This is a genomic window from Coleofasciculaceae cyanobacterium, assembly GCA_036703275.1.
In the GTDB taxonomy this organism is placed as follows: domain Bacteria; phylum Cyanobacteriota; class Cyanobacteriia; order Cyanobacteriales; family Xenococcaceae; genus Waterburya.
In genome coordinates this window covers 57,672-106,396 of the sequence record DATNPK010000060.1, presented here as the reverse complement: position 1 = coordinate 106,396, position 48,725 = coordinate 57,672, and the positions used below count along the sequence as shown (strand labels likewise).

53 protein-coding genes, 2 tRNA genes and 2 pseudogenes (1 of these 57 only partly in view) are annotated in these 48,725 nt (G+C 39.4%); 34 read left to right on the top strand and 23 right to left on the bottom strand.

The features are described from left to right. Window positions 1-245: 245 nt before the first annotated feature. The 5 genes from cofG (at window position 246) to guaA (ending at window position 5,261) form a co-directional block, all read left to right on the top strand. Complete coding sequence (gene cofG / locus V6C71_10965) at window positions 246-1,235, top strand: 7,8-didemethyl-8-hydroxy-5-deazariboflavin synthase subunit CofG (protein HEY9768997.1); 990 nt, start codon at window positions 246-248, stop codon at window positions 1,233-1,235. Window positions 1,236-1,277: 42 nt separating this feature from the next. Then, window positions 1,278-1,349 (top strand) — tRNA-Lys (locus V6C71_10960). Window positions 1,350-2,077: 728 nt separating this feature from the next. Beyond that, entirely contained in the window at window positions 2,078-2,371 is a 294-nt protein-coding gene (locus V6C71_10955; GenBank protein HEY9768996.1) for a diguanylate cyclase, read from the top strand. A 7-nt stretch (window positions 2,372-2,378) separates the two neighbouring features. Further along, window positions 2,379-3,488, top strand: a complete 1,110-nt coding sequence (cbiD, locus tag V6C71_10950) for a cobalt-precorrin-5B (C(1))-methyltransferase CbiD (GenBank protein HEY9768995.1) — start codon at window positions 2,379-2,381, stop codon at window positions 3,486-3,488. Between the two features lie 144 nt (window positions 3,489-3,632). Continuing rightward, on the top strand, window positions 3,633-5,261 hold the full coding sequence (gene guaA / locus V6C71_10945; GenBank protein ID HEY9768994.1) for a glutamine-hydrolyzing GMP synthase: 1,629 nt from the start codon (window positions 3,633-3,635) through the stop codon (window positions 5,259-5,261). Window positions 5,262-5,604: 343 nt separating this feature from the next. Here guaA and V6C71_10940 read toward each other — a convergent pair whose 3' ends face one another. The 5 genes from V6C71_10940 to V6C71_10920 all read right to left on the bottom strand — a co-directional run bounded on the left by V6C71_10940 (window position 5,605) and on the right by V6C71_10920 (window position 8,820). Continuing rightward, entirely contained in the window at window positions 5,605-5,850 is a 246-nt protein-coding gene (locus V6C71_10940; GenBank protein ID HEY9768993.1) for a hypothetical protein, read from the bottom strand. A 27-nt stretch (window positions 5,851-5,877) separates the two neighbouring features. Beyond that, window positions 5,878-6,102, bottom strand: coding sequence for a hypothetical protein (locus V6C71_10935; GenBank protein HEY9768992.1), 225 nt, complete (start codon window positions 6,100-6,102; stop codon window positions 5,878-5,880). Between the two features lie 82 nt (window positions 6,103-6,184). Beyond that, entirely contained in the window at window positions 6,185-6,394 is a 210-nt protein-coding gene (locus V6C71_10930) for a hypothetical protein (protein ID HEY9768991.1), read from the bottom strand. Window positions 6,395-6,421: 27 nt separating this feature from the next. Next, window positions 6,422-6,508, bottom strand: a tRNA-Ser gene (locus V6C71_10925). Window positions 6,509-6,588: 80 nt separating this feature from the next. Further along, the gene (locus V6C71_10920; protein ID HEY9768990.1) at window positions 6,589-8,820 is read right to left on the bottom strand and encodes a ComEC/Rec2 family competence protein; all 2,232 of its coding nucleotides are present in this window, start codon (window positions 8,818-8,820) and stop codon (window positions 6,589-6,591) included. A 206-nt stretch (window positions 8,821-9,026) separates the two neighbouring features. Between V6C71_10920 and V6C71_10915 the strand changes: the two genes are divergently transcribed. The 3 genes from V6C71_10915 to V6C71_10905 all read left to right on the top strand — a co-directional run bounded on the left by V6C71_10915 (window position 9,027) and on the right by V6C71_10905 (window position 11,773). After that, a complete protein-coding gene (locus tag V6C71_10915; GenBank protein HEY9768989.1) occupies window positions 9,027-9,221 on the top strand; it encodes a hypothetical protein in 195 nt (64 codons plus the stop codon). A gap of 121 nt (window positions 9,222-9,342) precedes the next feature. Continuing rightward, a complete protein-coding gene (locus tag V6C71_10910; GenBank protein HEY9768988.1) occupies window positions 9,343-9,891 on the top strand; it encodes a Crp/Fnr family transcriptional regulator in 549 nt (182 codons plus the stop codon). 145 nt (window positions 9,892-10,036) lie between these two features. Further along, a complete protein-coding gene (locus tag V6C71_10905; GenBank protein ID HEY9768987.1) occupies window positions 10,037-11,773 on the top strand; it encodes a diflavin flavoprotein in 1,737 nt (578 codons plus the stop codon). Between the two features lie 34 nt (window positions 11,774-11,807). On the opposite strand, the gene V6C71_10900 is transcribed toward V6C71_10905, so the two are convergent. The 5 genes from V6C71_10900 to V6C71_10880 all read right to left on the bottom strand — a co-directional run bounded on the left by V6C71_10900 (window position 11,808) and on the right by V6C71_10880 (window position 16,304). Next, entirely contained in the window at window positions 11,808-12,620 is an 813-nt protein-coding gene (locus V6C71_10900) for a pentapeptide repeat-containing protein (protein HEY9768986.1), read from the bottom strand. Between the two features lie 35 nt (window positions 12,621-12,655). Continuing rightward, complete coding sequence (locus V6C71_10895) at window positions 12,656-13,408, bottom strand: ferritin-like domain-containing protein (GenBank protein ID HEY9768985.1); 753 nt, start codon at window positions 13,406-13,408, stop codon at window positions 12,656-12,658. A gap of 64 nt (window positions 13,409-13,472) precedes the next feature. Beyond that, window positions 13,473-14,648, bottom strand: coding sequence for a formate-dependent phosphoribosylglycinamide formyltransferase (gene purT, locus V6C71_10890; GenBank protein ID HEY9768984.1), 1,176 nt, complete (start codon window positions 14,646-14,648; stop codon window positions 13,473-13,475). 175 nt (window positions 14,649-14,823) lie between these two features. Continuing rightward, window positions 14,824-15,492 carry a class I SAM-dependent methyltransferase gene (locus V6C71_10885; protein ID HEY9768983.1) on the bottom strand — a complete coding sequence of 223 codons (669 nt, stop codon included), beginning with the start codon at window positions 15,490-15,492 and terminating at the stop codon, window positions 14,824-14,826. Window positions 15,493-15,704: 212 nt separating this feature from the next. After that, window positions 15,705-16,304, bottom strand: a complete 600-nt coding sequence (locus V6C71_10880; GenBank protein HEY9768982.1) for an antibiotic biosynthesis monooxygenase — start codon at window positions 16,302-16,304, stop codon at window positions 15,705-15,707. 324 nt (window positions 16,305-16,628) lie between these two features. Between V6C71_10880 and V6C71_10875 the strand changes: the two genes are divergently transcribed. The 9 genes from V6C71_10875 (at window position 16,629) to V6C71_10835 (ending at window position 25,597) form a co-directional block, all read left to right on the top strand. Then, window positions 16,629-17,192: a manganese efflux pump MntP family protein gene (locus tag V6C71_10875; protein HEY9768981.1), complete on the top strand. Its 564-nt coding sequence runs from the start codon at window positions 16,629-16,631 to the stop codon at window positions 17,190-17,192. Between the two features lie 177 nt (window positions 17,193-17,369). Further along, the gene (locus V6C71_10870; GenBank protein ID HEY9768980.1) at window positions 17,370-18,797 is read left to right on the top strand and encodes an NCS2 family permease; all 1,428 of its coding nucleotides are present in this window, start codon (window positions 17,370-17,372) and stop codon (window positions 18,795-18,797) included. Between the two features lie 67 nt (window positions 18,798-18,864). Then, entirely contained in the window at window positions 18,865-20,265 is a 1,401-nt protein-coding gene (locus tag V6C71_10865) for a nucleobase:cation symporter-2 family protein (protein ID HEY9768979.1), read from the top strand. A gap of 56 nt (window positions 20,266-20,321) precedes the next feature. Next, window positions 20,322-21,485, top strand: a complete 1,164-nt coding sequence (hpxO, locus tag V6C71_10860) for an FAD-dependent urate hydroxylase HpxO (GenBank protein HEY9768978.1) — start codon at window positions 20,322-20,324, stop codon at window positions 21,483-21,485. A gap of 57 nt (window positions 21,486-21,542) precedes the next feature. Beyond that, on the top strand, window positions 21,543-21,899 hold the full coding sequence (gene uraH, locus V6C71_10855; GenBank protein HEY9768977.1) for a hydroxyisourate hydrolase: 357 nt from the start codon (window positions 21,543-21,545) through the stop codon (window positions 21,897-21,899). Between the two features lie 21 nt (window positions 21,900-21,920). Then, complete coding sequence (gene uraD / locus V6C71_10850; protein ID HEY9768976.1) at window positions 21,921-22,430, top strand: 2-oxo-4-hydroxy-4-carboxy-5-ureidoimidazoline decarboxylase; 510 nt, start codon at window positions 21,921-21,923, stop codon at window positions 22,428-22,430. A 111-nt stretch (window positions 22,431-22,541) separates the two neighbouring features. Next, window positions 22,542-23,693, top strand: coding sequence for an acetamidase/formamidase family protein (locus V6C71_10845; GenBank protein ID HEY9768975.1), 1,152 nt, complete (start codon window positions 22,542-22,544; stop codon window positions 23,691-23,693). Window positions 23,694-23,883: 190 nt separating this feature from the next. Then, complete coding sequence (locus V6C71_10840) at window positions 23,884-25,209, top strand: glycoside hydrolase family 15 protein (protein HEY9768974.1); 1,326 nt, start codon at window positions 23,884-23,886, stop codon at window positions 25,207-25,209. 145 nt (window positions 25,210-25,354) lie between these two features. Beyond that, window positions 25,355-25,597: an AbrB family transcriptional regulator gene (locus V6C71_10835; protein HEY9768973.1), complete on the top strand. Its 243-nt coding sequence runs from the start codon at window positions 25,355-25,357 to the stop codon at window positions 25,595-25,597. A gap of 22 nt (window positions 25,598-25,619) precedes the next feature. On the opposite strand, the gene V6C71_10830 is transcribed toward V6C71_10835, so the two are convergent. The 7 genes from V6C71_10830 to V6C71_10800 form a co-directional block, all read right to left on the bottom strand. Then, window positions 25,620-25,796, bottom strand: a complete 177-nt coding sequence (locus tag V6C71_10830) for a hypothetical protein (GenBank protein ID HEY9768972.1) — start codon at window positions 25,794-25,796, stop codon at window positions 25,620-25,622. Between the two features lie 52 nt (window positions 25,797-25,848). Beyond that, a complete protein-coding gene (locus V6C71_10825; GenBank protein HEY9768971.1) occupies window positions 25,849-26,271 on the bottom strand; it encodes a DUF202 domain-containing protein in 423 nt (140 codons plus the stop codon). Window positions 26,272-26,329: 58 nt separating this feature from the next. Beyond that, window positions 26,330-27,376, bottom strand: coding sequence for a sulfate/molybdate ABC transporter ATP-binding protein (locus V6C71_10820; protein ID HEY9768970.1), 1,047 nt, complete (start codon window positions 27,374-27,376; stop codon window positions 26,330-26,332). Between the two features lie 67 nt (window positions 27,377-27,443). Then, window positions 27,444-28,247: a sulfate ABC transporter permease subunit CysW gene (gene cysW / locus V6C71_10815; protein HEY9768969.1), complete on the bottom strand. Its 804-nt coding sequence runs from the start codon at window positions 28,245-28,247 to the stop codon at window positions 27,444-27,446. Beyond that, window positions 28,237-29,091: a sulfate ABC transporter permease subunit CysT gene (gene cysT, locus V6C71_10810; protein HEY9768968.1), complete on the bottom strand. Its 855-nt coding sequence runs from the start codon at window positions 29,089-29,091 to the stop codon at window positions 28,237-28,239. The genes cysW and cysT overlap by 11 nt, the downstream gene beginning before the upstream one ends. A gap of 23 nt (window positions 29,092-29,114) precedes the next feature. Continuing rightward, complete coding sequence (locus V6C71_10805; protein ID HEY9768967.1) at window positions 29,115-29,402, bottom strand: hypothetical protein; 288 nt, start codon at window positions 29,400-29,402, stop codon at window positions 29,115-29,117. Window positions 29,403-29,456: 54 nt separating this feature from the next. Next, window positions 29,457-30,527, bottom strand: a complete 1,071-nt coding sequence (locus V6C71_10800; protein HEY9768966.1) for a sulfate ABC transporter substrate-binding protein — start codon at window positions 30,525-30,527, stop codon at window positions 29,457-29,459. Between the two features lie 178 nt (window positions 30,528-30,705). Between V6C71_10800 and V6C71_10795 the strand changes: the two are divergent. The 4 genes and pseudogenes from V6C71_10795 to V6C71_10780 all read left to right on the top strand — a co-directional run bounded on the left by V6C71_10795 (window position 30,706) and on the right by V6C71_10780 (window position 33,707). Beyond that, a pseudogene (locus V6C71_10795) lies at window positions 30,706-30,888 on the top strand (ACT domain-containing protein). Between the two features lie 15 nt (window positions 30,889-30,903). Then, entirely contained in the window at window positions 30,904-31,086 is a 183-nt protein-coding gene (locus V6C71_10790; GenBank protein ID HEY9768965.1) for an ACT domain-containing protein, read from the top strand. A 413-nt stretch (window positions 31,087-31,499) separates the two neighbouring features. Next, a complete protein-coding gene (locus tag V6C71_10785; GenBank protein HEY9768964.1) occupies window positions 31,500-32,180 on the top strand; it encodes a LuxR C-terminal-related transcriptional regulator in 681 nt (226 codons plus the stop codon). A 165-nt stretch (window positions 32,181-32,345) separates the two neighbouring features. After that, window positions 32,346-33,707 carry an 8-oxoguanine deaminase gene (locus V6C71_10780; protein ID HEY9768963.1) on the top strand — a complete coding sequence of 454 codons (1,362 nt, stop codon included), beginning with the start codon at window positions 32,346-32,348 and terminating at the stop codon, window positions 33,705-33,707. Window positions 33,708-33,761: 54 nt separating this feature from the next. Here V6C71_10780 and V6C71_10775 read toward each other — a convergent pair whose 3' ends face one another. After that, entirely contained in the window at window positions 33,762-34,736 is a 975-nt protein-coding gene (locus V6C71_10775) for a hypothetical protein (GenBank protein ID HEY9768962.1), read from the bottom strand. A gap of 514 nt (window positions 34,737-35,250) precedes the next feature. Between V6C71_10775 and V6C71_10770 the strand changes: the two genes are divergently transcribed. The 5 genes from V6C71_10770 (at window position 35,251) to V6C71_10750 (ending at window position 40,197) form a co-directional block, all read left to right on the top strand. Then, window positions 35,251-37,062, top strand: a complete 1,812-nt coding sequence (locus V6C71_10770; protein HEY9768961.1) for an iron uptake porin — start codon at window positions 35,251-35,253, stop codon at window positions 37,060-37,062. A 76-nt stretch (window positions 37,063-37,138) separates the two neighbouring features. Further along, on the top strand, window positions 37,139-37,456 hold the full coding sequence (locus tag V6C71_10765; GenBank protein HEY9768960.1) for a DMT family transporter: 318 nt from the start codon (window positions 37,139-37,141) through the stop codon (window positions 37,454-37,456). 120 nt (window positions 37,457-37,576) lie between these two features. Beyond that, a complete protein-coding gene (locus V6C71_10760) occupies window positions 37,577-38,518 on the top strand; it encodes a zinc ABC transporter substrate-binding protein (GenBank protein HEY9768959.1) in 942 nt (313 codons plus the stop codon). A gap of 124 nt (window positions 38,519-38,642) precedes the next feature. Further along, window positions 38,643-39,413, top strand: a complete 771-nt coding sequence (locus V6C71_10755) for a metal ABC transporter ATP-binding protein (protein HEY9768958.1) — start codon at window positions 38,643-38,645, stop codon at window positions 39,411-39,413. Continuing rightward, window positions 39,382-40,197: a metal ABC transporter permease gene (locus tag V6C71_10750; GenBank protein ID HEY9768957.1), complete on the top strand. Its 816-nt coding sequence runs from the start codon at window positions 39,382-39,384 to the stop codon at window positions 40,195-40,197. The genes V6C71_10755 and V6C71_10750 overlap by 32 nt, the downstream gene beginning before the upstream one ends. On the opposite strand, the gene V6C71_10745 is transcribed toward V6C71_10750, so the two are convergent. Further along, a complete protein-coding gene (locus V6C71_10745; GenBank protein HEY9768956.1) occupies window positions 40,194-40,634 on the bottom strand; it encodes a phage integrase N-terminal SAM-like domain-containing protein in 441 nt (146 codons plus the stop codon). The genes V6C71_10750 and V6C71_10745 overlap by 4 nt on opposite strands. Window positions 40,635-41,064: 430 nt before the next feature. Between V6C71_10745 and V6C71_10740 the strand changes: the two genes are divergently transcribed. Together V6C71_10740 and V6C71_10735 are read left to right on the top strand one after the other, a co-directional pair. Beyond that, window positions 41,065-41,421: a nuclear transport factor 2 family protein gene (locus V6C71_10740; GenBank protein HEY9768955.1), complete on the top strand. Its 357-nt coding sequence runs from the start codon at window positions 41,065-41,067 to the stop codon at window positions 41,419-41,421. A gap of 319 nt (window positions 41,422-41,740) precedes the next feature. Continuing rightward, window positions 41,741-41,863 carry a hypothetical protein gene (locus tag V6C71_10735; protein ID HEY9768954.1) on the top strand — a complete coding sequence of 41 codons (123 nt, stop codon included), beginning with the start codon at window positions 41,741-41,743 and terminating at the stop codon, window positions 41,861-41,863. A 187-nt stretch (window positions 41,864-42,050) separates the two neighbouring features. Here the strand turns inward: V6C71_10735 and V6C71_10730 are convergent, their stop codons facing one another. Both V6C71_10730 and V6C71_10725 read right to left on the bottom strand, forming a co-directional pair. Continuing rightward, on the bottom strand, window positions 42,051-42,371 hold the full coding sequence (locus tag V6C71_10730) for a DUF5615 family PIN-like protein (GenBank protein ID HEY9768953.1): 321 nt from the start codon (window positions 42,369-42,371) through the stop codon (window positions 42,051-42,053). A gap of 1 nt (window position 42,372) precedes the next feature. Beyond that, window positions 42,373-42,591 carry a DUF433 domain-containing protein gene (locus tag V6C71_10725; protein ID HEY9768952.1) on the bottom strand — a complete coding sequence of 73 codons (219 nt, stop codon included), beginning with the start codon at window positions 42,589-42,591 and terminating at the stop codon, window positions 42,373-42,375. Between the two features lie 905 nt (window positions 42,592-43,496). Here V6C71_10725 and V6C71_10720 point away from each other — a divergent pair. Both V6C71_10720 and V6C71_10715 read left to right on the top strand, forming a co-directional pair. Beyond that, window positions 43,497-43,772: a hypothetical protein gene (locus tag V6C71_10720; protein HEY9768951.1), complete on the top strand. Its 276-nt coding sequence runs from the start codon at window positions 43,497-43,499 to the stop codon at window positions 43,770-43,772. Window positions 43,773-43,791: 19 nt separating this feature from the next. Then, window positions 43,792-44,247, top strand: coding sequence for a hypothetical protein (locus V6C71_10715; GenBank protein HEY9768950.1), 456 nt, complete (start codon window positions 43,792-43,794; stop codon window positions 44,245-44,247). A gap of 354 nt (window positions 44,248-44,601) precedes the next feature. On the opposite strand, the gene V6C71_10710 is transcribed toward V6C71_10715, so the two are convergent. Both V6C71_10710 and V6C71_10705 read right to left on the bottom strand, forming a co-directional pair. After that, complete coding sequence (locus V6C71_10710; GenBank protein ID HEY9768949.1) at window positions 44,602-45,681, bottom strand: hypothetical protein; 1,080 nt, start codon at window positions 45,679-45,681, stop codon at window positions 44,602-44,604. Continuing rightward, a complete protein-coding gene (locus V6C71_10705) occupies window positions 45,669-46,637 on the bottom strand; it encodes a GTP-binding protein (protein ID HEY9768948.1) in 969 nt (322 codons plus the stop codon). The genes V6C71_10710 and V6C71_10705 overlap by 13 nt, the downstream gene beginning before the upstream one ends. Window positions 46,638-46,974: 337 nt before the next feature. Here V6C71_10705 and V6C71_10700 point away from each other — a divergent pair, with 337 nt between their 5' ends. From V6C71_10700 to V6C71_10685, 4 genes and pseudogenes are all read left to right on the top strand, one after another. Then, window positions 46,975-47,388, top strand: coding sequence for a RidA family protein (locus tag V6C71_10700; GenBank protein ID HEY9768947.1), 414 nt, complete (start codon window positions 46,975-46,977; stop codon window positions 47,386-47,388). 15 nt (window positions 47,389-47,403) lie between these two features. After that, complete coding sequence (locus V6C71_10695; GenBank protein ID HEY9768946.1) at window positions 47,404-47,856, top strand: cupin domain-containing protein; 453 nt, start codon at window positions 47,404-47,406, stop codon at window positions 47,854-47,856. Between the two features lie 68 nt (window positions 47,857-47,924). After that, window positions 47,925-48,533 carry a GNAT family N-acetyltransferase gene (locus tag V6C71_10690; GenBank protein HEY9768945.1) on the top strand — a complete coding sequence of 203 codons (609 nt, stop codon included), beginning with the start codon at window positions 47,925-47,927 and terminating at the stop codon, window positions 48,531-48,533. A gap of 52 nt (window positions 48,534-48,585) precedes the next feature. Beyond that, a pseudogene (locus V6C71_10685) lies at window positions 48,586-48,725 on the top strand (SDR family NAD(P)-dependent oxidoreductase) (it continues 295 nt past the right edge of the window).

Below are 48,725 nucleotides of genomic sequence, written 5' to 3'. Positions count from 1 at the left end.
CGCCAAACCAACCGATATAGATTCGGTTGTTGGTGCTAGTAATCCACTGACAGAAGTTCTCCCATGCTCCGCGGGTTTCGCGTTGCTGTAAAGTAGTTGTCATCTGTTTTATGATTGCGTTTTATTTATTTGTCTAGGTTCTTTTGAACTGACACTTAACAATATAAAGTATTTCTTGAGTTATGTAAACAATTTTAATAAAATATCATCTTAGATAAAATATAAGCAATGTTTATCTTTAATCTATGAACTCTGTAATTACTTACAGTCCAGCCTATACGATAGTTCCTACTTATGAATGTTTCAATCGATGTAGCTATTGCAACTTTCGGGTTGAGCCTAATACGGAAACTAAGTTATCTCAATCAGACGTTGTAGATAAATTGACAAAACTAGATAAAAACTTGGTTAGCGAAATTTTAGTTCTGAGCGGAGAAGTTCATCCTTCCTCGGTAAAGCGAATGGAATGGTTTACAAAAATATATAAGATTTGTGAATTATCATTATCTTTGGGTTTTTTGCCTCATACAAATGTTGGTCCTTTGAGTTGGCAAGAAATGAAGCAGCTCAAGCAAGTTAATGTTTCTATGGGATTGATGCTGGAACAGCTAGATTCAAAATTTATGAATACAGTGCATAAATATGCCCCTAGCAAAAAACCCAAATTACGCCTACAGCAGCTGGAGTGGGCAGGAAAGCTGAAAATTCCTTTTACAACAGGATTACTTTTAGGAATTGGCGAAACGAAAACAGATATCCAAGAATCGATATTAGCGATCGCCAAAATTCAAAGAAAATGGGGCCATATTCAAGAGATAATTTTGCAACCACACAGTGTTGGTAGCCAGCAACAATTAGACATTTCCAGCTTCGATCCTAATCAGTTACCAGAAATTATTGCTCTAACCAAAAAAATACTTCTTGATGAGATACCAATTCAAATTCCACCAAACTTAGTGCCTGAACCTAATTTTTTACTAGAATGTTTGAATGCAGGGGCAACGGATTTAGGAGGAATTAGCCCCATAGATGAAGTTAATCCAGATTATCCTCATCCGACTTATGAATCTCTATCCAAAATATTGCAGCCTGCGGGGTGGAGTTTAAAACCGAGACTTCCTGTGTATCCTAAATATTATTCTTGGTTGTCTTCCAGCTTGCAAAAAGCAGTTATGGCAAGAAAAAAGACTTTAATTTTTAAAAATAGAGATTTTCTTAAAAAAGTTATGCTATGATAATCATTCCTGGAAAAAACTGATTTACACGCAGGCTTTCAGGGGTCGCTAGCTCAACGGTAGAGTACTCGGCTTTTAACCGATTGGTTCTGGGTTCGAATCCCAGGCGACCCATATTTTGCACATATTTTATATATCTAACAATTAGATTAATTGTTGTGTGACTTGGCTCTCAAGTTTCCCAACTTATGTAGCAAGACTATGGCTTCTAATGAATTATTGGGCGTTGCACAATTAAAGTGCCATCAAAGTTATTTGGAATTGGTTAATTGTCGGTAAAATGAATTACATCTTCTTCTACGCGACTTTACTCTAGGCGATCGCCTTTTTAAGCAATTTGATTACAAAATCTCGAAAGCAAACTGTGATTCCTGAGAAACAGATCAATTTATACGATGTTGTATAATTATTTAAAAAAAGCACGAATTACTCATTTTGTTGCAAAGACTAGCAATTGGAGGTTACAACCATGAAAAGTCTATAAATGAGAAGCCTAATTATCTATTGTGCAAGCTATTAATTCAACTGTTAAGATTTTATTGTTAGACAATAATTAGATTGATAGCAGGCAAATTGATCGTCTTTTAAGCAAAGTTAAATCTCAAACGTTTCAATTAACTAAATTTCAAGATTTCATCAACATCTCAAATTTCTTACAGCAACATCACCCCGATCTGATCTTCTTTATTTTTAATTAAGCTGAAAGCAGTAACTTAAATACTTTATTAGAAGTTCAGGAGATTAATACTCAAGATATTCCTCTAATATTAATCTCTGCTCAGGCAAACTTTGACCTCAAATCCCTGCCAGTTAACGTGGATGACTATTTAACATGGTCAGAGATGTCTACCACGTTACTAGAAAAAACAATTTTGTTGGCTCTAAAACAGCATCAATATATCAAAGAGGCAAAACACATAGCGCAACAAGTACGTTTACAGATTAAGGTTTTAAAAATTGCTCATATTAATTCTTCCCTAGATCTTTACGTAACACTTTCGTTTTGGGTGTCGTGCTGTATTCCCAATTCTAATTTGAGTTTTGATGTGTTGGTAGCAGCAGCAGATCGAGGTTTGTATCAAGCAAAAGAAATGGGACGCAACCGAGTTGTAGAATATGAGATTAAGCCAGAATAACTAAATCATGCCCACTGGATATACTCTTCCTGTTTTCGCCTGTGCTAGTGCGATCGCCGCTTTACGCCACCTTAAGCAACAACTCGATCAAAATCAGGTTACTGTAAATTTGATTAAACCGCCTCAGCAGGTAAATATTGATATCGAACAGGTAGCTAAAATTGATCGCCATTCAGCGATCGCTATAACTCGTAGCGATCCAGGAGATCATTTAGATTTAACTCGCAATACTCCTATCTGGGCAAAAGTAAGTTTGACAGATTCTGCTGCCAATCAGATTACTATCGAGGGAGGAGAAGGTATAGGTAAGCAGCAAGGCGATCGAGATCGCTCAGCAATTTATAGTTATGCTCAAGAATTAATTAAAGCAAACCTAATTACTTTGCTTCATCCTCAAGAAAATATTGTTGTAACTATTATTTTGCCTGAAGGAGCGAGATTAGCCAAACGAACTTCTAATGAAGCTTTTGGTGTGGTCGAAGGACTTTCGCTGTTGGGTACAACAGGCATTGTTCAGCCTTTAGCTGCACCAAGCCAGCTTGAGGCTTTTCAAGCACAGATTAAAGCTAAAGCAGCTTTATATGATTCTTTAGCTTTCTGCATTGGAGAAAATGGAATCGATCTGGCACAAAAATCGGGTATAGAGCCTGACAGAATTATCAAAACTGCTAACTGGCTTGGATCGATGCTGGTTACCGCAGCAGCAGCAGAAGTTAAATCAATCTTGCTATTTGGTTATCATGGCAAATTAATTAAGCTAGCGGGAGGTATTTTTCATACTCACAATCATCTCGCCGATGGCAGAATGGAAATTATGACTGCTTATTGCGCCCAGCTTGGGTTGTCAACATCACAACTTCGAGAGATATTTAACTGCTCTACTACTGAATCTGCTTTAGCTCTGTTACGGGAAATTGATTTGACCTACCAAAATAATTTCAGTTTGGTCGATCTAGTTTATCAACAGCTAGCCCAGGCGATCGACTCAAAATGTCAAGACTATATTTATAAGTATACCGAGCAAAAACTTTGTGTCGGGTCAGTATTATTTGATCGTAGTAGAAAGGTAATCAAAAAAAGCGAAAATGCTCTTCTTTTACTATCTGAATTATGCTAGGGTATTTAGCATATTTAAAACGTTTTTGCTTCGCATAGTTTATCCCCAAGAAATCTTAACTCGCAAAATCCAAGGTGGGTATCAAAAGCCCCAACATCTTCACACTTTGTTACATAATTATTTACATAGACTTTCTAGAGTATAGTGACTATTCAGACAGAATCAATCTCCCCAAGTAGCGACACTTTGGCTCCTAAGTCTCTGGTTGACAACGCTAACCGTCAAAAGATTATCATTATCGATTTTGGTTCTCAGTACTCTGAGTTAATTGCTCGTCGAATTCGAGAAACTCAGGTATATTCCGAAGTACTATCTTATAGGACTTCGGCCGAAAAGCTACGAGAAATTAATCCTCATGGAATTATTCTTTCTGGTGGTCCTAGTTCGGTATATGACGCTCACGCTCCTAAGTGCGATCCCGAAATTTGGAATTTGGGTATTCCAGTCCTCGGCGTATGCTACGGAATGCAACTTATGGTAAAGCAGCTTGGAGGAACAGTTGAAAAGGTCAAGCTAGGCGAATACGGTAAGGCACAACTATTTATCGAAGATCCGACAGATTTATTGACCAATGTCGAACACGGGTCAACTATGTGGATGAGCCATGGTGATTCTTGTACCAATCTACCTGAAGGATTTTCAGTGTTGTCCTATACTAAAAATACCTCCTGCGCTGCAATTTCTAATCCAGAAAAGAAACTATTTGGAGTACAGTTTCACCCAGAAGTAGTCCATTCTGAGGGCGGGATTGCCTTAATTCGCAACTTTGTCTATCATATCTGCGAATGCGAACCTACCTGGACAACAGAAGCTTTTGTCGAAGAGTCGATTCGTGATATTAAAGCAAAAGTAGGAGATAAAAGGGTTTTACTGGCTCTTTCTGGGGGGGTAGATTCTTCTACTTTAGCTTTTCTGCTACATCGGGCTATTGGCGACCAGTTAACCTGTATGTTTATTGACCAGGGGTTCATGCGTAAAGGTGAACCAGAAAGACTGGTGGAGATTTTTAAAAATAAGTTTCATATTCCTGTAGAGTACGTAATGGCGCGCGATCGCTTTTTGCGGCAAGTAGAAGGAGTCAACGATCCCGAACTCAAACGTCGTCGCATTGGACATGAATTTATTCAGGTTTTTGAAGAAGAGTCGAAAAAGTTAGGACCGTTTGACTATCTGGCGCAGGGGACTCTGTACCCAGACGTGATTGAGTCAGCAGACAGCAACGTCGATCCTAAAACGGGAGAAAGAGTGGCGGTCAAGATCAAAAGTCATCATAACGTGGGTGGCTTACCAAAAGATTTACGGTTTAAACTGGTTGAACCTCTACGTAAGCTGTTCAAAGATGAGGTACGTAATGTTGCCCGTGCCATCGGGCTACCCGAAGAAATTGTGCGTCGCCATCCTTTTCCTGGTCCTGGTTTAGCGATAAGAATTGTCGGAGATGTAACTGCCGAAAGGTTAAATATTCTGCGGGATGCTGACTTTATTGTGCGCGATGAAATTAGTAAACAGGATGTATACCACGACTATTGGCAGGCTTTTGCGGTACTGTTACCAATTCGCAGCGTCGGTGTGATGGGCGATAAGCGCACTTATGCTTATCCGATAGTTCTTCGTTTTATTACTAGTGAAGATGGCATGACCGCAGATTGGGCTAGAGTACCTTACGATATGTTAGAAACTATTTCTAACCGAATTGTTAATGAGGTTAAAGGAGTCAATCGCGTAGTTTATGACATTACTTCTAAACCCCCTGGAACAATTGAGTGGGAATAAAGCGAGGTCACAAGTTATAAGGTTGTTTAGTAGTAAGTCTACTCGTGTAGGATTGAGATAGTAAGTAGTAAATAACCAGTTAGTTATTATCTTCCCTGCCTTTGCTGCTCAAAATCAGTCTTCAGATGACCACTTAATCTTGTTGATGCCGTAGAAGCGTTGCCAGAATTCATCTCTTGCCCAAGTAGGTAGTATTGTGTTCATGACAAAGATCGGGGTTTTTTCTCTTGCCTTAGCGGTTTTTTCGGCACTTCACCCTAACAAATTTAGTTGTTCATCGATAGCTTCGATATTAAAAAGCAAGCCCCGCCTTCTGCGATCATAATCTTCCGCTTTTCAAAATCTAACCAAATACAGTGTTGGCAGTACCCGTAATAATTATTATGGCGATTTGTCGCCAGTTCTTTAATTCACCTACTTTTTCAGCTAGGTCAGGAATTTTATCAATAACTTTTTGTTGCCCATCAAGTCTTGATTTAATAACCGCTACCTCAGTTTTTAATTCAGATACATCTTTCTTCAAGTCTTTAACATCAGACTTAATTTGTAATAGTATTTCTTTTAATTCTTGTTCGGTGTTTGTAGCCATTTTTTTTATGAGATAGAGCGCAAAGGTTTAGGGGGTAATCGCTTTATATATTTCACAATTTTTTTGAGAGTCCAAATTAGAATAATAACTAGATGTATAATTTAAGGTCTTATAATTTTGTTTTTGCGTATACAAATTGCTTTTTACATACTTGCTGCTTTCATCAATTCTAATTTCTGGTTCTCCTGCAACAACATTTTTTGTTGAGAAAAATAAAATAAATACTGTTAAAAATAAATTTTCGATTTTCATTTTAATAACCTGTTCAACATTATTAAAATGACCTATTTATTCATTTGATAAAAGCGCTCGCGCCCGCGCTTTTGCTGTGGATTTAATCTTCTTTGTTTTTATCTTCTAATTTGCTCAATCTTGCATATATATCTTTCAAGGACATTTGAACGTCTAGCACATCTCCAGCTTGACTAATTGAATAACCCATTAATTGTTGTATTTCTTCTGACTGTTTGATTTGACTTTGCTGTAGTTCTTTTGGAACTCGAAGCATTCCCTCAATAGTTGCTGGTATCCCTTCTGGTGTCATTACTACTTACTACAAACCTTGTCTTTACGGAGAGGGGGGGATTCGAACCCCCGTTAAGTTTGACCTTAAAATAGTTTTCGAGACTACCGCATTCAACCACTCTGCCACCTCTCCACTGGTAGCATTAAGCCACAGGGTTTATTTTACTGAGATTTGAGTAAAAATGGCGAATAAGTTTATTAAAAATTGTTGTTTTAATAAAATTCTTTCTTTTTGCTAGCGAATCCATCACGGGGAGTCCAGCGAATTACGCCCTCTTGGGCTGTATTATGCAATTCAATCTGCTTTTGGCGTAATTGTTGTCCAGTCTTGAAATCTATTTGATTCGCCGAGGCGATCGCGATTCGAGGCTGCAATAATTCTAACCACGCCGATGCTATATTATCTGACCAGATTAAGATTGGATGTTGAAGTTCAAGATTGTGTTGTCCGATGTATTGTTTAATCTCTTGTTTTAAGCGCTCGTTGTCAGTTCCAGAGGTTTTTCCGATGAGCAACCAAGTATGGTCTGCAATTTGTAAGTTAATCAGGGCAAGTGGTCGATCTATTGATAAACGGCTAGATTTGCTGATGATTTCACGTTTGCCAAAAGTTTCTATTTTCAACGATAAAGGAAGAATCTTCTCCATCGCACCCACAAAATATTTAATTTTTGCTCGTTTATGTATTTCAATCCATTCTGTTGCTGTATTTGAACTGTCATCAAGGGCGATCGCATAATCAATGTGATTGATTCCCTGTTGTGCCAAAAAGGGTAAGACGGTATATTTAGCCTCGTTGTCTTTACCACTATTAATTAAAATTACTTGTCCTCGATCCTGAATAACAACTATCTGTGATTGTCGCGCAGCTAAAACCGTCACCTGAAGCTGATTGTAATTATATATAACTGGTATAACAATCAAACTAACTGTGAAAAGCAATACTAACCACCAGCGTTTTCTCCACCAGTTGTTTAACCGGACTAAGATTAGTAATCCATAAATGGTTAATAGTACGCCTAGAGAAATCTGTCCGATCGCCCAAGCACTTCCTGGTAGATTAGTAAAAAATTTAGTAATGGCAATTAGTAACAGCGTAGGATAAAGCAATAGCCAGGCGATCGCGCTACCCAACGCAGGAATAATCAAAGCCGCGATCGCGCTAATCATTCCTCCCAAACTAATTACCGTAATTAATGGTGTACAAACAATATTAACCACAAGGCTATAGGTAGCTAAGGTATTAAACTCATAACACAGTAATGGCAATACCCAAACAGAAGCAGCTAAAGGGACAGCAACTAAAGTAGTAATAGTAGGAGGAAGCCAATTTAATTTGGTCTGTAATCCTGGTAAGGTAACGATTAAACCCAAAGTTGCTAAAAAACTAAGTTGAAAACCAAGGTCGCTAATTAATAAAGGATTAAAGAGCAAAATGATCGTTGCTACCAGCAAAAGCGAACCCAAAGGCTTAATTTTCGTATCCCTAGCCAAAGCGAATAATACCGCAATCCCCATCAAACAAGCCCGCAACACCGAAGCTTGAATACCTGTTAAGCCCAAATAGATAGCTAAAGTGCTGATTCCCACGACTAACCGAGGTTTGGCAGCAAAGCGCTCGGTCAGCTTTAAAATAATTCCCAGTAAAAGAGATACATGAAAGCCTGATGCAGCCAATACATGAGCTAATCCAGCCTCAATAAAGCGATCGCGAAGATCATTAGGTAGATCAACAGCCTTTCGCCCCAAAACCATAGAGCTAACTAACTGTCCTACTGGGCTTCCTAACCCCCGCAATTGACTTCGCACGATACGCTGACGCAGTTTCCACCAACCCCATACGGGTTCAGCTTGAGGATCGAAAGTTGCTTCAATACCCTGCATCCCGGCAAATATTCCCTGACGAGCCAAATATTGTTGGAAATCAAATCCACCAGCATTAATAGCTGCTTGGGGTAAATAGAGCATCCCCTTTACTTTTAACTGTTGTCCAGGATGGATCCCCGTTCCCTTTAATAGAGGCAAAGTAAGATAAAGCTTGCCAGAAACTGGTTCTCGGTCGTTAATTTCAGTAGCCTGTAGCCAAACTTTAAGACAGGCGCGATCGTTCAATCTAGGTTCAGTTAAAACTTTTCCTGTCACTGTGACTAACTTACTATCGGATGCGGCTATTTGATAGCTAAGATCATTACTATTTGGCTGAGGAATGCGTAACTGAAAATACAGTATCGCCAAGATAGCAACTATAGCTGCGCCTATCCAAATGTTATTTTTGAACGATTTTCCTAAGGCGATCGCGCTAATTAAGGCTAACCCGATTAATCCTGCTGCTAGGATACACAATTGCTGTAAGGTAAAGCCAGAGGTGGAAAAAGCCACCAAATTAGTCGATATTAAACCAATAATATATGCCAAACAGAGAATGATCCAATCGGTGCGAGTCATGGAATAGCATCAAAACAATGCATTCTAGTAAAACACACCACTCAGATTTTTGCCTCAGCATCATACTCAAGTTGTTAATCAAACAGATAATCGATAAATTAAGTCAGTGAGCACACCTTTTTTGATTTGTGATCTAAATTATTGGTTTTTTTACAAAACTTAATACAATATGCAGATAATCACTGAGTATGTATGCCTAAAGAAAAATGGAAATTCAAATTCTTTGGCTAACAGCTATTATCGTCTTACCGCTAATAGCCTCAGCAGCTATTCCTCTAATTCCTGATAAAGATGGCAAAACTGGGAGATGGTATGCCTTGTTTGCTGGATTAGCGAACTTTAGCTTGATAGTTTACGGATTTTGGGAACATTACAATTTTAACCCTATAAACAAACGATAAGTTTTAACTGCACCGAATTAATTTGAGTGCAGTTTTTTAGTGAAGTTATATAACAAATCAGATAAAATACTTAGTTTACTTGGTATTAACCAAAAATTAAACCGCGTTGTGATCAAAACAAATGCAAACCTTGTTGAACGAACCACAATCTTTATTGTTTCATCCTGGTGATGAGCTGCCTCAAAGAACAAATCATCTATGGTTAATTGTTAATGGTGTAGTCAAAAGCTATACTGTCAGTGAGGAAGGCACATCAATTACTTTAGGATTTTGGGGGGTAGAAGACTTAGTAGGGGAATCTTTGTCTAAGGTAGTCCCTCATACCCTTAAATGTATGAGTAAAGTTGAAGCGATCGCTATATATCGAGCTGAATGGGAAACAGTATCTAGAAACCTGCTGTACCATGCTAAACAAACACAGCAGCTAATGTATATTCTTCGCAGTACTAGAATAGCCAAACGACTATGGTTGCTTTTAAAGTGGATGGCTGGCAAATTTGGGCGAGAAATTAGACAAGGAAAATTAATTGACTTTAAAATAACTCATCAAGAGCTAGCTGATGTGGTTGGGACAACTAGAATTACGGTAACTAAAACTTTAAATCAATTTGAAAGAGAAGGTCTGATTATACGCCCAAAAACTAAATGTATTATTGTAAGGCGTTGTTGATCTTAAAGTCTTGAAGTAATTATTTTAGCTATGAACTATGAGCTTTTGAGCGACTGTTATACCTAAATTCGTCAACACTAAAAATAAATCTATTTAACTTGATAAACTTAAAGTTAAGCATAGTCAAGACAAGATACAAAAACTTATGTCCCCTGCTAATAAAGTCCAGGATGTTCAGGTATTTCCCGTAGCTGCTAATACTCGCGTATTGCGATCGCGTACCTGGGATCGGCTCAAGTTTGAGATTGAATACGCTCTGCAAAAAGGAACTACCGCTAATTCTTATCTAATTGAAGGGGACAAAACTGCTTTACTTGACCCACCAGGAGAATCTTTTACGACTATTTTTCTTGATGCCTTACGCTCAAGAATTGAACCCCAAAAAATTGATTACGTTATTTTAGGTCATATTAATCCTAATCGCGCTACTACCCTCAAAGCTTTATTAGAAATAGCGCCTCAAATCACTATTGTTTGTTCAAATCCTGCTGCTATATCTCTGCGTAAAATTCTCGAAGATAAACAATTAAATATTCAGATTATTAAAGGAGAAGACACGCTCAATCTCGGTCAGGATCATGTTTTAGAGTTTATACCTACACCTAATCCTCGCTATCCCGATCATCTCTGCACTTACGATACCAAGACAGAAGTTTTATATACCGACAAAATATTTGGCTGTCATGTATGTGGCGATCGCGTTTTTGATGAAGGGTGGACAATCGATCTTGAAGATCGTCGTTATTATTTTGACTGTTTGATGGCCCCCCACGCCCGTCAAGTTATTACTAGCTTGGATAAACTTGCTGATAAGCCAGCTCGCGTGTACGCTACAGGACATGGTTCTTTGGTGCGGTATAGCTTGATTGAATTAACTGCCGATTACCGTATCTGGGCGAAACAGCAAAATGAGCGTGAATCTAGCGTAGCGCTAATCTATGCTTCGGCCTATGGTAACACCGCGACTATTGCAAATGCGATCGCCAGAGGAATTACTAAAGCTGGAGTAGCTGTCGAGTCGATTAATGCAGAATCAGCTAAACCTGAAGAAATCAAAACTGCCATTGATAAATCTGCGGGGTTTATTATGGGTTCACCGACTTTAGGAGGACACGCCCCGACTCAAATACAGTCAGCCTTGGGTATTGTCTTGGCAAACGCAGCAAAAACTCAGCTAGCGGGGGCATTTGGCTCTTTTGGCTGGAGTGGCGAAGCAGTAGATCTATTGGAAAATAAATTTCGTAATGCTGGCTATAAGTTTGGTTTTGAACCGATTCGGGTTAAATTCACTCCTACTGATGCAGTGTTGAAAACCTGTGAGGAAGCGGGGACAGATTTTGCTCAAGCCCTGAAAAAAGCCCAGCGCGATCGCACTAAAGTAAGGCAGGCTCAAGGAATTGATTCGGATGTTGATCGCACCGCTAAAGCTGTCGGTAGACTGGTAGGTTCAATGTGTATTGTCACCACCAAAAAAGATGAGGTTTCTGGGGCGATGTTAGCTTCTTGGGTATCTCAAGCCACCTTTAATCCTCCTGGTTTAACTGTTGCTGTTGCTAAAGAAAGAGCGATCGAATCTTTATTATTTAAAGGCAATAATTTTGTGTTAAATGTCTTACCAGAAGGGAAGCATATCCCCTTAATGAAGCATTTTCTTAAACCCTTTGCCCCAGGAGAAGATCGCTTTAAAGGAGTAGCGACAGAAGAAGCGAGTAACGGCTCTCCCATTTTGAGCGATGCTTTAGCTTACGTAGAATGTCAAGTAGCTAACCGTATGGAATGTGGCGATCACTGGTTAGTTTATGCTGTAGCCGAACAGGGTAAGGTATTAAATTCTGAAAGTGTAACGGCAATACATCACCGTAAATCAGGAACACATTATTAATAGCATGGCGATCGCTTATTCGACTCAGCTAAACTCAATTCAATTTAGCCAGCATTTTGGCATCATAAATACCTTCAGACCAATTCTTTGCTGTTTTGATCTGTTCTACAGTCAGATTTTCCACTCCAAAAAACTTGGTTTTTTGCAGATTAGCATCATCTAGCAAACACTCATTGAAGTTAACGTCGCCAAAATAAGCTTGAGATAGGTTGGAACGGACGAAATTTGCCCCGATAATATTGGCGCTTACAAAATCTACATCTTGTAAATTAGCTTCAATCAAGTCGGTATGACTTAGATTAGCTCCCGTAAGTAAGCTGTTACTTAGGTTGGCGTTGGTTAATTTAGTTTCTACTAGGTTAGCGTGGCTTAAATTGGCGTAGCTCAGGTTAGCATTACTTAGATCTGCGCCAGATAAATAAGCATGGCTGAGATCTGCCCCAGAAAGGTTAATTCCTCGTAAGTCGGCTTCTGGTGCAGTAAAACCTCTTAAAGGAATGTGATCGTTGTTTAAGTCTTGTAGAGCCTGCAATCTTGCATAGCTATTTCTCAATCCATGAGCCGAATCTATAGTTTTCCAAGCTTCGTAATGTGCCTGTTTGTCTCTCTCTGGTGCTTCGAGAAAAAACAACCAAACTGCGACTAAAATACTAAATCCTTCGACGACATTCAGTAGGACAGACTCTCTAATCTGGCAAAAAAACCAAGACTCAGCAGGATTACAGTCTTTTTCAGCACCAAACACCGTCTCAAATGCCAGAATCAAGCCAATTAAGACGGTAGTTCCCCCAATGGCAGTTAAAATTCGATAAAAAGAACGTTGCAGTTTTTTGTTACCAATTTTCATTTTGACTATCCTTTAGGGGTTTGTCAGAAGATTTTTTATGCCTCTACCAGTTGCAGTGTAGGCTCTGATTCAATTTCTGTTGGCGCACCGTCTTTGACTAAAGAGCGAGAACTTCCACCAGTTTCAATCATGTCAGCAACCATAGCAAACATAGCATCTATTTTACGCTTTCTCCACTCGGCTACCAGCGCCTCAACTTCAAAAGTTGGTAATCTTCTTTGCATCGCTTCATAGAGATAGGCTGCGTGTCTGGTTTCGTCTTGTGCCACGCTAAGGATACTCTGCTGCAAATTTCGGCTTTTGGGTTCATCGTCAGGTAATGCTGTTGCCATACGAGCAAAATCTTTACTGGCATCAAACTCTAAAATATAAGTACTAGCCATAAATACTAGCCAGTCGATATTTTCGGCTTTTAGTGACTTGGGATCGTAGTCTCGATAAAATTTACCAAAGAAAGGACTAGAGTTTTTTTGCTCTTTGGATTGCTGTTGCTTCATCTCGTCAGCAGTTTTAACCTGTTTGCCTAACTGTTTTAGTCCATGAGCAAAGATTTGACCATGACGCTTTTCGTCAGCAGCGTGGATAGTTAATTTTTCTGCTAGCCAAGTATCTCCTTCGCTTGATGCTCTGGCTGCTAATTTGGTAAGAAAAGGTACTGCACCAGATTCAGCCATTTGAAAGCCGGCGAGGGTATTAGGACGAGTTTGCCGATCGCGTAATCTGCTTGCCAGGATGTATGCTGTCGCACCCGAACCGATGGTGTTAAGAATACTAGTAATAAAGTCCATTGCAATTCTCTTGTATGTATAGCTGGTTATATTTATTCTAGTCAATTATTTTTCATCAGAATGTTCAGATCCCTGAGTTAATGGAAATGGCACTAGCTGCTTTGAAAGCTTTCTCTCTAGCTAATTCAATTGTATCTGCTTTGGCTAAAGCTACTCCCATACGACGATAGGGACGAGAATCTGGCTTGCCAAAAAGTTTTAAGTCTACATCTACTGTTTCTAAAGCTTTTGCCACGTTGGCAAAGCTAATTTGCGCTGAATGTTTCTCTGCCAAAATTACGGCACTAGCAGATGGCGCAAACACGTCTATTTTAGGAATGGGCAGACCTAGAATTGCTCGTAAATGCAGTTCAAATTCATTTAAGTTTTGCGAAATTAACGTAACCATTCCCGTATCGTGGGGGCGAGGAGACAGTTCAGAAAATATTACCTCATCTTGAGTAATAAAGAATTCTACGCCAAATATTCCTGCTCCACCCAGAGCATCGGTTACTTTAGCAGCGATCGCTTCAGCCTGTTGAATTTTGGCGACGGATATATCCGCGGGTTGCCACGATTCTTGGTAATCTCCTCTTTCCTGACGATGACCAATAGGAGGACAAAAGATAGTTGGTGCATCCCATTGTTTCACGGTCAAAAGAGTAATTTCAATTTCAAAATCGATTAATTCTTCGACAATAATTTTTTGAGTGTCTCCCCTGGCACCTTCAATGGCATATTCCCAGGCTGCGGCTACTTCGTTAGCTGCATAAACAATGGACTGTCCTTTGCCAGAAGAAGACATCACGGGTTTAACCACATTAGGAAAGCCGAGTTCTGCTGATGCTTGAGCTAATTCTTCGAGGCTGCTGGCGTAAGCGTATTTGGCAGTACGGACACCTAATTTTTGGGCAGCAAGTTCACGAATGCGATCGCGATTCATCGTGTAGTTAGTTGCTGCTGCGGTAGGAATTACCGTAATACCTCTTTGTTCAAATTCCTCCAGCTTTTCCGTACGGATCGCCTCAATTTCTGGCACGATAAAATCTGGCTGATATTTATTGACAACCCGCTCTAAATCATCACCATTGAGCATGGAAATAACTTCTGATGCGTCGGCTACCTGCATGGCTGGTGCGTTAGGGTAACGATCTATCGCCACGACAAAATTACCCAAACGTTGTGCAGCGATGACAAACTCTTTGCCCAACTCTCCCGCACCTAATAGCATGATTTTTTGGGGTAACTGCAAATTCTTCATTGATTAAGGCGATTAAACTAGAGAAACATGATTCAAAATTGTAAAACCGTCGCGATCGCTTAAACTACTTTGCGGTAAGCTATTAGCCCTTAGCCGTTAGCTATTAGCTTTGTTAAAACCTTTATCCAAGGTTAACTTTATGTTTCCCCCAAATTTTCTCAGCTAAAAACCTAACTCATTCTTCTGTATTACCGTACCACGTTCTGGGCTTAACGTCTGTCTCCTGTACCCTCTGAAGTTGCGCTACAAAGCACTGCCCCCAGAAGAACCCTCTGAGCGGCAACCATAGACCCAATCCTGGTATTTTGGTTTCAGTTGTTAGGACTTGTTCGATGTCAAACTTTCCTTCACACATCCGACGCAAATTCCACAGAAAAACTGGTGTAATATGACCAATAGCTTCGTAGCTACTAAGGAAATTGTAGAGTTTTCCTGTGAGAAAAAATATCAACCTAACATACCAATTGTCTAGGTTGGGTGTGCTGAGCACTATAGTGCCGCCAGGTTTCGTTACTCTGTGTAGTTCACGCACTAAATGCCAAGGGTTTTCCAAGTGTTCGATAATTTCTGTTCCCACAACCACATCAAAACTTGCGTTATCGTAAGGCAAAGCATCATTGAGGTTTGCCACCTTGAATGGGATTTCCTTCGGTATAAAGTTGTCGCAATGAAGGTCGCACGCACTGACTGAGAACCCCAACTCCTGCAACTTTTTGCTCAAAGCACCAGTGCCAGCCCCAATATCTAGAAGCATACCTCGCTCACGATTCTCAAGTAGTTGAATCACTCGGCAATGAATGCGCTCGTCTGTATACGACGTGAGTCCAAAAGACTGAGAACTCATACTGGAAAACCCTCCTTTGCATTTAGGTGTGTTATTACATCTGTGCCTATTTGCGAGGCAATGAAACTTGAGCAGCATTTCCTCTGCTTAATTCGATCGGCCAGAGCTAAGTATAGGACAGTTAACTCGAGCAAGTTATTTAGAGAGACTAATATTTAATAATGCTTAATATAAGCGTAATTGTCATTTAAGTAGCAAAGCAATTATGTAAATTATTGCTTACGAATCAACCGCTTTTTAGGATATAGCCATCGAGCAAACAGTTTGGTCATTCTTGGCATCACCACATAAGTCATCAGCAATACGAGTATGGCAGTAATAATTAAACTTTTCAGCAGTACAGGTAAAGGAAAAAATTCTAATAAAGGCGCAAGCGTTAGATTCGCCAGTTGAATTAGAGGAAACAGAGCAAACAGAGTAATTGTTGCCATTTTATAGCGCGGTGGTGGCAAAATTAGTTTAGGAGAAGGTAAGGTAAACCAAGTTTCTAAGCCCGTAATCACTCTAATTCTAGCTGGCTCTAAGCGCAAACTTTCAGCGCGAGCTAACCACTGACGGCGACACTCTGATTCTTCCCAGATCTGGAGGTTGCTAGCACGATCAAATTTAAAAATGATTTGATATTCATTGTCTGCTGAACTATTAGGGCGAAAAACATTAGTCCCTAAATGCCCTTCAAAAGTCATGGCTGTGGCAGTAATACCAGAGATGAATTTTTCAAATGCTGCTTCGCATCCAGGTTTTACTCGTCGCGAGATAACAACTGTGACTGGTGGATCGACGGAATTTTTACCTCTCATTTCCCTTGTCATTATGTAATTGATCTGAGCTTCAGAAAAAATTGTAGTTTTATGACAAAAGACCAACAGGTAATTAAATATACAATTTTGTAAAAAAAACTGGAGAAAGTATGCAAGTATCGACCAACTCAATATAAAACTAGAACACCAGATGATGAATGATCGGCCTGTGATATTGATGAGGCGAAAGTAGAGCCAGTTTTTATTAACTAACAGTTAATAACTAATCTGATAAGCATTAAATATGATAAAAAAATGAATACAAGATGATTTAATTATGATAATAAATAAACTAACATATCAGCTAAACTAAAACTAATTTAAAAATTTTGGAAAATGGAATTAGCGAATATTTATCTCATTGGAATAGGTTTGGCTGCTGATGCTTGTGCTGTTTCTTTGAGTAGTGGTTTATTTATTAAACATATTAAATTCAATAAAGCTGTCAAAATTGCTTTGGCATTTGGCATTTTTCAAGGAATAATGCCTTTGATTGGCTGGCTAACTGGCTTAACTTTTCGCGAGTCAATTATTCAAGTAGATCATTGGATTGCTTTTGTTTTATTAACTGCTATTGGTGGCAAAATGATCTATCAAGCTTGTCAACAAGAAGAAACGCAAGCTAAATTTAATCCCTTAGATAATTACACTTTATTAGGACTGGCGATCGCAACCAGCATTGATGCTTTAGCTGTTGGTTTGAGCTTATCAGTCCTAAAAATTTCTATTTTCTTGGCAGCAGCAATTATCGGCATTATTACTTTTTGGCTATCCTTAATTAGTGTTTATCTTGGTCATAAATGGGGTAATTTATGTAAATTTAAATTAGAACTAATTGGCGGGATAATGTTAATTTTTATCGGCGCAAAAATATTAATCGATCATTTAGCTAGTCAATAATCTATCTTGCAGAATAACTTGAGAAAATCCTATAGTTTTGTGACGCAATATTCAGCTAGTAATCAAAGATACAATTTTTCTCTGGGCAATTGTATACAGTATGCAAAAGAACTGTTCACTGATGCTATTGAGTTGACATCAGGGGTTTAAGAGACGCCGAAAGGAGTATCTACACAAGTGAATGTAATCGATCCCAAAGAAACCGATCGACCCAGAGGCAAACCGCCTCGTCAAGGCTGGCAAGGTGCGATCGCCAATTATTTTAAATTCGATCAGTATCAAACTAGTTTTCGGACAGAAATACTAGCGGGGATTACTACCTTTATGACGATGGCCTATATTTTGGTAGTCAATCCATTAATTCTTTCTGATGCTATTTTTCTCAATCAACCAAAAGATTTATTTGCCGAACTAGTAGTTGCCACAGCAGTATCAGCAGGAATCGGAACACTGATTATGGGTTTGTTGGCAAAATATCCTTTTGCCCTTGCTCCAGGGATGGGCATAAATGCTTTCTTTGCCTATTCGGTGGTGTTGGGTTTAGGTATTGACTGGCGCGTCGCTTTGGCTTCTGTATTTATTGAAGGACTGATTTTTATCCTACTAACAATTAGCGATATTCGTCGTCATTTAATTACTGCCGTACCTAGCTCAATTAAATCGGCAACCACGGTAGGAATTGGTTTATTTTTAGCCTATATCGGCTTAGGCGGGGCAACACAGACGGGGGGCGCAGGCTTAATTGTCGCTAACGAAGTTACCAAAACTGACTTTGGCAGCTTGGCCCAACCTCAAAGTTTAATGGCCATATTTGGCATTTTCCTAACGGCTTTCTTGATGATCCGACGTATCAAAGGTGCGTTGTTGTGGGGCATTGCTGGAACTGCACTCCTGGGTTGGATATTTGGTGTCGCTAACGCCCCCCAGGGAATTGCTTCCATTCCCGCTTTTCCCGCGAACTTATTTGGGGCAGCATTTATTGGGCTAGGCGGAATCAACGGCAGCAATTGGATTGACTTTATCGCAGTACTTTTAGTATTCCTGTTTGTCGATCTATTCGACACAATTGGCACTCTTGCAGGGGTAGGAATGCAGGCAGGATATATCGATGAGAATGGAGAATTACCTAGAGCAAATCGGGCATTGACCGCAGATGCGATCGCCACTACTACAGGGGCAATTATGGGAACATCTAGCGTAACTACCTTTGTGGAATCGGCTTCGGGAGTAGCTGAGGGAGGACGTACTGGCTTTACTTCGGTAGTAGTTGCGGGGCTATTCTTTATTTCCCTAATATTTACGCCAATTTTTGAGGCCATACCCGCTTTTGCTACCACTCCAGCTTTAACTATTGTTGGGGTGTTGATGATGGCAAGCATTACCAGTATTAGCTGGGATGATTTAACCGAAGCCATACCTGCATTTCTCACGCTGTTTTTTATTCCCTTTGCTTTTTCCATTGCCGCAGGGCTATCTATTGGCCTAATTACCTATCCCCTATTAAAAACCTTTAAAGGCAGGGCTGGCGATGTTCCTCTAATTACCTGGATTCTCGCAGCTATATTTATTGCCCGCTTTATTTTTATGACTCTGCGCTTCGGCTAACTGTAGGGGTAAATTGTTGTTCGCCCCTACTTGTCTACAACTAAATGAAAAATTAATTGATTGAATTATGGTAAAACCAACAAATCAAGAATTAACTTTAGAAAAAGCTATTAAACCAGAAGCACCTGCTTCAATTGAATCGGATTTAATTTATGGCTTAGAAGCGCGTCCGCCGTTTGTCGAATCAATTTTTGTCGCCTTACAGCACGTCTTTGCCTGTTTTGTAGGCATCATTACCCCAGGTTTAATTATCTGTGGGGCGTTAGAAGTTTCACCAGCCGATACAACTTTTATTCTCAGTACATCCTTAATTGTTTCAGGAATTGCCACCTTTATTCAAGCCAAAAGATTCGGACCCGTAGGTTCTGGTTTACTCAGTGTTCAGGGGACAAGTTTTGCTTTTTTAGCCCCAATTATTGCAGCTGGTTTAGGAGCTAAACAAGCTGGTGGTAGTGCTACAGATGCTCTAAGTCTTATTTTTGGCTTATGTTTTTTTGGGGCTTTAGTTGAAATTGTTATTAGCCGCTTTTTGCATCTAGCCAATAAGATCATTACCCCTTTGGTGACGGGTGTAGTAGTAACTTTGATAGGCTTAACTTTAATTAAAGTGGGAATTACCTCAATGGCTGGAGGTGTACCTGCCCAAAATAACGATACTTTTGGCAGTTGGACTTATTTAGGAGTTGCTTTTTTGGTTTTAGCGGTAATTGTTACCCTTAATAGTCTCAACAGTAACTTTTTGCGGATGTCATCGGTTGTCATCGGTTTAGCAGTGGGTTATTTAGTCTCGATTCCTCTGGGATTGGTCGATTTTAGCAATCTATCGCAACTACCGTTGTTTACTTTGCCCATACCGTTCAAATATGGTTTGAAGTTTGATTTTGGAGCGTTTATTCCCTTTGCTTTTTTATACGTAATTACTGCTATTGAGTCTATTGGCGATTTAACTGCAACCTCGGCTATTTCTGGCGAACCAATTGAAGGTCCAATATATTTCCGCAGACTTCAAGGAGGAATTTTGGGCGATGGGATTAATTCCATGATTGCTGCTGCTTTCAATACTTTTCCCAACACTACCTTTAGTCAAAATAATGGTGTAATTCAACTTACAGGCGTAGGCAGTCGCTATGTGGGCTACTTTATTTCGGTAATTTTCCTGATTCTCGGTCTTTTTCCCCTTATTTCAGGTGTTTTTCAAGCTTTGCCTCAACCAGTTTTAGGCGGGGCGACAATTATTATGTTTGGAACTGTGGCAGTAGCAGGAATCAAAATTCTCTCGATGGTTAATTTAACTAAACGTAATTCAATTATTTTGGCAGTTGCTCTTAGCATGGGATTAGGAGTTACTTTTGTGCCTGAGATTCTTGACGCTTCACCTGAACTAATTAAAAGTATTTTTTCTTCTGGTATTTCTTCAGGCGGGCTTACCGCTTTAATTCTCAATATGGTTTTGCCAGGTAGAGAGTAGTTTCATTTAATATTTATCAGTGCAGTCTGATTATTATTCAATAATTACAGTCAAATATGTACGACTTAAAAGCGATTATTATCGGTTCGGGAATGGCTGGTTTAGCAGCAGGTATTGCGATGCGCCAAGCGGGATACGAAGTAGAGATTTATGAAAAAACCAGAAAATTGCGTCCTGCGGGGGCAGGTATTTCTTTGTGGTCGAATGGAATTAAAATTCTGAATAAATTAGGGCTGGGCAAAGAAGTTGCTGCTATAGGCGGACAAATGAACCGCATGGAGTATCGTAACAATCAAGGAGAGGTTTTAAATGATGTCAACTTGATACCTTTGATGGAACAGGTAGGACAACGACCTTATCCCGTGTCGCGTACTGACTTACAGGAGATGATGCTCAACGCCTTCGGCAAATCTGACGTGAAGATGGGAATGCGCTGTGTGGAAGTTAAGCAAGATGCAGATAGTGCTACGGCCATCTTTGAAGATGGTAGTACTGCTACAGGAGACGTAGTTATTGGTGCAGATGGCGTACATTCAGTAGTCCGTAGCTATCTCAACGGAGGTAAAATTGAACCGCGTTATGCTGGTTACGTTAATTGGAATGGTTTGGTAGAGGCTAGTCCAGATTTAGCTGAAAGTGATGTCTGGGTAATTTATGTTGGCGACGGTAAACGAGCTTCGATGATGCCTGTAGGGGGTAATCGTTTCTACTTCTTTATGGGCTGTCCTAAACCACAAGGAACAAAAACAGCTCCAGAAAATATCCGCGCCGAATTAAAAGAAATTTTTGCTGGGTGGGCGCAACCAGTGCAAAATTTAATTGAAAAGTTAGACCCAGAACAGGTTAACCGTTTGGAAATAGGTGATATCGATCCTTTGCCTAATTTAGTTGAAGGTAGAATTGCCCTAGTAGGAGATTCGGCTCATGCTACGACTCCCACTTTGGGACAGGGAGGTTGTCAGGCGATGGAAGATGCAGAAGTATTGTGTCGCTATTTAATCACAACCAATATTAGCGTTGAAGATGCCCTCAAACGTTACGAAGCAGAACGTAAAGATAGGGTAGCACAGCTAGTTTTAAAAGCCCGCAAGCGCACCGATACTATTTATAACAAAGAACCAGATTTGACTCGGCAGTGGTACGAACAATTAAAACAAGAAAATGCTCAAGATGTGACAGGCGCGATCGCTAAAATTATTTTAGGAGGTCCGTTACATTAATATCAGGGCTGTTCGCAAATAGTCCCGACGAGAATGATAATTTAACCACAAAATTTTATGTCAGGTAAATTGACGACTCACGTTTTGAATACGGCAAATGGTTGTCCTGCTGAAGGAATTGCGATCGCTCTTTGGCAACTCGATCTCAACGTAGATTCTAAAACTTTATTAAAAACCGTCAAAACTAATCATGACGGACGTACTGATGAACCTCTATTAGCAGAAGACTTGCAAGCGGGAATATATGAACTAATCTTTTCCGTAGGTAATTATTTTGCTCGCTATGGAAACTATCCCGATCCGCTTTTTTTAGACCAGATTCCGATTCGTTTTGGCATTAGTGATATCCAACTTCACTATCATGTACCTCTACTAGTTTCGCCTTGGTCTTACAGTACCTATCGAGGAAGTTGAGCAAAGAATAAGAAATAAAGGATGAAAGAGAAGCAATATGCGATCGCAAAATTAAATAATCTGTCTCAGGAGGAGTTTACTGCTATTTTAGGTGAGATTTGGGAAGAAACACCCGAAATTGCGGAGCAGGCTTGGCAAAACAGACCTTTTGACAATTTGGAAGCTTTATATCAGGCTATGCTTACCGTAGTCAACAAGATGAGTGAAGCTAAACAGGTAGCCTTAATTAAAGCTCATCCCGATTTGGGTAGCAAAACTAAGATGCCAGAGGCTTCGGTACAAGAACAAGCAGGAGTTGGTTTAGATCGCCTATCTAAGTCAGAATATCAGCGTTTTCAAGCTCTCAATCAGGCTTATAAAGATAAGTTTGGCTTTCCCTTTATTATTGCGGTCAAAAATCATAGCAAAGAAAGTGTGTTGACCGCGTTTGAAACTCGTTTAAAAAATAGCCTAGAACCAGAAAAACAAGAGGCTTTAGCCCAAATTAGTAAAATTGCCCGTTTGCGGCTAGAAACCATAATTGAAGAGTAATAATCAAGTTGGCGGGAACATTTTGTAATTTAAGTAACATCAATAACAAATGCGATCGCAATTATCTTGCAAACTAAGCCTATGTTTATCCAAGTAAAGGCTTAAATTTAGATGAAAAGTAGTAAATTATCTTTTTATGCTCGACAATTATTGTTCATAACTATTTTAGCTGTATTTGCTTCATCAACTATCATATTAGCTGCTAATTCTCAATCAACTTCTCAATCAACCGAAAATGAAGCAGCGATCGATTACTTGGTTAAATCCACGCCAGAGAATGTAATTTGGGGAGAATTGTTTATCTCTGAGGACAAACCAATTTTACAAGTCAAATCTGGAGATGTTGTTACTATTGAAACTATATCTCACGAAGGTATCTTACCTGACCAGGGCGATACTGTAGAGTTTTTTACCAGAGCAGGAATTAACAAAGCGGACATTTTACCAGATCAGCTTGCAGTCAAAGAACAAATTGAAAGAACTGGAAAAGGACCTCATGTAATCACTGGACCAATTTATATTCAAGGTGCTGAACCAGGAGATGTCCTAGAAATTAAAACTGTAAGCATTGACTATCGTGTCCCCTATGGAGTGATTTCAAATCGTCATTCAAAAGGAGCTTTACCTGAAGAATATCCCCTCAACAATGCAGATATATATACCAAAGTTATTCCTTTTGATATTGAGCAAGGAATAGGAATTTTTCGTCCTGCCAATCAAAGACCAAATATCAATCTTCCTCTTAAACCATTTATGGGCATCATGGGAGTAGCACCTGCCGATCCCAAAGAAGCCTTAAACTCAGTTCCGCCTGGTAACTATGGTGGTAATATAGACATCAAACACTTAACTGCGGGTTCTAGTTTATACTTACCAGTGCAAGTTCCTGGCGCATTATTTTATACTGGCGATCCTCATTGCGCTCAAGGGAATGGGGAAGTTGCTTTAACAGCAATTGAATGTTCTCTAACTCCTACTTTTGAATTAATTGTCCACAAAAACAAGCAGCTAGACTCCCCAATGGCCGAAACTCCCGAAGCCTGGCTAGCAATCGGACTAGATGAAGATTTAGATGAGGCGATGAAAAAAGCCGTACGCAACTCCCTACAAATTGTGGAAGATGAATATGGTTTGACTAAGCAAGACGCTTTGTTGTTTGGTAGTGCTGCAATTGATTACGAGGTTTCCCAAGTTGTAGATATAGTCAAGGGTATTCATGGAGTTATCCCCAAAGATATACTGCAACCTTTAAAACAAAAATAAAATTTTGTCATAAGCTAAAAATTATGGCATTGCTGAATTGTCATGCCGTAATTTTTATTTTACTTATCTACTGAAAACATAAAACTACTCAAAAGCTAAAAGCGGTGATCGCGCGAGCGATATTTTGGGATTAACCGTAGCCTAGCGTAAAATGTTAGGGCTGGTGTTCATTTTGCTGAAACTCTAAATTATGCCTTGTATACATAACCGTGAAGTTGCTCGGTTAATTAAGACGGACTACAAATTACCAGATCTACAAAATTTAATTTCGCTCTTGCGGCATCAAGAAACGTTAGAATTTCCTAGTTTAGATAACGGTTTATTTCCTGCTGCGATCGTTTCAAACTCTAACGAATATACTGGATATGCTGCGGTATGGGTACGAGATAATATTTATGTTGCTTATGCTCATTACCTTTCAGGAGAAATTGAGCTGGCGGTCAAATGTGTTCGCTGTTTGATGCAGTATTTTAAGCAGCACCAACACCGCTTTAAAAAGATTATTGATGGCGAGGTAGATCGAGATAATGTCATGCAGCGTCCTCATATTCGATTTAACGGCGCAGATTTGACGGAAATAGACCAAAATTGGCAACACGCTCAAAATGATGCTTTGGGTTATTTTCTCTGGTTTTACTGTCAGTTAATTACCGATAAAATTTTACAACCAAGTCCAGAAGAACTAGAAATTTTGAGCCTGTTTCCTTTATACTTTGAGGCGATCGCCTATTGGCAAGACGAAGATAGTGGTCATTGGGAAGAAGATCGCAAGATTGCTGCTTCTAGTATTGGGGTTGTAGTGGCAAGTCTGCAACGTTTTAGCCAGTTAGTTAGAGAATATCCAGCGATACGCGATCGCTGTCGGTATCAAGATCGAACAATCGCTATCGAACTATTAAATGATTTAAGCGAAAAGGGAATAGATGCACTAAAAACAATTTTGCCTTCTGAGTCGATCCAGCCTGAAAAATCAAGACGTTATGATGCTGCGTTACTGTTTTTAATTTATCCTTTGAATGTTTTAGACGATGCCACAAGCGATCGCCTTATTGAAGATGTCATTAAAAATTTACAGGGCGAGTATGGTATTTCTCGCTATCTCAATGATTCTTTTTGGTGTCGCAATTACACAGATCTTCCCGAAAATATCCGTACCAGTATCTCTACAGAACGAGAACAATGGCTACAAGAACAAGGAAGAGAGCTGAAACAGGGAGAAGAAGCTCAATGGTGTTTGTTTGACCCGATTATTTCGGCTATATATGGCATTAAATGGCAAAAAACGCAGCAAACAGAAGATTTGGAGCAACAAACTTTTTACTTAAATCGTTCCTTAGGGCAATTAACCGCAACAGACATTAAACTAGGCGGGTTTAAATGTCCTGAACTGTATTATTTAACACAAGATAAGTATGTTCCTAACGATGCCACACCGCTTTTATGGACGCAAGCCAATTTGTCGATCGCGTTAAAAATTATGGAACAAAGTTTAAGTATAAAAGAGCGATCGCCTTAATCAATAAAATATTCTCAGGTAATTTAAGCTAACTTTTCCTTGTTTACTGTTTCTCAAGCTTTAGCCAAATTGTGATTTGCGATCGCCAACTAAAAATAGCCTAAAGATTTTACGATTAAGTAAGGAATTCTAGTAAGAAATAACCATGATGGTTCAAGCTCGTTTGACGAGGAGACAAGTAACCATTTCTAAGCAAATGAGGGATTATTTGCATTTAGATACTGGTAGCAAAATAGATTTTGTTATTGATACAAGAGATGTCAAAGTCATACCCTTAAATGTTGCTGCTAAAAATTTGTCGGGAATTCTACACCGAGAGGGAATGCCACCTGCCTCTCTAGAAGATATGGAACAAGCAATTATTGAGGGGGCTAGTGATAGGACTTGATACAAATGTTGTCGTGCGATATTTAACCAGAGACGATAAAGCACAATGGCAAAAAGCGGTAGAGGTTATCAATCAGTCTGAGTCTTGTTTTATTTGTAATATTCAATAAAACTACCGCAGATGCAATCGCTACGGGTATACCCATTCGGGTAGGACGCGAAGGACGCGACGTAGGAGCTAATCCTTTAGGGCTAATCATGCGCAGGTAATCGCTATTGTGGCGAAGTGAGCTTTAAAATTCGGCAAATTTTCTATTCAAAAATAAGTGTATTACTTGGATTGAGAGGCAAGGTAAAGACATAATAAATAATGCCTGCGCCCAGAAGTGCTATGGTCAAGCTAAAAATTAACACCCAGCGATCGGCTGGTTCGTATATATCTTCATCTATGTCGTGGCGTACAGCAAAGTAATGATAAGTTGAAAGCAGTACTGTCATCAATCCTACCAAAGAAAAGATTAATCCTAACTTCCAGCCATTACCAGGGGTAGTGGTTATAGGCGGTCTAAAAAAGCGCAGACGTACTATGACAACACCAAAACCCATTAAAGAGATTGCCGTGCGCATCCAGGCTAGATAAGTACGCTCGTTTGCTAGATGATCTCTAACACGAGAAGCATTTCTCCGTTTTGATTGAGCTAAATTTACTTGATTTGGTTCTGCTTTGCTCTTCACGGTTTGCTAGATTTCACTCATAATCTCAAAAACTAAAGTTAAATTACAAATCACTTCACTAATTGACAGTTACTGGTTGGGGGGTGGAAAAATTTTGTTCATATTGCTCAAAAGATTTTACCTCACGAGGTTCAAGATAGACTTTTTGTTCTACTTCTAAATTGAGTCGAGCAAATTTTTCTCGATTTAAATGAGCCGTAACTAGAGAGCTATCGGGTAGGATTAATTCTAATTGAATTTCCCAGCCTAAATGAACAATTCGCTGGACTATTGCGGGAACACTATTTTTTTGTGCAGTTTCCCAGACTTCAAAATCGTGAGGACGAATGAAAAAGCGTAAGGACGAATTAGATTGATAAACGCTATTTAAAATCGGGCTAGTATGAGAAAGTGTATTAACTTCGCCGACAAAGCTCATGACAAAAGGATTAATTGGCTGCTCGTAGACTTCTGCTGGCGTGCCAATTTGCTCGATTCTACCTTGATTCATTACCACAATTTTATCAGCTACAGCCATTGCTTCTTCGCGATCGTGGGTGACAAAAATGCTGGTAAGATGTACCTCATCATGAAGACGGCGCAACCAGTTGCGTAATTCTTGTCTGACTTTAGCATCTAATGCCCCAAAGGGTTCGTCTAAAAGCAAAACTTCTGGCTGTACTGCTAACGCACGGGCTAGGGCAACTCGCTGTCTTTGTCCGCCAGAAAGCTGGCTGGGATAGCGATCGCCAAAACCTTGAAGCTGAATTAATTCTAATAGTTCATCGACTCTTTGTTTGATAACTTTACGTGATTTTTTACGTATATCCAAACCAAAAGAAATATTTTGTCTAACGGTCAAATGTTTAAATAAAGCATAGTGTTGGAAAACAAAACCAATATTGCGCTTTCTAATATCAAGATTGGTAGTATCGCGCGCATTAATATGAACTTTACCTCGATCGGGAGTTTCTAAACCAGCGATCGTGCGAAGTAAAGTTGATTTGCCTGAACCAGAAGGACCGAGTAAAGCGACTAAAGTTCCAGGTTCGACGTTTAAATCAATGTTGTTTAAAGCTTGAAAGTCACCGAATTTTTTGGATACTTGACTAATTGTGATACTCATAAGACGTTGTTGATTTAAGGTATAAAATTGATAGTCAGACTATTTGTAGCTATTCGCTATTAGCTTTTTAATGATGGGTTCTTTTTTCGAGAATTTCTTTAAAAATTAGCGTCAATACGCCCAATGAAGCTAAAATCGCTGCTGCACCAAAAGCAGCTTCAGCTTGATAGTTCTTATAAGCCTGTTCGACAAAAATCGGTAAAGTAGCTGTTTGACCTAAAATACTGCCAGATACTACTGCTACTGCGCCAAATTCGCCCATTGCTCTAGCGTTGGTTAGCAAAACGCCATAAAGTAAACCCCAGCGAATATTAGGCAGGGTAACGCGGGAAAAAACTTGCCAATCATTCGCGCCTAAAGTGCGGGCAGCGACTTCTTGTTCTTCGCCAATTTCTTCTAAAATGGGAATAATTTCGCGGGCGACAAAAGGCAGGGTAACAAAAGCAGTCGCTAGGACAATTCCTGGCAGAGCAAATAAAATTTTAATGTTGAAACTTGCCAGTAAACCACCAAGCCAGCCATTTTTACCATACAGCAAGACGATAGTTAAACCAGCCACTACAGGAGAAATTGAAAATGGGAGGTCGATAATACTGAGTAACAAAGTGCGACCGCGAAACTGATTGCGACCGATTACCCAAGCAGCGCCAAGACCAAAAATAGTATTGAAGGGAACGGCGATCGCCGTAACGATTAGAGTTAAGATTGCAGCTTGCCAGAAAGCTCGTTGATTAATTGAAGTTAAGAAAACATTAATGCCCTGATGAAAAGCTTCATAAAAAATGGCGATCGCTGGGATTAATAATAATAATGCTAAATAAATTAAGGCGATCGGCAATAAGATTGATGATATTTTTGGTTTAGCGAGCATAACGGCGACTCCACTGTTGTAAAAGATTGATGAGCAACAAAAGTATCAAAGAAACCAAAAGCAGTACCGTACCAATTACCGTCGCGCCAGCATAGTCATATTGTTCTAATTTTTGAAATACTAAAACAGGAGCAATTAAATCTTTAAAAGGAATGCTCGATGCGATTAATACCACCGAACCGTATTCTCCTACTGCCCTGGAAAAACCTAAAGCCATCCCCGTCAAAATTGGCGGAATTAGTGGCGGTAAAATAACCCGCCAAAATGTTTGAGAGTCCGATGCACCCAAAGACCAAGCCGCCTGTTCGATTTCTGGTTCAAGTTCAAGTAAGACTGGCTGCAAGGTTCGGACAATAAAAGGCAAAGAAATAAACAGCATGGCTACAAATACCCCCAGCCTGGTAAAAGCAATTTTGATGCCAAAAGGTTCAAAAAATTGTCCAATCCAACCGTTGTTACTATAGATAGTTGCTAAAACCAAACCAGCTACAGAAGTAGGTAAAGCAAAAGGAATATCGATCGCGCCATCGACAATTTTTTTGCCAGGAAATTGATAGCGGACTAAAATCCAGGCAACCAAAGTTCCCATAACGCCGTTGATTATCCCCGCAGCTAAAGCGGTGACAAAGGTAACTTCATATGCAGACAGGGCAACGGGATCGGTGGCAGTTTGCCAGAATTCCCCCATGCCAAGACTGAGAGACTTGGTAATTAAAGCTGCCAGCGGCAAAAATAGAATTAAGCTTAAATAGCCGATGGTCATTACCCAAGGAAGCGAAATTTTCTTGGAGTTGGTTTGCTTGTTGTCGCGAGTCGATCGCAGATTTGGTTGAAGGCTAGTCATAAATTAATGGTTTACTTACGCAACTATCGTGATAAAACTGTCAAATGTTTTTCGAGCAAAAGTATTTGCCAGCAAACAATTGTCAAAACTAAATCTTCAAATGTTCCTGAAATTTCGACAAAATACCAGTCAAATTTATCAGTACCGATTCCTGGCAACTTGTAAACACTATTTAAATAGACTGTCGTAGCATTAGCTATATTCTGAATAGAGTCGGAAAAATCTTGCTTGGGAGTTTTAAGAGCCAATTTGAGTGTCAAAAAATTGCGATCGTGGCGATAGTAATCGAGACTAAGGTTATGGTTGTTCATAATTACACTTGAGTATTTTTGCTCGCTCGAATCGTCGCTGGAAATTATTTTTGGTTATTTTTGGTTAATTTTATTCATCATTTTGTCGAACACTGCACCATCGTCAAAAAATTGCGCTTGAACTTTATCCCAACCGCCCAAATCTTTGATGGTAAATAAGTTTTTAATCTCAGGATATTGTTGGGCAAATTCTTGACTAACAGCCGGCTCGATCGGACGAAAACCAGCTTGAGCAAATTCTCGTTGTGCTTCAGGAGTAAAGAGAAATTCGGCAAAAGCTTGGGCGACTTTTCTTGTACCATGTCGATCAACATTGGCATCGACTATCGCTATTGGATTATCAATCGAAATGTTGTAGTCGGTAGGAATAACATAAGGCAAAGCTTCCCCTTGTTGTCCGGCTAGTAAAACTTCGTTTTCGTAGTTGATTAAGACATCGCCCTGTCCCTGTTGATAAAAAACATCACTCGATTCGCGGGCATCTTTGGGTAATATAGGAACGTTGGCAAATACTTTTTCGGTATAGGCTTGTGCTTGTTGCGGGCTTTTTCCTGCTTGAGTTTCCGAACCCCAAAGAGCTAAATAATTCCATCTCGCACCACCTGAAGTTTTAGGATTGGCGGTAATTACTTCGATATCTGGATTAGTTAAATCAGACCATTTAGCTACTTTAACACTCTCGTCGCGTTTGACTAGAGCTGCTACGGATTTATGCACGATCGCTTCGTTGGGTAATTCTTGCTCCCAATTGGGTTCGATTAATCCCGCTTCTTCAATTTGTTGGGTATCTAAAGCTAATGCCAGCGCTACGACATCTGCTTCTAAACCATCAATCACAGCACGAGTTTGAGAACCAGAACCGCCATAACTCTGCTCTATGACTACATCTTGTCCAGTTTGCTCTTTCCACTGTTGAGTAAACTTGGGAATAATTTTTTCATAAGCACTTTGAGTAACCGCATAAGAAACTAAAGTCAGCTTGGCTTCTTCTGGTTGCTGGGCTTGTGCTTCGCTACTATCACTAGCATCACCTTGAGAAGTAGAACAACTGGCGATCGCACCACTAGCGATCAGCCCTGCTAACATCCAACCAATAAACTGCTTACTTCTAATCATGATTTGCATTTATTTTATTTGAAATTCAATCTTACATGACTTTAAAATGTATTGCAATACATTCATGGAACATTTTTGAGATAAAGGAAATAAAATTCAAAAAAGCGATGCCTTTATGCGAAGCGGTATTCTTTAAGGCAATCGCCATTGGGATGCAAACGGCGATCGCTTTAAGTCAGGAGAAACCAGTCTCAATAAATTACTGCAATCTATGCAGCCAGTTTTATGCCAGGGGAAATATGTCTTTTGCAGTCTTAGCGATCGCGATAATCGCTATTTTCACCTCCAGCCTATTGGTCAATTCCAAGAAAGTGAGGGAATAACGCTAATTATTGAACGAGAACAGGCTGATGCAGTCAATTTGTCTTACACATCAGTCTTTTCGATGATTACTCTTTCTGTACACTCTAGCCTGGAAGCAGTTAGTTTTCTCGCTGCAATTACAGCTAAATTAGCTGAACACAAGATCGGCGTTAATCCTGTTTCCGCCTATCATCATGATCATTTATTTGTACCTGTTTCACGCGCACAAGAAGCAATGATTTTACTCAAAGAGTTTTCCGACTGAAATAAGGTTGTGACAATGACAAAACGATTGAATTCGCTCCTAATAAACTGAATAAAGTCACTGTAATTGATAAAATCTTAATCAGTATATTTCTCCAATCTTATGAGCATCGCTACAACACGATTAACTCTAGAAGAATACTTAAATCGCGACAATCCTTTTTCCTCAGCTTCAACTTACTGCTAATCAAGTATCGATCGGCTAGATTTATTTTTTACTTATTTCAACAATACAAACATTAGGATAGTCTAGATGTTCTGATAACCAGCCAGTATTTACCAGCGTTTCGGGATGTGCGTAATCAAACCTGATATTTCACCTATTAATTCAACTTAATTCAACTATCGTTATGATAAAAATCGGCTTGGACTTTAAATAGTCTCCGAACGGGTACACTTGGTGAGTAAATAATAATGACGGATTCACTTTTATCCTTATTTCAGGCGATCGCGGAAACTGAAAACGAACCACAACTTCAGCAAACCGTTATGAGTAGAATTGGCTTATATTTTGCCGCCAAACGCTATCGACTATTTATCTGGGATCGCCTTCCTCAAGTTGTTAACAAGTCCAAGTTATTTCAATTAGCTGTATCCATAGACCATAATCCCGTTTTGCGCTATGTAGTTCAACATCACGCACCAGTACATGAAGAAGTATTATTATCAGCAGAAAAGTGGAGAACTATTTGCCCTCGTTTCGATCACGGTCACGTAATGGCAGGTCCTATTGTCGATGATGGTAGTTTAGTGGGTGGTTTGGCTTTAACGCGCGCTCGCAATTCTCATCCTTTCAACAGTCAAGAAATTGCCCATCTCGGTGCTTTGTGTCTGCATATATCAACTCGATTAGCTAAGATACAATCACAGCCAAAAGAATTTAACTCACCTAGTCTCAATCTGATAACTCCCCGTGAACTACAAATTGCCGAATTAGTCGCCCAAGGATTAACTAATGCCGAAATTGGTAAAAGTCTTTGGATTACGGAAAATTCAGTCAAGCAAGCTTTAAAACGAATATTTCGCAAGTTAAGAGTTGCTTCTCGTGCTGAAATGACAGCAAAATTGTTTTGTTCGACTTCTACATCTGTTTGAATGTAAAAAATAATCGAATTAGTTTTGGATATAACGTCATTTAATTATGGCGATCGCAATCTCTTATTGTAATTCTAGACAATGTAATTTTATTTGCAGCCGACAGAAAGACATATAAGCAAAAATATTGCTAACCTGTTTTTATTCATCTTTCACCCTTTCAAAATGACAACTCTACTAATAAAAAACATCCATACTTTAGTAACAATGGACGAGCAACGGCGCGAGATTCGGCATGGTGCGCTGTTGATTAAAGATAATGCGATCGAGCAAGTAGGGACAACAGAGGAATTACCCGATACCGCTGATGAAGTCTTAAATTTACAAGACAGACATCTAGTTTTACCAGGGCTAGTTAATACCCATCATCATTTCTTCCAAAACCTAACTCGCGTAACTCCCGCCGGACAAAATGGCGATTTATTTCAATGGCTGACGGCGCATTATCCTTTGTGGTCTAATTTAACAGCAGAAGGAATGTACTATAGTTCCCAATTGGCAGCAGCAGAGTTGATTTTATCTGGCTGTACTACCGCTAGCGACCATCATTATTTATTTCCTAATGATTGCACCCTTGATGAGCAAATTCGCGCAGTAGGGGAGGTTGGTTTGCGTTTCCATGCCAGTCGGGGCAGTATGAGCGTCGGGAAAAGTAATGGCGGTTTACCTCCAGATTCTTTGGTCGAAAAAGAAGCAAATATTCTAAAAGATTCTCAAAGATTAATCGAGCAATATCATAATAATGATCCCTACTCGATGCTGAGGATAGTTCTGGCACCTTGTTCGCCTTTTTCCGTCTCTCAAGACTTAATGCGAGAATCGGCAGCGATGGCGCGAAGTTATGCGGGGGTAAGGCTGCATACCCATCTAGCAGAAACTCAGGGAGATGTAGACTATAGCCTATCTAAGTTTAATCTGATTCCTGGGGACTATGCAGAGTCGGTTGGTTGGCTGGGAAATGATGTTTGGCACGCTCATTGTGTTAAGTTGAGCGATCGCTCAATTGCTAAATTCGGTCAAACTGGTACTGGGGTGGCGCACTGTCCCTGTAGTAATATGCGCTTAGCCAGCGGTATTGCGCCAATCCGCAAAATGCTCAATGCCAATGTTCCTGTCGGCTTGGGAGTAGATGGCGCAGCTTCCAATGATGCCACCAATTTACTTCACGAAGCCCGCCAAGCTTTTCTTCTTGCCCGTGTTAGGGATGAAAACGCTTCGGCGATGACTGCCCGTGATGCTTTAGAAATTGCTACTAGAGGCGGTGCTAAAGTTTTAGGGCGAGATGATATTGGTCACCTCGCACCAGGTATGGCAGCAGATTTCATTGCGATTAATTTAGATAAACCAGGTTTTGTCGGTACACAACAAGATCCTGTGGCTGCATTAATTTATTGTCAAACCGATTATGTTGACTACAGTTTTATTAATGGGAAAAAAATAGTCGATCGAGCTAGATTAAGTACTATAGAAACAGAAAGTTTGCTCGAAAAAAGCCATCAAATTGCAGTTAATTTAGTTACTAAATAAAAATTAATTCTAAATATTAAAAGCAATCTCAAAAGTCGCAAAGTTAATCAGGACTTATCCAGCATCAACAATAGTCAAGAAGTTATCAGAATCGTCCCAAGCGTTCATAAAATCCCAGTAATTTACAGCCTCTGCCTGTCCAAAGTCTGTCCCACTATCGTTAAGAATGATATTCCAGGTGTTATCAGAGTATTGTTCAATTCCCGTAACCCACACCGCATGATTGTAATCTTGGTGCGCCACCTCTCCAGGATCTGTTTGCTCGTAGGGACGTCCAGTTAATGTATTGTAGCTAGGCTTCCAAATTTCATTACCATCTAGTGCAGCAATTACTTTGTCGCCATTATTCAGGGCAGCAACAATATTGTCTAGATTGACATCATAATCATCGCCATCATAATTATTATCCGAATATTGATTGGTTTCAATGCCATAAGCATTCAAGACACTACCAACGTAGTTTAGTGATGTGCCTGTTAATGGATCGAACCATCCCTGAGCTTCTGCATATGTAGCAATAGTAGATTCAGAAATGTATTTACCAGTAATTGACTCATAAATGCTAATTTCAGCAATGAGCGCACAAGTTGTTGAACCGTTTTGTAGTCGCCAGTAATTAGAATCAGCAACAGGAGTTCCCCAAACGTTTGTAGTTTCAGATTTAGGCAGGCTCGTAGTCAGAATAACTTGATTATCATAGCCAGCAGCAAGATTATTATTCACACTAGAAACTCCTACTGTATCTGTATAGCTTCCACCAAGCTCTTTGTTGGTTGCAATGTCTACAGATTTTTCGTCAGACAAAAAATTTTGATTAATCTCTGTATAGCTTCGAGTCAGATTGTCAGCTGTAGCTTCTGCGATTTCTAGGTTAAATACAGAAATAAAATCTTCGTTGGAAGCATCATCTAAATTAAAAATATCGGATGTTAAAGAAACTTCTTGATTTTTATTATTAGTTAGACAATCATCAGGCTCATAACCAGTTAAGAATCTATTTTCTCCCGTATGAGAACTATCGTCTTTCATTTTTCTTCTCTTACAAAAATGCTTTAACCCTGATTATACAAGAAAGCAATAATCAAGCAAAATAAACAATAAAAGTAGTCATCAAACCGTGATCATCGCTTCGCTCCAATTCACAATTCACAATTCACAATTCACAATTCACATTATCCTGCTTGACTGATTTAAGTTTTGTCAAGCAGTATTCCTATGTCTAGGTTACACCAATCTAGATAATGAGGTAGAAGGTAGAACAAAGTAAATTAACCTTCGTAGAAATAGGCAACTTAATTAAAAAAGCCAATTAAATAGCGATCACATTAATTACTTAATTGATTTAAGATTTAAGTAAAAAAAGAAATTGCCCCAGTTTTGGCTTGAGTTACTCGTAGAAAATCTTAATTGAGCAAGATAGTCTGGCGCAAATAGTCAATATTGCTAAATACCTAAATATCGTGAGTATACTGTATACATAAACACTTTTGTACCAAGCTAATAATGATAGTTTTGCTTATTATTACTAGGTGTGAGAGTCATAATGAGCGTTCCAAAAACCAGACAATGGTGTCTAAATTTTGATCATAAATTTAATTTAATTAGTAATTCAATTCACTTACTATTACCTTTAACTTTATTATCGACAACGGCAATTCAAGCTTCTGCTTCAGAAGAAGTTTTTGTACCCAAAGCATTAGACAACCTAGACAATCCTAATGGGATGTCGCAAATCAATAATGTTAATCAACTAACAGATGTTGCCCCTACAGACTGGGCGTATGAAGCATTGCGATCTTTGGTAGACCGCTATGGTTGCATTACAGGATTTCCAAATCAGACCTATCGCGGTAATCAACCTCTTACTCGTTACGAATTTGCTGCGGGTTTAAATTCCTGTCTCAGTCAAATTGAAAGATTAATTGCCTCTTCTGACAATGTCGATCGGGCAGACTTAGCAACTATCGAACGCCTCAGCCAAAATTTTGAGGCAGAATTAGCAACTATTGGCGGTAGAGTAGATGCCCTAGAAAGTCAGGTTGCTGTCCTAGAAGATAGTAGTTTCTCCGCAACTACTAAACTGACAGGAAATTTATTTCTTAATTTAACAGGGGCAACTGCTAGTGATGATGTTTTAGTAGAAACCAACGATTTAAATGCTCCTGCTTTAAGTCTTCGTCGTGCTGGTAGAGATGCCAATAATAATCCCATTGTTAATACCGTCGAGGACGATCCTGAAATCACCTTGAGCTACTATACTTTGCTGAACTTTAACTCTTCATTTACTGGCGAAGATACCCTCGTTACCCAACTAGTAGCGGGTAACGGCGACTCCCCAGCCAATACCTTTGCTTCCGCAGGACTATATAACACCTTCGGTACTCCTTTCACCGACCAAACAGGAACGGCATCAGGAACAGGTAGCGTTGAGGTTCGTGAACTTTTTTATGATTTTCCCCTGGGCGAAAAACTACGGGTAGTGGTTGGACCTCGAATTAACTGGTATCGCTATTTCGATAATAATGCTTATACTTTCTATTTAACTGGAGCGGGTGGCTATAACTCTAGCGGTGGTACGTTGGTCAATGCGATCGACCGAGGTTCGGGAGCAGTAATAACTTACGATTTCAATGACCTATTAACTTTTAAACTGGGTTATTTAGGCGAAAACACCGAATTTTTACCTTCTACGTTTTTTAATACCTCTTCCGATCCTAACCAGGGCTTGTTTAGTGCGACTCAGACTCTGACTGCTGAAATAGATTTGGCGATCGCCGAAACAGCCAACGTCCGTTTAATGTATACGCGAGCAACCGTCGATAACAATCAGCCAATTTTCGATGTCGATGGCACCCTGACTGGGTTTGGTGTTGGTGGTGCTACGGGTGAACCAATTTATGGGGTAGCTGATGACGGTTTTGGCGGAACAATAGGAGATGCCCCTTCTGATACTTTTGCCATCAATTTTGACTGGACAATTTTAGATTGGCTGGGTGTTTTTGGACGTTACAACTATGGTAGTACTAGTATTAGACCGACAACTCCTGGGCTAGAAAATGGCGAGGTAAATGCTCAAGCTTTTCAAGTTGGGGTAGCTTTTCCAGATCTGGTCAAGGAAGGTGCGTTATTGACTTTATCTTTTCTCGTTCCTTTTGATGTTACTGATGGAGAAGAGTTTCTTGCTTCTGGTTATGGAGATGGCGGTACTCAATATGAGTTTGAAACTACGTTTAATTATCCCGTTAATGATAATTTATCGATTCTGCCTGCTTTTTATCTAGTAACTAACCCGAATAACTTTGAAGATAATCCTAATATTTATGTGGGTAATGTGCGAATGCAGTTTCAGTTTTAATCAACCCAGCAGTATCGCTATGGTTGCTGGCTGCAATTTTAAAAGTTTCCTGGATAGTAAGTATTGGGGTTAAAGGTTGCTGGCGATCGCTTTAATTCTCTATACTGTAGTCTTTCATATTTCATTGCCTCCATTCGCTCAGATAGAACAAATTCCTTGGTATTTTTGGATTGGTGGAATACTGGGAACGATCTATCTCACAACCACAATCATTTTACCTCTATTACTCGGTGCAGCCACAATGATTAGATTAATTGTCGCTGGTCAAATGTTAGCATTGATCGCTCTCGATAATTTTGGCTTGGTAGGGTTTCCAGTTCATCCTCTGAGTTTTTGGAGAGCTATAGGTGCAATTTTATTAATAGTTGCTGTGGCTCTAATTCAGCGATTTTAAAGCGATAAACTTCATTTCACACGGAGATAAATTTTAGCCAAACTTTTAGGTTTTCGTATATGATAATGATTATCATTATTTTTAATAATAACAAAATAAATGCTAATCAACAGTCCTAAAATGCGATTAAACTTTTTTTTAGCCATCAGGAGAAAATTTTTAAAATGCTCTTTAGTAACTGGTTTAACTTGTTTAAGTGCCATCACGGTAAGTGCTGTTACCACAGCGCAAAGTAATTCCAGTCCGAAAATTGTCACGACTTTTTTGCCCATTCATCTGTTTACCAAAGCCGTAGTCGGAGATACAGGGCAAGTCAATATCTTAATTTCTCCTGGTACAGAAGTTCATGACTATCAAGCTACCCCAAATGATGTCAAAACAATAACTGAAGCAGATGTTTTAGTAGAAAACGGGTTGGGTATCGAAGAGTTTTTAGCAGGTTTAGTAACTAATGCAGGTAACTCTCAGCTACAGCAAATTGATTCTAGCGAAGGGATAGAAGTCATCAAAGAAGAACACGGCGAACACGAAGAAGAACAAGGACACCATCACGAAGGGGGAAATCCTCATGTCTGGTTAGATCCAGTGTTGGCACAACAACAAGTAGCTAATATCCGCGATCGCTTGATTGCCATAAATCCTACTAACGCAGATAACTATCGTACCAATGCCGAGGCTTATATTCAACAACTACAACAGTTAGATAATGAATTTAGTCAGAGATTAGCACCAGTCAAAGGTTGCAACTTTATCACATTTCACGATGCTTTTCCTTATTTAGCACAACGTTATCAACTCAAACAAGAAGCAATAGTAGAAATCCCTGAAGACAGTATCACGCCCAAAGATATTCAACGAGTACAACAAGCTGCCAACCAGTATCAAGTTAAAGCTTTACTAACCGAACCTGAAATTGAGGATAAAAGAATGCAGCAAATATCTAGTGATTTAAATCTACCATTAGAAGCGATCGATCCTCTAGAGTCGGGAGAAACCGATCCGCAATATTATTTTCAAGTCATGCGAGGTAATTTAGAGGCTTTAGAAAGGGCGTGTCACTAGGGGCGGCAAGGCTTGCAATCGTCATTGAGCGTCAAGGAAGAGCAGCAAGTAGCAAGTAAAACTATTACCTATTATCTTTTTTTCCCCGTTCCCTTTTTGTTATGAACCAAGGACAAACAACAAAATGCACCAACCCATAGTTAGAGTCAAAGATTTATCGGTGATGCGTGGGGAGTATTTAGCAGTAGATAATGTCTCTTTTGAATTATTGCCAGGTACTCATACGGCGATTATTGGCCCTAATGGTGCGGGCAAAAGTACCCTGATCAAAACTATTTTAGGATTAATTGAGGCGCGATCGGGTGAGATTAAGTTATTTAACTCTACTGGCAGACAGTTGAATCAATTCAAAACTGAAGTTGGCTATATTCCGCAAAAGTTTCCTTTCGATCGTACCTTTCCTTTAACCGTATCCGAGTTAGTAGGTTTGGGATTAAATACTAAGCAATGGTGGTACTCCAGTAAACGCAAACATAGAATTATTCAACAGGCTTTAGAACAAGTTCATCTGAGTAAACAAGCCAAACAAAAAATCGGTACTCTTAGCGGTGGAGAATTAAAACGAGTATTACTAGCTTATTGTTTAGTTATTCCCCGTCGTCTTTTAGTCTTGGATGAAGCTTTAGCAGGGGTAGATGCTACGGGAGAAATCGAATTTGCTGCTTTGCTAAATAATCTCAAACAAGAACAAAACTGGACGATTTTGGAAGTTTCCCACGATTTAGATTTGGTTAGTAAATATTGCGACTCAGTTATTTGTTTAAACCGTCGCTTACTCTACCAAGGTTTGCCTCAAGATACTTTGACATCAGAAAACTTACTACAAATATACGGTTCTTTAGTCACTCCTACCTGTCATCATCATGAACCTACCAGACGTACTGAGTCTTTTTAGTTTACCCTTTATGCAACGAGCAGTGCTTGGAGGGGTGCTGTTTGGTATTTTAGGCGGAATCTTAGGCAGCTTTTTAATCCTGCGTCGTCTCTCTTTATTCGGCGATACTGTGGGACATTCGGCAATGTTAGGAGTAGTTTTAGCTGCTTTATTAGAATTACCTTCTACCTGGACATTAATCGGTTTTACTGTCGCTTTTGGTTTAGGGGTAATTTATCTAATCGACAGAACCGATTTAGGTAGCGATACAGTATTATGTATTTCCCTGTCAGGTTCGGTAGCTTTGGGAACGATTGGCTTTAGTTATTTAAAAGGATATAGGGGTAATTTATTGTCAATTTTGTTTGGCGATATTCTGGCAATTAGTAATACAGATTTAATTTTATTATTATTACTTTTGGGCGTAACTTTAGCCTGGTTAATTATCAGTTTACCAGAGCAAATATTACTAACTCTCAACAGTGATTTAGCTATAGTAAAAGGTGTACCCGTTCGGAGTCATCGTTACCTATTTATCATTCTCTTAGCAATCACTATTGCCCTAACTATTCGCGCCGTTGGTATTTTACTTGTTAACGGGTTTCTAGTTATTCCTGCTGCTACCGCCAGATTAATTTGTCAGCAGTTTGTCCCATTTTTGGCCACTGCTGCTGGTGTGGGTGCGCTGAGTGGAGTAATGGGAATGGTTATTTCTGGGACGTTTGATTTACCTAGTGGCCCAAGTATTGTTTTGGTTCAGTTAGCTGGGTTTTTGGCAGTGGCTTTATGGTGTCGGCAAGGTTAAAATAAAACGATAATTTGCTGCTGGGCGAAATCAACATCTTTAACACGCAATTGCAAACCTTCAGTTAACCTTAATCCAGTTCCATAAAGCAGTTTGACTACAAGCGGATAAACACCTGATAAATTATTGATGATAGCTAAAACTTCTTCTTTCGTTAAAACGGTTGGAAGATATTTATTTCTCTTGGCTCGTACTGCGTCAACTTTTAAATCCAAATCTTGTTTTAATATTTGTTTATATAAAAATAGAATGGCATGAAGTGCTTGATTTTGCGTGGAGGCTGCAACCTTTTGATTGACAGCTAAATCTATCAAAAAAGCTTCGATTTCCTTTCCTCCCATGTCTTTAAAATGCTGTTTATTGTGAAATAAAATGTAGCGTTTAATCCAATGAACGTAAGTTTTTTTCGTTTGATATGAATAATGTTTAAGTCGAATAGCATCTTGTACCTACTCTATGAGTTTTTTCGGACGCTGCTCCATGAAATAATATCTCAATCTAAATAAGCTTCTACATCTTCTAATGTGGATGTTATTCCAGAAAAATTTTAGCTCGCTCCGACATTTATACGGAAAGTTTCTAGTTAATACACCTATACAAGGTAAGTTATACGGAACTTTTCTGTATATTTTTCAAATTTGTGATATTAGCTGGAAATATTCTATTTAAATACCCCATATAGGCTAGTTATATGGAAAACGTCAGTATAATAAATAGTTGTGCCGCTTGCGCGCAGCGTTGTTGGAAGTGATACTTTCTCGAAGCGGGGCGCCAAATACAAGCATCTGCACAGTGCAGTACAATAGAAGGATGCGCCGGTAGAGAAACCGCTTCATTAAAGCATCCACTTGAAGAAGGAGAGATTTTATGTCAGAGAAAAATAAAGCGATCTTAGAAAAGGGCAACGCGGCTATCTCTGAAGGCAACTATGAAGGATTCGTGTCATTCTGCGCCGACGACACGGAATGGACGTTTGTAGGCGACAAAATCCTGAAAGGAAAAGAAGCCGTTCGCCAATGGATTACAACGGAGTATGTAGAGCCGCCCAAGAATGAGGTCGCTAACTTAATCGCTGAGGGTGATTTCGTCACGGCAATGGGCGACATAACGGTGAAGGAGAAAGACGGGAAGGCGGTTCATTACTCCTACTGCGATGTCTGGCGCTTTCGCGGCGATGAGATCGTCGAATTAACCGCTTTCGTCATCAAAACCGAGGTCAAGTAGAAACCAGCAATGCGGCTGATACGTTTCGGCTCGGTTCAACGTACTTTGGTCGCGCGGCAGCGGCGGCTCCGGCGTTAAGAAAAAAATGCAACCAAATGTAGCCATATTAAGCGATTTGTCAAAGTATCGCTAAAGAGCGATCGCATGAGATTTGTAAAGCAGTTATAAAAGCGATCGCATTTATTCACTCCCGTGAAGAAAAATTAGAACCCCTGCAAATGATGCAACTAGCCGAAACTGGTTTTACAGAATGGAATGAAGAGGAAGAAGATATCTAAGATGTCTACGCCTTAACTAAATATCGAATGGAAGGTTAGCTATGAAAGTAGATCGATTGAATGAATCAGAACTAAAAGAAATGAGCGATCGCGCTACAATCTTGTCAGAAAAGTGGAGAATAAAAACATCGAAACCTGAGAATAGTAATTCAGAAAATGATTAAGCGATCCCCTCACGGGGTGACAATGCATTCAAAAGGAAGAGAGGATAAAGGCTTTAGCTCTAATACCCTGTTGATCAAGATCTTGGTATGGATGCAAAAGTTATTTGCCACCGCTGAACACAACCGATAGATCGCTCTAGTATTGCCTTACTTCAACCAATAAGGAAGGTACTGCTCACCTTGATTTTTATGTGCTGACCACTATAGCTTGTCCTTTAACTGCCGAAGTTAAAATGGCTAACACCTTTGAAGCTAAAGGACTCAGATCAGCCAAACGATTAGATGGTGCTTGCAAAACAATTACCGCAAGATTAAACTGGGGCAGATTTTGTTGAAACGACAAATTGCGATCAACAGTAATGAAAACATCGAACTCTGTTTCTGCTAGGGCAAGAAGTTGACCGTTCTTTACTCCCGCGCATCCCATTTGTGGAACTGTTTTCACCTCGTAGCCAGGAAATTCTCTCGCAAGTTTGCGATCAATACACTCGTCCAAAAGAAGCTTCATGCTATGCTACCAGACCAATAACCTGCTTTCCAGCCTCTTCAAGTAAGGCGATGACCTGCTCTCTGGTCACAGTTGGAAATCCATCCAAGAAATCGTCTATGGATTCTCCTGCCTTGAGATAGTCCAGCAGTGTTTGGACAGGAACCCTAGTACCAGTAAAAACTGGAGTGCCTCCCATAACGTCAGGAGATACGCTGATAATTAAGGAACTTTTAAGCATATATCTTTGACCTCTAGATTCTGTACTTATAGTTTACCAATTCGGATGGGACAAAATCCTTGGAGCGGCTCCAAGTCAGACAAACAGCGCGGTCTAACAAACAATCTTTCAAAGAGACGCTTTGGGCGAGCACTTCAACTCAAACAAACTAAATCCATGAGTACCACAACAAAGCTATAACTTAGTAAAATCAAAGATTTAAAAACTGAGATGTCAAATTTAGAACCAATTGAAGCAGCTATTCTCACAGTTGCGTCAGAAGAATTTGAGCAACTTAGACAGTGGTTTATTTGATTTAGATTATTAACGCTGGGATAAAAAGCTAGAACAAGACATAGCAGATAGCAAGTTGGAAGCTTTGGCAGAAGAAGCGATCGCCTGAGATTTTTAAAGCAGATAAAAGAGCGATCGCGCCTTGCTTCAGCTTCGTTCTCGATCGCGTAAGTTATAAGTAAATCAATTTCACAAACATTTACCTATTTCACTGCAACGCTATAACTTAGCAAAATCAAAGATTTAAAAACTGAAATATCAAATTTAAAACCAATTGAAGCAGTTATTCTTACAGTTGCGTCAGAGGAATTTGAGCAACTTAAACAGTTTATTTGATTTAGATTATTAACACTGGGATAAAAAGCTAGAACAAGACATAGCAGATAGCAAGTTGGAAGCTTTGGCAGAAGAAGCAATCGCCTAATTTCAAGCAGATCATGGGTTTACCAAATGGAGTCAGAAATAGCGTTAAAAACCTAGTGCGATCGCTAATTACTTTCAGTTTGATGACTATAAAATTAACTTTATGTTAAAAAAAAAATTAAGAAAATATTAAATCTGATTACAATAACAAATCAAACATGATACTTTTTTGATCATCACTCAAAATTATTCAATTATTTTCTCTAAAAATGAATAAATTCTTTTTAACCTTAAGTATTTTACTAATAGGTTCTAATAGTGCTTTAGCAGCAGATTTGGTTAATAAAGATTCTCAAGCATATCAAATTACCATAACCGAAGGGGATCAAACTAACGAAATGTCAATTGCCTCGGGAGAAACAAAAACCACTTGTAGTAGTGATTGTTTAATTTCAGTTGAGGGAATTGGTGCTGTTAGTGCTACAGCTTCTGATGTCATTACGATAGAAAACGGTCAAATAGTATTACCAGTTCAAGAACTATAAAAATTATTGAGGAGTTAAAATGAAAAGAAAAAGTTTATTTGCAGTCACTGCAATTTTGGCAACATTAATGCCCGCTACTATAGCTCTAGCTGGTTTAAACCGCAATAGTCCTGCAATTTTGACTAAATTAATCAATAGAACAGCAAGCAAACAATTAGGAGCAGGTTACACAAGTCCGAAAACGCCAGTGATTGCTGAAGCAGAACCAGGGGGAGTATTTAGTAGAAACTTTAATTTGAGTCCTGGTAAAAACTATGGTTTTATTGCTGTGTGTGAACAGCGTGAATGTTTTGATGTAGATTTAGTGGTTTATGATAACAAAGGTAAACAGATGATAGCAGATCAAAGTGATAGTCCAGAAGCAGTGGTTAAATTTAAACCAACAAAAAAAGCTGCTTATACAGTTGAAGTAGAAATGTATGAATGCGACGATCCAAGAGCTTGTGCTTTGGCAATTGGTGCATACAGAAAATAGAAACAAATCATAAATCCATTTAGGCGATCGCTTGTTTCAATAAAAAATGGCAGTTCTCGCGCTCAATTAGGTACAAACAAACTAAAGAACGCTACAAAATTTTGGTAAAGCGATCGCAAATTATCCTAATTTATTCAACTAAATAATATGAGACTTGCAAAACAGAATTAAGACGCGATCGCGCTATGATAAGGGCGGAACATTGGAGAGTCAAAACATCAAAACTTGAAAACAATACTTCAAAAAAGACTTCAGTGTAATTTTAATTTCAAAATTGTGTCATCTTAAGAAGTGAATTTATTTGATATTGCTTTTAATAACCTTCAAAGCGCGATCGCATCTTCTTAACTTAAATCAACCAAAACCTTTACCTCGCTTAGACTCAGACCAAATAATCAACTCTCCGTTTTGACCACCAGCAGCCAACTGCTTACCCTCTCTATCCCAAGCTAAACAGGAAAAACCACCCCTCGCGCCTTCTAAAATTTGTCCTACTTGTTTGGCTTTTGTCCACAAACACAAGCAGCCATCATCGGCAGCAGAAGCGAGTAATAAATTATGAGGGTGAAACTCTAAAGCTTGAATTTTGCGTTCGTGCAAAGTTAAAATATTGGCATTCCAGCCACCTTCATCGTCAGCTTCTTTTTTCCAGACGGCGATTCCTTCGATACTAGATGCTGCTAGTAAAGGTGCGTTATTTTGCCATGGTTGCGACCAAGTTAAATGGGAAATTTTACCAGGAAAACCTCGCATCACCCAAGGAATGGGCAAGCCGTATTCTAAAACAGTAATAGTATTGTCTAAATTACCCGAAGCAATATATTTACTATCAGTAGACCAAGCAGTAACTATGCTAGCTGACGGCATATCAATTAAATAAGGATCATCATCCCAATTATTAGCATCCCAAACCTTGACTCCACCATTACCTGCGATCGCAATATGTTCTCCGTTTGGTCGCCAGGCTAAATCTAAGACAGAAGAATTACTAAAGGGTAAAGTAGTAATAACTGTCTGGCTATCTGCATTCCAAATTTGAACATAACGTCCTAAACTAAAGGCTAATTGGTTACAAGTAGGACTCCAACTCAGTTTATCTACCCATTTAGGCACATTATCTAAGCTAACAATTAAATTTGCCTGATTTTCTAAAAGAGAATTGGATGATATTTCCCAGACTCTAACCTTGCCATCTTGACCCCCAGCAGCTAAAAACTTGCCATCGAAGGAAAAAGCCAGACAATCGATCGATGCTAAACTCGCAGGTAATAAATTAACTAGACTGCCATCTCGCCACAAGACTACTTCCCCAGCAGCCGAACTAGCACCCCATAGTCCACCTAGCGACCAAGCTACCGCCGTGACGTATTCTGAAAGATCTTCCCGCCACTGATGCTGAAATAAGGTTTTGCCCCTCGCACCTACACCAAACATTGTCTAAAGTCCTCTTTTAGTTGGGCTTCATCCAAATTGCGACCGATAAACACTAATTCATTTTTGCGGGTTTCTCCTTCTTTCCAAGGACGATCTGGTTTGCCATCAAGCAGCATATGTACTCCTTGAAAAACAAATCGTTCATCTTCTCCAGCAATGTTTAAAATGCCTTTCATGCGAAAGATATCCACACCTTTAGTTTGTAATAGTTGACTCAACCAGTTATTTAGTTTTTGTCCATCTATTTCTCCAGATTCGACTATGGCAAAAGATTTGACTGATTCATCGTGTTCGTGGGCATCTTCTTTTAAAAATTTGGGGTCGATTTCTAAAGCGCGGTCTAAATTAAAAGCCTGTACTCCTAACAAAGCATCCATCGATAACTCAGAATTTTGAGTGCGATAAATTTTCGCCATCCCGTTCATCCCTTTTATTTTGCTTTCCAACTCATCCAATTCTTCAGGGCTAACAAGATCGGTTTTATTGAGGAGAATCACATCGGCAAAAGCAATTTGTTCCTGCGCTTCATCTGCATCCCAATGTTGCTGGATATGTTTGGCATCGACGACGGTGACAACTGCATCTAAAGCAATCTTGTCCCGCAGATCTTCATCGACAAAGAAGGTTTGAATGACAGGGGCAGGATCGGCTAAACCAGTAGTCTCTATTACCAGATGATCGAATTTATGACGACGCTTGATTAAATTACCAATAATCCGAATTAAGTCTCCACGCACCGTACAGCAAATACAGCCGTTATTCATCTCAAAGATTTCTTCATCGGCATCAATCACCAGTTGATTATCAATGCCCACTTCCCCGAACTCGTTAACGATGACTGCTACTTTCTTACCGTGTTCGTAGGTAAGAATGCGATTGAGGAGAGTGGTTTTTCCTGCACCCAAATAGCCAGTTAGTACGGTGACGGGAATGGTATTAGTTGTTGTCGTTACCATAATCTAAAAATTTTTGAACTCTTTTAGATAATGATAATCGATCTCATAATCAGCCAAACGGTTTTTAGGATTAAAATTCTGATTTTACCTAAATGCCAAAAGTACGGTGATCGCCATAATAGGGTGCTTCCTGTTGTACCTGAGACAAATGCAGAGGTGAGATATTCTTCATAAACTAAACTCAGTACGATACTATGCTGCTAAATTATAGATAAACTTTGGACAATAGATTAACTTATTACCTTCAAAGTCTTTTCCCGTAAACGGGTTAATATAATCAGTGTATTCAGCATCGATACGAAGATGATTATACGCTTTGAAGTAAAGAATTAAAATTATGTCAGAGCATTTACCTGAATTTATTAATCCAAAGGGGTTATACGATCCAACTCCAAATGGCTACAGTCATATAGCGATCGCGCCACCAGAGACAAGAATGATTTATATTGCAGGACAAGGTGGCGAGGATAAAAACGGAAATCTCGCGGCTGATTTTGCCGTTCAACTCAAGCAAGCATTTACTAATCTTCGCATCGCTTTAGATGCTATTGGCGTGCATCCAAAACAAGTTGTTAAGCTGACTACACTAGTTGTTGAACATAACGAGTCTAAGCTGCAACAGTTGGGTGCTGAAGTTAAGGCGATCTGGGGAGAACAAACGCCAACACAGACGCTAATTCCAGTATCGAGACTAGCACTGGATGGTATGTTGTTTGAAGTTGATGCGGTTGCAGCCATTCCCAATTCTTGAAACTAGGAGATTTATATGTCGTTACCACTTATTTTGCAACCAGGAGAAGGGCAATCAGTTCAAATTGGTACAAGTACCTGCACTTTTAAAGCGACTGGCAAAGATACTCATGGTAATTTTGGCTTATTTGAGTTTGTTATGGAACCAGGAAGCAAAGGTGCAAGTCCTCATATCCACAAGCAATTGACGGAAATGTTTTATGTAGTAGAAGGTGAAGTCGAACTGAATTTGGACGATCGCAAAGTCCTTGCTACACCAGGAAGTTTTATGCTTGTCCCCGAAAATACCCCTCATGGTTTTTCTAATCCAGGACAAACGCGAGCAAAACTTTTAATCATGTTTTGTCCTGCTGAGGAACGAGAAAAATACTTTGAAGGGTTAGCAGCACTAACTAAAAATGGACGACAACCCAGTCAAGAAGAATTACTGGAATTGATGCAAAAATTCGATCAATATCCAGTTACTTAACTACATTATTGATCGAACTCATCAACTGTTTTGTCACACTAAAGAAAGTATTTGCTGCGTTTAAATCTATGAGTTTAATTGAAATTATTCCTCTAGAAGCCAAGCATACAGAAGATTTTATTCAGGTAATTTCTGCTGCTTTCAATGGCTATCCATTAATGGACTTCTTTTTTGGTAATGCTTACCAGCGATCGATAGAGGTGATCGGACAGTATCTTTGCGATCGCGCGATGATTGATGATTCCATACTTTTGGGTGCTTTGGTTCAAAACGAATTGCAAGGAATTATCTTAGCTATTCCACCAGAGGCAAACAAAAACAAAGATGAAACTGCTATTTCTGACTTAGACGAAAGATTTGCGCGATCGCTCCCAGATGAAGCATTAGAACGTATGAATATTTACAACAATCTTAAAAATGCCAACAAACCCCCACAACCTCATTTTTATGTAAATGTGCTGGGAGTACATCCACGCAGTCAGGGGATGGGTATTGGTAGCCAACTTTTAGAACATATACATATTTTGTCGGATAAACATTCAAAATCTGGTGGTGTTGCTCTCGATACACAGACAGAAACTAATGTAGCTTACTACCAAAATCTTGGCTATCAAGTTTCGTCAACCAAAAATTTTGATCGCCTCAAACATTGGTTTATGTTTCGAGAAAAAGCTTAGTTATAAAGAAAATTTTCAATAAATACAAAAAAAGTAGCGGTGCGTTACTGCTGCGAGTCGTGGTATTGGTGCAGGATGCGCCAGAGAATTAGCAGCGCAAGGCTATACAGTTTCTTTGATGGCAAGAAGTGAAAGTATTTTAGATTTGGCTTCAGAGTTGGGCGGTATTGCTATTCAAGGATCGATTACTAA

Coding starts and splice junctions, on each gene's coding strand:
- V6C71_10830 (HEY9768972.1), bottom strand. CDS start 25,796: ATGATTAGCCCTAAAGGATTAGCTCCTACGTCGCGTCCTTCGCGTCCT.
- purT (HEY9768984.1), bottom strand. CDS start 14,648: ATGAAGAATTTGCAGTTACCCCAAAAAATCATGCTATTAGGTGCGGGA.
- V6C71_10690 (HEY9768945.1), top strand. CDS start 47,925: ATGAGTTTAATTGAAATTATTCCTCTAGAAGCCAAGCATACAGAAGAT.
- V6C71_10935 (HEY9768992.1), bottom strand. CDS start 6,102: ATGAAAATCGAAAATTTATTTTTAACAGTATTTATTTTATTTTTCTCA.
- V6C71_10725 (HEY9768952.1), bottom strand. CDS start 42,591: ATGCTTAAAAGTTCCTTAATTATCAGCGTATCTCCTGACGTTATGGGA.
- V6C71_10910 (HEY9768988.1), top strand. CDS start 9,343: ATGCAAACCTTGTTGAACGAACCACAATCTTTATTGTTTCATCCTGGT.
- uraD (HEY9768976.1), top strand. CDS start 21,921: ATGAAAGAGAAGCAATATGCGATCGCAAAATTAAATAATCTGTCTCAG.
- uraH (HEY9768977.1), top strand. CDS start 21,543: ATGTCAGGTAAATTGACGACTCACGTTTTGAATACGGCAAATGGTTGT.
- cysT (HEY9768968.1), bottom strand. CDS start 29,091: ATGACTAGCCTTCAACCAAATCTGCGATCGACTCGCGACAACAAGCAA.
- cysW (HEY9768969.1), bottom strand. CDS start 28,247: ATGCTCGCTAAACCAAAAATATCATCAATCTTATTGCCGATCGCCTTA.
- V6C71_10940 (HEY9768993.1), bottom strand. CDS start 5,850: ATGGCTACAAACACCGAACAAGAATTAAAAGAAATACTATTACAAATT.
- V6C71_10880 (HEY9768982.1), bottom strand. CDS start 16,304: ATGACAAGGGAAATGAGAGGTAAAAATTCCGTCGATCCACCAGTCACA.
- V6C71_10835 (HEY9768973.1), top strand. CDS start 25,355: ATGATGGTTCAAGCTCGTTTGACGAGGAGACAAGTAACCATTTCTAAG.
- V6C71_10705 (HEY9768948.1), bottom strand. CDS start 46,637: ATGGTAACGACAACAACTAATACCATTCCCGTCACCGTACTAACTGGC.
- V6C71_10915 (HEY9768989.1), top strand. CDS start 9,027: ATGGAAATTCAAATTCTTTGGCTAACAGCTATTATCGTCTTACCGCTA.
- cofG (HEY9768997.1), top strand. CDS start 246: ATGAACTCTGTAATTACTTACAGTCCAGCCTATACGATAGTTCCTACT.
- V6C71_10760 (HEY9768959.1), top strand. CDS start 37,577: ATGCGATTAAACTTTTTTTTAGCCATCAGGAGAAAATTTTTAAAATGC.
- V6C71_10735 (HEY9768954.1), top strand. CDS start 41,741: ATGAAAGTAGATCGATTGAATGAATCAGAACTAAAAGAAATGAGCGAT.
- V6C71_10920 (HEY9768990.1), bottom strand. CDS start 8,820: ATGACTCGCACCGATTGGATCATTCTCTGTTTGGCATATATTATTGGT.
- V6C71_10930 (HEY9768991.1), bottom strand. CDS start 6,394: ATGACACCAGAAGGGATACCAGCAACTATTGAGGGAATGCTTCGAGTT.
- V6C71_10775 (HEY9768962.1), bottom strand. CDS start 34,736: ATGAAAGACGATAGTTCTCATACGGGAGAAAATAGATTCTTAACTGGT.
- V6C71_10750 (HEY9768957.1), top strand. CDS start 39,382: ATGAACCTACCAGACGTACTGAGTCTTTTTAGTTTACCCTTTATGCAA.
- V6C71_10840 (HEY9768974.1), top strand. CDS start 23,884: ATGCCTTGTATACATAACCGTGAAGTTGCTCGGTTAATTAAGACGGAC.
- hpxO (HEY9768978.1), top strand. CDS start 20,322: ATGTACGACTTAAAAGCGATTATTATCGGTTCGGGAATGGCTGGTTTA.
- V6C71_10955 (HEY9768996.1), top strand. CDS start 2,078: ATGTCTACCACGTTACTAGAAAAAACAATTTTGTTGGCTCTAAAACAG.
- V6C71_10905 (HEY9768987.1), top strand. CDS start 10,037: ATGTCCCCTGCTAATAAAGTCCAGGATGTTCAGGTATTTCCCGTAGCT.
- V6C71_10900 (HEY9768986.1), bottom strand. CDS start 12,620: ATGAAAATTGGTAACAAAAAACTGCAACGTTCTTTTTATCGAATTTTA.
- V6C71_10755 (HEY9768958.1), top strand. CDS start 38,643: ATGCACCAACCCATAGTTAGAGTCAAAGATTTATCGGTGATGCGTGGG.
- V6C71_10720 (HEY9768951.1), top strand. CDS start 43,497: ATGAATAAATTCTTTTTAACCTTAAGTATTTTACTAATAGGTTCTAAT.
- V6C71_10710 (HEY9768949.1), bottom strand. CDS start 45,681: ATGTTTGGTGTAGGTGCGAGGGGCAAAACCTTATTTCAGCATCAGTGG.
- V6C71_10875 (HEY9768981.1), top strand. CDS start 16,629: ATGGAATTAGCGAATATTTATCTCATTGGAATAGGTTTGGCTGCTGAT.
- V6C71_10800 (HEY9768966.1), bottom strand. CDS start 30,527: ATGCAAATCATGATTAGAAGTAAGCAGTTTATTGGTTGGATGTTAGCA.
- cbiD (HEY9768995.1), top strand. CDS start 2,379: ATGCCCACTGGATATACTCTTCCTGTTTTCGCCTGTGCTAGTGCGATC.
- V6C71_10785 (HEY9768964.1), top strand. CDS start 31,500: ATGACGGATTCACTTTTATCCTTATTTCAGGCGATCGCGGAAACTGAA.
- V6C71_10700 (HEY9768947.1), top strand. CDS start 46,975: ATGTCAGAGCATTTACCTGAATTTATTAATCCAAAGGGGTTATACGAT.
- V6C71_10865 (HEY9768979.1), top strand. CDS start 18,865: ATGGTAAAACCAACAAATCAAGAATTAACTTTAGAAAAAGCTATTAAA.
- V6C71_10770 (HEY9768961.1), top strand. CDS start 35,251: ATGAGCGTTCCAAAAACCAGACAATGGTGTCTAAATTTTGATCATAAA.
- V6C71_10695 (HEY9768946.1), top strand. CDS start 47,404: ATGTCGTTACCACTTATTTTGCAACCAGGAGAAGGGCAATCAGTTCAA.
- V6C71_10820 (HEY9768970.1), bottom strand. CDS start 27,376: ATGAGTATCACAATTAGTCAAGTATCCAAAAAATTCGGTGACTTTCAA.
- V6C71_10740 (HEY9768955.1), top strand. CDS start 41,065: ATGTCAGAGAAAAATAAAGCGATCTTAGAAAAGGGCAACGCGGCTATC.
- V6C71_10730 (HEY9768953.1), bottom strand. CDS start 42,371: ATGAAGCTTCTTTTGGACGAGTGTATTGATCGCAAACTTGCGAGAGAA.
- V6C71_10715 (HEY9768950.1), top strand. CDS start 43,792: ATGAAAAGAAAAAGTTTATTTGCAGTCACTGCAATTTTGGCAACATTA.
- V6C71_10885 (HEY9768983.1), bottom strand. CDS start 15,492: ATGAGTTCTCAGTCTTTTGGACTCACGTCGTATACAGACGAGCGCATT.
- V6C71_10845 (HEY9768975.1), top strand. CDS start 22,542: ATGAAAAGTAGTAAATTATCTTTTTATGCTCGACAATTATTGTTCATA.
- V6C71_10790 (HEY9768965.1), top strand. CDS start 30,904: ATGATTACTCTTTCTGTACACTCTAGCCTGGAAGCAGTTAGTTTTCTC.
- V6C71_10895 (HEY9768985.1), bottom strand. CDS start 13,408: ATGGACTTTATTACTAGTATTCTTAACACCATCGGTTCGGGTGCGACA.
- V6C71_10805 (HEY9768967.1), bottom strand. CDS start 29,402: ATGAACAACCATAACCTTAGTCTCGATTACTATCGCCACGATCGCAAT.
- V6C71_10780 (HEY9768963.1), top strand. CDS start 32,346: ATGACAACTCTACTAATAAAAAACATCCATACTTTAGTAACAATGGAC.